47 protein-coding genes and 1 tRNA gene (2 of these 48 running past the window's edge) are annotated in these 57,671 nt (G+C 66.6%); 22 read left to right on the top strand and 26 right to left on the bottom strand.

Annotated features, from left to right (window positions below; translation table 11 throughout):
* Both BKY59_RS05830 and BKY59_RS05835 read left to right on the top strand, forming a co-directional pair.
* A protein-coding gene (locus BKY59_RS05830) for a carbonic anhydrase (RefSeq protein ID WP_076069406.1) crosses the window boundary here: on the top strand, positions 1–498 show its 3' portion. The gene continues 135 nt to the left of window position 1, outside the view; 498 of the gene's 633 nt are visible here — the last part of the coding sequence; the start codon falls outside the window, past its left edge; its stop codon occupies positions 496–498.
* A 20-nt stretch (positions 499–518) separates the two neighbouring features.
* The gene (locus BKY59_RS05835; RefSeq protein ID WP_240499973.1) at positions 519–1,391 is read left to right on the top strand and encodes a DMT family transporter; all 873 of its coding nucleotides are present in this window, start codon (positions 519–521) and stop codon (positions 1,389–1,391) included.
* Between the two features lie 103 nt (positions 1,392–1,494).
* Here the strand turns inward: BKY59_RS05835 and ettA are convergent, their stop codons facing one another.
* On the bottom strand, positions 1,495–3,174 hold the full coding sequence (gene ettA / locus BKY59_RS05840) for an energy-dependent translational throttle protein EttA (protein WP_076069409.1): 1,680 nt from the start codon (positions 3,172–3,174) through the stop codon (positions 1,495–1,497).
* A gap of 103 nt (positions 3,175–3,277) precedes the next feature.
* Between ettA and BKY59_RS05845 the strand changes: the two genes are divergently transcribed.
* Both BKY59_RS05845 and BKY59_RS05850 read left to right on the top strand, forming a co-directional pair.
* A complete protein-coding gene (locus BKY59_RS05845; RefSeq protein ID WP_076069412.1) occupies positions 3,278–4,681 on the top strand; it encodes a M28 family peptidase in 1,404 nt (467 codons plus the stop codon).
* 8 nt (positions 4,682–4,689) lie between these two features.
* Positions 4,690–5,187, top strand: a complete 498-nt coding sequence (locus BKY59_RS05850) for a GNAT family N-acetyltransferase (RefSeq protein WP_076069415.1) — start codon at positions 4,690–4,692, stop codon at positions 5,185–5,187.
* A 6-nt stretch (positions 5,188–5,193) separates the two neighbouring features.
* On the opposite strand, the gene BKY59_RS05855 is transcribed toward BKY59_RS05850, so the two are convergent.
* Positions 5,194–6,477, bottom strand: coding sequence for a glycoside hydrolase family 130 protein (locus tag BKY59_RS05855; protein ID WP_206362018.1), 1,284 nt, complete (start codon positions 6,475–6,477; stop codon positions 5,194–5,196).
* Between the two features lie 37 nt (positions 6,478–6,514).
* Positions 6,515–8,803, bottom strand: a complete 2,289-nt coding sequence (locus tag BKY59_RS05860) for a glycosyltransferase family 4 protein (protein ID WP_076069416.1) — start codon at positions 8,801–8,803, stop codon at positions 6,515–6,517.
* Positions 8,804–9,037: 234 nt separating this feature from the next.
* On the opposite strand from BKY59_RS05860, the gene BKY59_RS05865 reads away from it, so the two are divergent.
* The 8 genes from BKY59_RS05865 (at position 9,038) to thpR (ending at position 15,369) form a co-directional block, all read left to right on the top strand.
* Positions 9,038–9,307 (top strand): hypothetical protein, encoded by a 270-nt coding sequence (locus BKY59_RS05865; RefSeq protein WP_076069418.1) that lies wholly within the window; start codon positions 9,038–9,040, stop codon positions 9,305–9,307.
* 113 nt (positions 9,308–9,420) lie between these two features.
* A complete protein-coding gene (gene cysS / locus BKY59_RS05870; protein WP_076069419.1) occupies positions 9,421–10,962 on the top strand; it encodes a cysteine--tRNA ligase in 1,542 nt (513 codons plus the stop codon).
* Between the two features lie 86 nt (positions 10,963–11,048).
* Positions 11,049–12,422, top strand: a complete 1,374-nt coding sequence (locus tag BKY59_RS05875) for a class II 3-deoxy-7-phosphoheptulonate synthase (protein ID WP_076069774.1) — start codon at positions 11,049–11,051, stop codon at positions 12,420–12,422.
* A gap of 68 nt (positions 12,423–12,490) precedes the next feature.
* A tRNA-Glu gene (locus BKY59_RS05880) sits at positions 12,491–12,565 on the top strand.
* A 277-nt stretch (positions 12,566–12,842) separates the two neighbouring features.
* Positions 12,843–13,202 carry a hypothetical protein gene (locus tag BKY59_RS05885; protein WP_129586214.1) on the top strand — a complete coding sequence of 120 codons (360 nt, stop codon included), beginning with the start codon at positions 12,843–12,845 and terminating at the stop codon, positions 13,200–13,202.
* Positions 13,203–13,267: 65 nt separating this feature from the next.
* On the top strand, positions 13,268–13,606 hold the full coding sequence (locus tag BKY59_RS05890; RefSeq protein WP_076069422.1) for a hypothetical protein: 339 nt from the start codon (positions 13,268–13,270) through the stop codon (positions 13,604–13,606).
* Between the two features lie 212 nt (positions 13,607–13,818).
* Positions 13,819–14,691 (top strand): glutathione-dependent disulfide-bond oxidoreductase, encoded by an 873-nt coding sequence (yghU, locus tag BKY59_RS05895; RefSeq protein WP_076069424.1) that lies wholly within the window; start codon positions 13,819–13,821, stop codon positions 14,689–14,691.
* Positions 14,692–14,832: 141 nt separating this feature from the next.
* The gene (gene thpR / locus BKY59_RS05900) at positions 14,833–15,369 is read left to right on the top strand and encodes an RNA 2',3'-cyclic phosphodiesterase (protein WP_076069425.1); all 537 of its coding nucleotides are present in this window, start codon (positions 14,833–14,835) and stop codon (positions 15,367–15,369) included.
* 53 nt (positions 15,370–15,422) lie between these two features.
* Here the strand turns inward: thpR and BKY59_RS05905 are convergent, their stop codons facing one another.
* The gene (locus BKY59_RS05905; RefSeq protein ID WP_076069427.1) at positions 15,423–16,310 is read right to left on the bottom strand and encodes a LysR family transcriptional regulator; all 888 of its coding nucleotides are present in this window, start codon (positions 16,308–16,310) and stop codon (positions 15,423–15,425) included.
* 101 nt (positions 16,311–16,411) lie between these two features.
* Here BKY59_RS05905 and BKY59_RS05910 point away from each other — a divergent pair, with 101 nt between their 5' ends.
* Entirely contained in the window at positions 16,412–17,512 is a 1,101-nt protein-coding gene (locus tag BKY59_RS05910; protein ID WP_076069428.1) for an aldo/keto reductase, read from the top strand.
* A 581-nt stretch (positions 17,513–18,093) separates the two neighbouring features.
* On the opposite strand, the gene BKY59_RS05915 is transcribed toward BKY59_RS05910, so the two are convergent.
* Positions 18,094–18,768, bottom strand: a complete 675-nt coding sequence (locus BKY59_RS05915) for an SIMPL domain-containing protein (RefSeq protein ID WP_076069431.1) — start codon at positions 18,766–18,768, stop codon at positions 18,094–18,096.
* Positions 18,769–19,263: 495 nt separating this feature from the next.
* Here BKY59_RS05915 and asd point away from each other — a divergent pair, with 495 nt between their 5' ends.
* The gene (asd, locus tag BKY59_RS05920; RefSeq protein WP_076069432.1) at positions 19,264–20,130 is read left to right on the top strand and encodes an archaetidylserine decarboxylase; all 867 of its coding nucleotides are present in this window, start codon (positions 19,264–19,266) and stop codon (positions 20,128–20,130) included.
* 296 nt (positions 20,131–20,426) lie between these two features.
* Here the strand turns inward: asd and uxuA are convergent, their stop codons facing one another.
* On the bottom strand, positions 20,427–21,596 hold the full coding sequence (uxuA, locus tag BKY59_RS05925) for a mannonate dehydratase (RefSeq protein ID WP_076069435.1): 1,170 nt from the start codon (positions 21,594–21,596) through the stop codon (positions 20,427–20,429).
* 657 nt (positions 21,597–22,253) lie between these two features.
* On the opposite strand from uxuA, the gene BKY59_RS05930 reads away from it, so the two are divergent.
* From BKY59_RS05930 to BKY59_RS05940, 3 genes are all read left to right on the top strand, one after another.
* The gene (locus BKY59_RS05930) at positions 22,254–24,677 is read left to right on the top strand and encodes a TonB-dependent receptor (protein WP_129586215.1); all 2,424 of its coding nucleotides are present in this window, start codon (positions 22,254–22,256) and stop codon (positions 24,675–24,677) included.
* Positions 24,678–24,883: 206 nt separating this feature from the next.
* On the top strand, positions 24,884–25,726 hold the full coding sequence (locus BKY59_RS05935; protein WP_165374800.1) for a DUF3667 domain-containing protein: 843 nt from the start codon (positions 24,884–24,886) through the stop codon (positions 25,724–25,726).
* A gap of 15 nt (positions 25,727–25,741) precedes the next feature.
* Positions 25,742–27,400 carry a TPM domain-containing protein gene (locus tag BKY59_RS05940; protein WP_076069442.1) on the top strand — a complete coding sequence of 553 codons (1,659 nt, stop codon included), beginning with the start codon at positions 25,742–25,744 and terminating at the stop codon, positions 27,398–27,400.
* A gap of 94 nt (positions 27,401–27,494) precedes the next feature.
* Here BKY59_RS05940 and BKY59_RS05945 read toward each other — a convergent pair whose 3' ends face one another.
* From BKY59_RS05945 to BKY59_RS05980, 8 genes are all read right to left on the bottom strand, one after another.
* The gene (locus tag BKY59_RS05945; RefSeq protein WP_076069445.1) at positions 27,495–28,115 is read right to left on the bottom strand and encodes a F0F1 ATP synthase subunit B family protein; all 621 of its coding nucleotides are present in this window, start codon (positions 28,113–28,115) and stop codon (positions 27,495–27,497) included.
* 17 nt (positions 28,116–28,132) lie between these two features.
* Positions 28,133–28,624: a F0F1 ATP synthase subunit B family protein gene (locus tag BKY59_RS05950; protein ID WP_076069448.1), complete on the bottom strand. Its 492-nt coding sequence runs from the start codon at positions 28,622–28,624 to the stop codon at positions 28,133–28,135.
* A gap of 61 nt (positions 28,625–28,685) precedes the next feature.
* Positions 28,686–28,913 carry a F0F1 ATP synthase subunit C gene (locus BKY59_RS05955; protein ID WP_076069450.1) on the bottom strand — a complete coding sequence of 76 codons (228 nt, stop codon included), beginning with the start codon at positions 28,911–28,913 and terminating at the stop codon, positions 28,686–28,688.
* 42 nt (positions 28,914–28,955) lie between these two features.
* A complete protein-coding gene (locus tag BKY59_RS05960; protein ID WP_206362020.1) occupies positions 28,956–29,729 on the bottom strand; it encodes a F0F1 ATP synthase subunit A in 774 nt (257 codons plus the stop codon).
* Between the two features lie 39 nt (positions 29,730–29,768).
* Positions 29,769–30,086 (bottom strand): AtpZ/AtpI family protein, encoded by a 318-nt coding sequence (locus tag BKY59_RS05965; RefSeq protein WP_076069455.1) that lies wholly within the window; start codon positions 30,084–30,086, stop codon positions 29,769–29,771.
* 143 nt (positions 30,087–30,229) lie between these two features.
* Positions 30,230–30,604, bottom strand: a complete 375-nt coding sequence (locus BKY59_RS05970; RefSeq protein ID WP_240499974.1) for a YdbL family probable chaperone protein — start codon at positions 30,602–30,604, stop codon at positions 30,230–30,232.
* Positions 30,605–30,617: 13 nt separating this feature from the next.
* Positions 30,618–30,767 carry a YnbE family lipoprotein gene (locus tag BKY59_RS05975; protein WP_420822078.1) on the bottom strand — a complete coding sequence of 50 codons (150 nt, stop codon included), beginning with the start codon at positions 30,765–30,767 and terminating at the stop codon, positions 30,618–30,620.
* Positions 30,768–30,832: 65 nt separating this feature from the next.
* A complete protein-coding gene (locus BKY59_RS05980) occupies positions 30,833–33,958 on the bottom strand; it encodes an intermembrane phospholipid transport YdbH family protein (protein ID WP_083671902.1) in 3,126 nt (1,041 codons plus the stop codon).
* Between the two features lie 116 nt (positions 33,959–34,074).
* Here BKY59_RS05980 and radC point away from each other — a divergent pair, with 116 nt between their 5' ends.
* From radC to BKY59_RS05995, 3 genes are all read left to right on the top strand, one after another.
* Complete coding sequence (gene radC, locus BKY59_RS05985; protein WP_076069463.1) at positions 34,075–34,758, top strand: RadC family protein; 684 nt, start codon at positions 34,075–34,077, stop codon at positions 34,756–34,758.
* A gap of 97 nt (positions 34,759–34,855) precedes the next feature.
* Positions 34,856–36,391 (top strand): ATPase domain-containing protein, encoded by a 1,536-nt coding sequence (locus BKY59_RS05990; protein ID WP_076069466.1) that lies wholly within the window; start codon positions 34,856–34,858, stop codon positions 36,389–36,391.
* The gene (locus BKY59_RS05995; RefSeq protein WP_076069468.1) at positions 36,391–38,376 is read left to right on the top strand and encodes a PAS domain-containing hybrid sensor histidine kinase/response regulator; all 1,986 of its coding nucleotides are present in this window, start codon (positions 36,391–36,393) and stop codon (positions 38,374–38,376) included. Before BKY59_RS05990 ends, BKY59_RS05995 begins: the two co-directional genes overlap by 1 nt.
* A 244-nt stretch (positions 38,377–38,620) precedes the next feature.
* Here BKY59_RS05995 and BKY59_RS06000 read toward each other — a convergent pair whose 3' ends face one another.
* The 5 genes from BKY59_RS06000 to BKY59_RS06015 form a co-directional block, all read right to left on the bottom strand.
* Complete coding sequence (locus BKY59_RS06000) at positions 38,621–40,894, bottom strand: glycosyltransferase family 4 protein (protein ID WP_076069471.1); 2,274 nt, start codon at positions 40,892–40,894, stop codon at positions 38,621–38,623.
* Complete coding sequence (locus tag BKY59_RS17900; protein ID WP_206362021.1) at positions 40,891–41,991, bottom strand: zinc-dependent alcohol dehydrogenase; 1,101 nt, start codon at positions 41,989–41,991, stop codon at positions 40,891–40,893. Before BKY59_RS17900 ends, BKY59_RS06000 begins: the two co-directional genes overlap by 4 nt.
* A complete protein-coding gene (locus BKY59_RS17905; protein ID WP_206362022.1) occupies positions 41,992–44,028 on the bottom strand; it encodes a glycosyltransferase in 2,037 nt (678 codons plus the stop codon).
* Positions 44,029–44,072: 44 nt separating this feature from the next.
* A complete protein-coding gene (gene glf, locus BKY59_RS06010) occupies positions 44,073–46,310 on the bottom strand; it encodes a UDP-galactopyranose mutase (RefSeq protein ID WP_076069474.1) in 2,238 nt (745 codons plus the stop codon).
* A 196-nt stretch (positions 46,311–46,506) separates the two neighbouring features.
* Positions 46,507–47,739: a glycosyltransferase gene (locus tag BKY59_RS06015; protein ID WP_240499975.1), complete on the bottom strand. Its 1,233-nt coding sequence runs from the start codon at positions 47,737–47,739 to the stop codon at positions 46,507–46,509.
* A gap of 115 nt (positions 47,740–47,854) precedes the next feature.
* Between BKY59_RS06015 and BKY59_RS06020 the strand changes: the two genes are divergently transcribed.
* Complete coding sequence (locus BKY59_RS06020) at positions 47,855–48,061, top strand: hypervirulence associated TUDOR domain-containing protein (protein WP_076069476.1); 207 nt, start codon at positions 47,855–47,857, stop codon at positions 48,059–48,061.
* A 48-nt stretch (positions 48,062–48,109) separates the two neighbouring features.
* Positions 48,110–48,352 (top strand): hypothetical protein, encoded by a 243-nt coding sequence (locus BKY59_RS17250; RefSeq protein WP_129586216.1) that lies wholly within the window; start codon positions 48,110–48,112, stop codon positions 48,350–48,352.
* A gap of 27 nt (positions 48,353–48,379) precedes the next feature.
* On the opposite strand, the gene BKY59_RS06025 is transcribed toward BKY59_RS17250, so the two are convergent.
* The 7 genes from BKY59_RS06025 to BKY59_RS06055 form a co-directional block, all read right to left on the bottom strand.
* Positions 48,380–49,621 (bottom strand): glycosyl hydrolase 53 family protein, encoded by a 1,242-nt coding sequence (locus BKY59_RS06025; protein ID WP_240499976.1) that lies wholly within the window; start codon positions 49,619–49,621, stop codon positions 48,380–48,382.
* On the bottom strand, positions 49,618–52,623 hold the full coding sequence (locus BKY59_RS06030) for a TonB-dependent receptor (protein WP_076069479.1): 3,006 nt from the start codon (positions 52,621–52,623) through the stop codon (positions 49,618–49,620). Before BKY59_RS06030 ends, BKY59_RS06025 begins: the two co-directional genes overlap by 4 nt.
* A gap of 342 nt (positions 52,624–52,965) precedes the next feature.
* Positions 52,966–53,964, bottom strand: a complete 999-nt coding sequence (gene rsgA, locus BKY59_RS06035) for a ribosome small subunit-dependent GTPase A (protein WP_076069480.1) — start codon at positions 53,962–53,964, stop codon at positions 52,966–52,968.
* A gap of 88 nt (positions 53,965–54,052) precedes the next feature.
* On the bottom strand, positions 54,053–54,415 hold the full coding sequence (locus BKY59_RS06040) for a hypothetical protein (protein ID WP_083671903.1): 363 nt from the start codon (positions 54,413–54,415) through the stop codon (positions 54,053–54,055).
* A gap of 88 nt (positions 54,416–54,503) precedes the next feature.
* On the bottom strand, positions 54,504–55,163 hold the full coding sequence (locus BKY59_RS06045) for an alpha/beta fold hydrolase (RefSeq protein ID WP_076069483.1): 660 nt from the start codon (positions 55,161–55,163) through the stop codon (positions 54,504–54,506).
* A gap of 49 nt (positions 55,164–55,212) precedes the next feature.
* A complete protein-coding gene (locus tag BKY59_RS06050) occupies positions 55,213–56,514 on the bottom strand; it encodes a CitMHS family transporter (RefSeq protein ID WP_076069485.1) in 1,302 nt (433 codons plus the stop codon).
* A 25-nt stretch (positions 56,515–56,539) separates the two neighbouring features.
* A protein-coding gene (locus BKY59_RS06055; protein ID WP_076069488.1) for an OprO/OprP family phosphate-selective porin crosses the window boundary here: on the bottom strand, positions 56,540–57,671 show its 3' portion. 374 nt of this gene lie beyond the right edge of the window; 1,132 of the gene's 1,506 nt are visible here — the last part of the coding sequence; its start codon lies beyond the right edge, outside the window — the gene reads right to left on this strand; its stop codon occupies positions 56,540–56,542.

The raw sequence follows: 57,671 nt of genomic DNA on the forward strand, positions 1-57,671 counted from the left end.
CGCGTCGATCCGGCGACGATCTTCGATGTCGCGCCCGGCCAGACCTTCGTGGTCCGCAACGTCGCGGCGCTGGTGCCGCCCTACGAAACCGGCGGCGGTTTTCACGGCGTTTCCTCCGCGGTCGAGTTTGCGGTGACGCAGCTTGAAGTGACCGACGTGCTGGTGCTGGGCCACGCGTCCTGCGGTGGATGCAAGGCAGCGCTGAGCCGTACGTTCGAAGGATCGGAACATGGCAAGGGTGCCTTCATCGATTCCTGGATCTCGATGCTGGCCGAGACGCGCGACGACGTGATCGCCGACATGGGCACCAGCGACGATGCGGTGCGGGAGATGGAGCATCGCGCAGTCGGGGTGAGCCTCGACAATCTGCGGACCTTCCCCTTCGTGCAGGAACGGCTGGATGACGGGCGGCTGAAGCTACACGGCGCGTGGTTCGGCATTGCCGAAGGTGACCTGCTCGTCCGCGATCCGGAAACCGGAGCGTTCAACCCGGCATGATCCTATCGGAACGGGAGGATGTGGCACCACGTCGCTTCCTCCCGGAACTGGTGCTCGTCGGCATCACGATCCTGTGGGGCGGGACCTTCCTGATCACCAAGATCGGCCTTGGCGACAGCGGACCACTCTTCTTCGTTGGCGTCCGGTTCGCCGTCGCTGCGCTATTGGTCGCAGTCCTGTCACCCGGAATATGGCGGGGTTTGTCGGTATCCGAACTGTTCGGGTCGGTGCTGATCGGCAGCACGATGATCGCCGGCTACGCTTTGCAGACGACCGGGCTGCAATCTATTCCAAGCAGCACGTCGGCCTTCCTGACCGCGCTCTACGTTCCGTTCGTGCCGCTCCTGCAACTCCTGCTGTTTCGCCGCGTGCCGCGAACGATGGTCTGGGTCGGCATTGCCATGGCATTTGGCGGGCTTATCCTGTTGGCCGGGCCGGCGACCGTGGCGACGCTGACCCTCGGGCACGGCGAACTGTTGAGCGTCCGGTCCGCACTCGCCTTCTCGTTCCAGATCCTGTTGATCGGACGGTTCGCGCGCCGCGGTAACCCACGCCGTGCGGCCTTTATCCAACTGGCGACCCTGGCGCTGGGCAGTTTTGCGCTGATGCCAGCGACGGGGGAACAGCTGCCTGTCTTCACGCCGACGCTGCTGGCCTGCGGGGTGGGGCTGGGGATCGCCAGCGCCGTGATACAGGTCGCGATGAACTGGGGACAGGCGCGTGTCTCGCCCGCCCGCGCGACGCTGATCTACGCTGCCGAACCGGTCTATGCCGGGCTGATCGGCTGGACTGCGGGCGAGCGGTTCACCGATCTCGGACTGATCGGCGCCGGGCTGATCGTCAGCAGTGTCGTGGTGAGCGAGTTGCGGATCGGGCGGAAGGGAGCAGCGTAGGGCGGCTTGCGCTCGAAGCCGCCCGTTACCGTAACGGAACCCCGGCTCTCGCCGGGGTGACGTTGTGGCTTGATCGAACCGATCGAACGGCCCGCGCGCACGATCAGCGGGTCAGCTTCTTGTAAGCAAGCCGCGTCGGACGGTCGGCGGCATCGCCAAGTCGGCGCTTCTTGTCCTCCTCGTACGATTCGAAATTGCCTTCGAACCATTCGACGTGGCTGTCGCCCTCGAACGCCAGGATGTGCGTGGCGAGTCGATCGAGGAAGAAGCGGTCATGGCTGATGACCACCGCGCAGCCGGCAAAGCTCTCGAGCGCCTCCTCCAGCGCGCGCAGCGTTTCGACGTCGAGATCGTTGGTTGGCTCGTCGAGCAGCAGGACGTTGCCCCCCTCCTTGAGCATCTTCGCCATGTGGACGCGGTTGCGCTCACCGCCCGACAGCTGGCCGACCTTCTTCTGCTGGTCGCCGCCCTTGAAGTTGAACGCGCCGACATAGGCCCGCGTCGCCACGTCATGCTTGCCGAAGGTGAATCGGTCGAGCCCGTCCGAAATCTCCTCCCAGACATTCTTGTTTGGGTTCAGGTGATCGCGGCTCTGGTCGACATAGCCCAGCTTCACGGTGGACCCGATGTTGATCTCGCCGCCGTCGGGCTGTTCCTGACCGGTGATCAGCTTGAACAGCGTCGTCTTGCCGGCGCCGTTCGGCCCGATGATACCGACGATCCCGCCGGGCGGCAGGTTGAAGTCGAGATTTTCGAACAGCAGCTTGTCGCCGAAGCTCTTGGTCAGGCCTTTGGCCTCGATCACGTTGCCGCCCAGCCGCTGCGGGATCTGGATAAGGATCTGCGCGGCACCCGGCCGACGGTCATTCTGCTTCTCGACCAGTTCGTCGAACGCGCGGATGCGCGCCTTGGACTTGGTCTGGCGCGCCTTCGGGCTCTGCCGGATCCACTGGAGTTCGTGCTGGATCGCCTTCTGGCGGCCCTCCTCCTCGCGGTCCTCCTGCGCCATGCGGGTGGCCTTGTTCTCCAGCCATGCCGAGTAGTTGCCCTCGAACGGCAGGCCGCGCCCGCGGTCGATCTCCAGCACCCAGCCGACGACATTGTCGAGGAAGTAGCGATCGTGGGTCACCAGGATGACGTTGCCTGCATATTCCTTCAGATGATTCTCCAGCCAGCCGACGCTCTCCGCATCGAGATGGTTGGTCGGCTCGTCGAGCAGCAGGATTTCCGGCTTCCACAGCAGCAGCTTGCACAGCGCGACGCGACGCCGCTCACCCCCGGACAGCGTCGTGACGTCCGCATCGCCCGGCGGGCAACGCAACGCCTCCATCGCGATCTCCAGCTGGTTGTCGAGCGTCCAGCCGTCGACCGCGTCGATCTTCTCCTGCAACTCGCCCATCTCGGCCAGCAGCGCGTCGAAATCGCAATCCTCGGGCGGGTCGCCCATGATGTTGCTGATCTCGTTGAACCGGTCGACCAGGTCGGCGGTGGCACGCACGCCGTCCATCACATTGCCGCGGACGTCCTTCTCGGGATCCAGCTGCGGTTCCTGGCTGAGATAGCCGACGCGGAAATTCTCGGCGGCCCATGCCTCGCCGACATAGTCCTTGTCGTACCCCGCCATGATCTTCATCAGCGTCGACTTGCCCGCGCCGTTCACGCCGATGATGGCGATCTTGGTGCCCGGCAGGAACTGCAGGTGGATGTTGTTGAGCACCGGCTTCGGCGCGCCGGGGAAGGTCTTGGTCAGACCTTTCATCACATAGCTGTATTGAACGGCCATCTGGCGCGGTCTCCGATAACATATGGCTGGCAAAATCAGGTCGCGATGTAAGGGGTCGCCGCGCCGTTGGCAAACACGCGCATGGCGGATAGGCATTCGCACCATGAAGACGTTTCCCATCGCGCTGCTGTGCGCCGCCGCCCTTCCCGCAACCGCCGGCGCGCAGCCCCGGTCGCTCGACCCGGTCGCCGCGCTGCGCCAGGTTGCAGCGCTGCGGGATGCGGCGCTGACCGACGACGTGGCCTATGCCATCACCGAGGGACTGACGACCGAGGTGGGCCAGCGACTGGCGGGCACCGATGCGGAGGCCCGCGCCCGCGATTGGGGCGTCGCGCGGCTGAAGGCGCTGGGGTTCCGCAACGTCCATATCGAGACGTACGACATGCCGGTCTGGGTACGCGGCGAGGAACGCGGCGAGATCCTCAGCCCCTTCCCACAGAAGCTCAGCCTGACCGCGCTTGGCAACAGCGGCGCCACCCCGCCCGCCGGGCTGGACGCGGAGATCGTCGCCTTCCCGTCGATCGAGGCGTTGCGCGCGGCGGATCCAGCGGCGGTGCGCGGGCGTATCGTCTACCTGACCCACGCGATGCTGCCGACGCAGGACGGATCGAGCTACGGCGCGTCCGGCATCGTCCGGCGTCAGGGGCCGACGGTCGCATCGCAGAAGGGGGCGGCCGCCATCGTCATCCGCTCGATCGGCACGGACCACCACCGGACCCCGCATACCGGCGTGCAGATGTTCGCGGACGGTGCCGCGCCCATCCCGGCGGCGGCACTCAGCATCCCGGACGCCGAACAGCTCGACCGTATCCTGAAGCGCGGTCGCCCGGTGCGGATGCGACTGCTTCTGACCCCGCGCCAGACGGGGATGCGCCAGTCGGGCAACGTCGTTGCCGAAGTGCCGGGCCGCGACCCGAAGGCCGGCATCGTCGTGGTGGGCGGCCATCTCGACAGCTGGGACCTGGGCACTGGCGCGATCGACGACGCGACCGGCATCGCGATCACCACCGCGGCGGCCAAGCGCGTCATGGACGCCGGCCGGCCGCTCCGCACGATCCGCGTCGTGTGGTTCGGCGCGGAGGAGGTCGGCGCGTTCGGCGGCATCGCCTATGCCAAGGCGCATGCCGGCGAGAAGCATGTCCTGATGGCGGAGTCGGATTTCGGCGCCGATCGCGTCTGGAAATTCGATACGAAGGTCGCCCCCGGCGCACTGCCCGTCATGGACCGGATCGCCACCGCGCTGGCGCCGCTCGGCATCGCGCGTGGCGACAACCTGGCATCCGGCGGATCGGACATCACACCGCTGGCCGCGACCGGCATCCCCATCGTCAGCCTGCGGCAGGACGGCACGCGCTATTTCGACCTGCACCACACGCCGGACGACACGCTCGACAAGGTCGATCCCATTCAGCTGCGCCAGAATGTCGCGGCGTGGACCACCATGCTCGCGGTGGTCGCCAACGATCCGACCGAGCTGGGCCCGGTCGAGAAAGGCGGCGCGGAGTAGCACCCGCCATGATCGCATCGCCGATCGGTCTGCGCGCCGCGGTCGGCGACGATCGCCCTGCCTTGATCGATCTCTTGCGTCGATCATGGCTGCGGACTTGGGCACCGGAACTGCCGTTCGACGCGGTTCGGCTATTCGTCGAACAGGATCCGGTCACCGGCTATGTCGAGACGCATTTGCCGGGGTTCAGCGTCGCGATCCGCGCCCAATCGATCGTCGGTGTGCTGCACATCGTCGGTGACACGATTGAATCGATCGAGGTCGATCCTCGCGCGGCACGGTCGGGGATCGGAACCGTCCTGCTGGCCCATGGCGAGGATCAGATCGCCCGGTCGCACGATCAAGGCCGGCTCGAAGTGCGCGCCTTCAATCGAGACGCGCTCGCCTTCTACCGCCATCACGGCTGGATCGAAATGGCGCGCTACACCGCCAGCGAATGCGGCGCGCAGGTCGAGACGATCGCGCTCGTCAAAGCTGTCGTCCGTCGCGATCCCGCAAACCGGTAGCGCGCTTCAGTCCGCGCGCATCCCCGCGAGCAGGTTCGGGATCGAGACCCAGGCGAACGCTACCGAACTGTCGGCCACGCCGTACGGCACAAACAGCATGTCGTCCTGCTTCAATGCGCCGCAGGTGTAGACCACGTTGGGGACATAGCCCTCGCGGTCCTCGTTGGGAGACAGGATCGGCTGCGACGTGCGGCCGAGGACCTTCGACGGATCGTCCTTGTCCAGCAGGACCGCGCCGATCGAATATTTACGCATCGCGCCCACGCCGTGGGTCAGCAGCAGCCAGCCCTCGTCGAGTTCGATCGGCGATCCGCAATTGCCGATCTGCACCATCTCCCACGGGTAATGCGGGGTCAGCAACAACTCGCCCTCACCCCAGGTGTCGATCGTCTTCGACCGGAGGAGGTACAGATTCTCGCCGTCCTGCCGACCGATCATCATATATTCGCCGCCCACCTTGCGCGGGAACAGCGCCATGCCCTTGTTCCGCGCCGCCGGCCCGCTCATCGGCTGGAAGATGAAGCTGCGGAAATCCTGGGTGCGGAGCAGTTCGGACCGGATCGTCGAACCGGAATAGGCGGTGTAAGTCCCGATCCATTCCACCGCGCCGTCCTCATGCGTGAACTGGACAAGCCGGAGGTCCTCGAGGCCGTTCCGCTGCGCCTCCGTGATCGGGAACAGCACCGTGCCCGACAGCGAACTGTCATGGTGACGATGCACCTCGACCGCGCCGCGATCGAGTTCGCGCGCCGTGTCGGCCGCAGTGGCGAACGGCGGCTCCGGCATCAGTTCGAAATTGGCACCCGGCCCCAATATGCCTTCGCGGAACGCGACCGAGGAGATGTGCCCCTCCCCCACCGCGCGCAGCGACATGGCGATCCGGATCGCGCCGCCGCTCAGCCCGGTCTGGTCGGGGTGAGGGATGATGCTTGGGTTCATCAGCGCGGCGGCCGCATAGCTGTATTCGTGGCAGAAATAGGCACCGATCAGCTGGCGCTTGGCATGTGGGATCGTGGCGCCGTCCAGGCTCAGCGCGCGCTCGATTGCCGCGTAGCGCAGGTCGAACACGTTGCGCGTCTGCCAGTGGCGCGCCTCGAAATCGCGCAGCACGAGATCCAGTTCGGCCTCGGTCGCGACCGGGTCCAGTGCCAGCACGGCATCGACGATACGCCTGACCCGTCCCGGCCGGCCCGCAACCTTGCCGGCCTCGATCGGAATATGGAATGGCCGGACAACGACGCGGGACGGATCCGCCGCCAGCTTCAGCGGGGCGTGTATGACATCGATCACTGGCGTCCGTACCTTTCACGACGCGGACGCCGACGAGCTAGGAGGCCTGGCTCGTCCGATCGTCTGCGGACTGGGCGGGCTCCACCGCCAGCGACGCCATGGCGCAACAGGCGAACTGGAAAGCCAGCACCGATTCGGCTCCCTGATTAAGGTTCACCCGGTCACTCATCAATCCGTCAAAGCAGCCACCGTCCGAAATCGATGCGATCGGGATGCCGACATCGTTCGCGCCGAGATACCAGCGATAGGCGCGGAGAGCGGCGTCACGCCAAGGCTCCGCACCGGTCACGCGATAGGCGGTCAACGCCGCATCGATCGTGGCCCAAGCCTCCAGCGGCTGCTGATCGAACCGCAACGGCCCCTGATATTCGCGACCAAAGCTTTCGGTGCCGACAGCACGGAAGTTCCCGTCCGGCCCGGTGTGGACCTCTTCCAGCCATGTCATCGCTGCAAGCCCATCGGCCAGCCAGCCGGCATTACCGGTGCGTGCACCGGCCCGGATCATCGCTTCGGGCAGACGGGCATTGTCATATCCCAGCACCGCTTCGAACCACACCCAGTCCCCCCGTCGCGCATCTGCCAGCCGGCGTGCCAGCTTGTCCCCGAAATATTTTACCAGTCGCTGTGCAACCGCATGACTGGGGTGGACGTCGAGGATCGCGTCGGCACCCAGCAATGCGAACGCCCAGGTCCGCGGGCTGCCGAGTTCCATCGCATAAGGTGCCACCTGATCAAAGAGGTGCAACGCCCAGCGTCGCATGTCCGCCTTGCGTGCCCGCGCCGCCGTGTCGCCGATCGACCAGAGCGAACGGCCGAAACTATCCTCTGACCCGACGCTTTCGAGCCAGCTGCGATCGAATCCCATGAAATTGCGAAAACGCCCCGTTTCGCCGTTCCAGGCATGCTGAACGAACGAGGCATAGACAGTCGCAAGCTGGTCTGCGCGGTCGGCCGCCGGTCCGTCGATCCGGTGCATCAGCATCAGCGCGCGGCAATTGTCATCGACGCAATAGCCATGGTCGCGGTCCGGCACCGCGAAGATCGAATGCTGGATCATTCCGCAGCCATCGGTAATGCGTTCCACCCCGGCCAGGTTCGGTGCGATCGTCGGCAGGTCCGCGGCCGGCCGCTTGACCATCCGTACCGGCTGACGTTCAACGGCGGCGTGCATGATCGCCATGTAGCGGTGGGCCGCGGTTTCCCACGTCATGCCGCGCCCGATGGCATAGGCCCGCTCGGCGACTGTGCGCATCCGGGCGGGGTCCGCGAACAGCGCGTTGATCGCCTGCGCAAAGGCGTCGCTGTCGCCGAACGCCGCCAGGATACCCGTACCGTCGGAAAGCAGTTCGCTGGCATGCCAGTAGGGCGTCGACACGACCGGCTTGCCGAGGCTCACCGCATAGGCGAGCGTACCCGACGTGATCTGCGCTTCGTTGAGGTAGGGCGTGACGTAGATGTCTGCCGCTTCTACATAGTCGAGCAACAGTTCCTGTTCCAGGAAACCATCCACGAACTGAATATTGTCGATTACGCCCAGCTCGTCGGCCAGCGCGCGGAGTCCGTCGCGATACGCCTCGCCCTCCCGCGCCACCAGATGCGGATGCGTCGCGCCCAGGATGACGTAAAGTGCGGACGGGTTCTGCGCCACGATCGCCGGCAGCGCGCGCAACATCGTCTCGATCCCCTTGTTGGGGGACAGCAGACCGAACGTCATCAGGACCTTGCGCCCGTCGAACCCGAACCGCGTCTTCTTCGCGGCCCCTTCCCCAAATGGTCGGTCGGGAACGCCGTGCGGCACGACGGCGATCGCGTCGCGCGACAGCCCATGGACGCGTTCAAGGATATCGCGGCCCTTCTCGGCCATCACGATCAGCTTGGATGCGCGACGAGCAAGCGCCTCGATGACCGCGCGCTGTTCGACGTTGGGCGTTTCAAGCACCGTATGGAGGACCACGATGACCGGAACGCTTACCCGGTCGAGCAGCGTCAGCAGGTTGGCGCCGGCCGGGCCACCGAAGATACCATATTCGTGCTGCACCATCACGACCTGCGCACCGCTCTCGTCGATCAGGCGGGCGGCAGCGCGATAGTCAGCGATATCGTCCTGCCCGATGGCGGCGACGACCGACCCGGCATAGTCATGCGACGCCCCGACATCGTTCATCGCATACACGTCGACCGTCAGATCGGGGAAGGCGGCACGCATCGCCAGCGCCGTGTCGCGCGAAAAGGTCGCGATGCCGCACAGCCGTGGCGGGTGATTGCCCACGATTGCGATGCGGTCGATCCGAACGTCTGGTTTCGGCACGCTTCTGTCGGTCACCATGGGTGTCTACCTTGTCATGTACGCAGTGCCGACGGACGCACCCCGCGGCTGTTGATGAGGGAACGTATCGTGCCCCGCTAGGTTGCACGTCGTTCATCCAGCCGCAACAAATGCGACGAATCGCGCGGCATTCCAGCTATTTCTACGTTGACGGAAGAGATGACGTCGCTACAGACGGATGGGGGGACGGCATTCGGGCCGGCCCTTCCGTTTGCCTTTCTTGGAGCAGCACATATGAAGAAGCTCAGCTTCGTCGTCGCCGCCGGCCTGATGTCTCTGGCCGCCTGCACGAACAATACTCCGGCCGAAAATGCCGCCGAGAACGTTGCGGACTCGATGGAGAACACCGCCGACGCCCTCGAAGACCAGGCCGACAACGCGACGAACGAGTCGACCGAAGCCGCTCTCGAGAATGCTGCTGACAACATGTCTGCGGCTGCCGACAACGTCGAAGACGCCGTCGACAACGGTGCCGTTGCTGCGAACGCCGCAAACGCGATGTAATCGTGGCTGCTCCGGTCCTCGGACCGGAGCAGACGGTTTGAAGGCGGGTGGTCCATTGCGGACCCCCGCCTTTTTCTTTGCCCGCCGCCCGGCGCTGCGCCTATGGACGGCGGATGACGCCCCCTGCCCCACTGACCCCATCTGCCCCGCTGGTCCTGTTCAACAGCATGACGCGCGCCACCGCGCCGTTCTTGCCGATCGATCCCGACATGGTCCGGATCTATAGCTGCGGGCCGACCGTCTACAATTACGCGCATCTCGGCAACCTGCGCGCTTATGTCTTCACCGATACGCTCCGCCGCACGCTCAACTGGAAGGGCTATGCGGTCAATCACGTCGTCAACATCACCGACGTCGGCCATCTGACGTCGGATGCCGACGCGGGCGACGACAAGATGGAGGCCGCCGCGACCGCGGCCGGGCGCGACATTCACGAAGTCGCCGCCTTCTACACCGCGGCGTTCAAGGCCGATCTGGCCGCCCTCGCCATCCTGCCGCCGACGCTCTGGAGCGTCGCGACCGACCATGTTCAAGACATGATCGCCTTTGCCCGGACGATCGAGAGGCACGGTGCCGCCTACCGACTGGACGGCGGGCTTTATTTCGATACCGCCCGCGCGCCGGATTACGGTCTGCTCGCCGGCGCACGGCCGGACGAGACGGTCGCGCGGATCGATCCGGTCGCCGGCAAGCGCAACCCCGCCGATTTCGCGCTGTGGCGCACGTCGCCGCCGGATGCGAACCGACAGATGGAATGGCTGTCGCCCTGGGGCCCCGGCGCGCCCGGCTGGCACCTCGAATGTTCGGTCATGAGCCTGAAATATCTTGGCCGGCAGTTCGATATCCACACCGGCGGCATCGACCACCGCGAGATTCATCATGTCAACGAAATCGCACAGAATCAGGCGTTCACCTGCACCTCGGCGACCGGGGCCAATGTGTGGATGCACAATAATTTCCTGGTGGATCGCGGCGGCAAGATGTCGAAGTCGAAGGGTGGTTTCGCCACGCTCGCGTCGCTCGTCGATCGCGGTATCGCGCCGCTGGCCTACCGGCTGCTGTGCCTGTCGTCGCATTACCGGTCCGAACTGGAATTTTCGGTCGACAGCCTCGGGGCCGCGCTGACCCGGCTGAAACGGCTGGTATCGGCCGTATCCGCGCTGCGCGACCGGGCGACCGATACCGCCTGGCTGCGCGTGCTGGCCGAGTCCCGCGATACGCGCGGCGCCGCGACATCCTATCAGCGCTCGGTGATCGAGGAACCGCTGAGCAACGCCGCGCGCGTCTGGCTGGACCGGTTCGACGCCGCGATCGCCGCCGACCTGATGACGCCGCAGGCGCTGCCGGTGCTGGACGAGGCGATTTCCACCAAGGCGTTGTCCGCCGACGAACGGCTCCGGCTCGTCGCCAGCATGGATCTCGTCCTTGGTCTCGGGCTGGTCACGCTCGACCGGCGGGCGCTGTCCATCCGGCCGGTTACCGCCATGCTGGACGACGCACAGGTCGCAGCACTGATCGCCGACCGGGCGGCCGCCCGCGCCGCCCGCGACTTTGCCGAATCGGATAGGCTCCGCGATCGGCTGGCGGCAGGCGGCGTGGATGTCATGGACGGCGATCCGCTGGGCTGGGAATGGCGTCCGCTGCTGGGCGACTGACGGTTCCGCCGCTGCCCTCACCATTGCGGCTGTTGCGTTTGCGCGCCGACCGACGCAAGGAAATTACGAACTCACTGGATGAAGCGATGTCATTGAACTGGACCCCCGACAGCTGGAAACAGGCCGAAGCCCGTCAGCTTCCCACCTACGCCGATGCGGGCAGGCTGGCCGCGGCGGAGGCCGAACTCGGTCATTACCCGCCACTGGTGTTTGCGGGGGAGGCGCGCGACCTGACCGCGTCGCTGGCGCAGGTCGCGGCCGGCAAGGCATTCCTGCTGCAGGGTGGCGATTGCGCGGAAAGCTTCGCGGAATTCCATCCCAACTATATCCGCGATACGTTCCGCGTCATCCTGCAGATGGCGGTCGTGCTGACCTACGCGTCGAAGCTGCCGATCGTGAAGCTTGGCCGGATGGCCGGCCAGTTTGCCAAGCCACGCTCCACCGACATGGAGGAAATCGGCGGCGTTTCGCTGCCCAGCTACCGCGGCGACATCATCAACGACATCGGGTTCGAGGCGGCCGCGCGTGAACCCGACCCGCAGCGCATGATCCGCGCCTACAGCCAGTCGGCCGCGACATTGAACCTGCTGCGCGCGTTCAGCCAGGGCGGCTATGCGAACCTGCATCAGGTCCACGCCTGGACGCTCGACTTTATGGGCCGCAGCCCGTGGTCAGCACAGTATCAGGACGTCGCGGACCGGATCGGCGAGGCGCTGGACTTCATGGCGGCGTGCGGGATCAATCCTGAAACCGTGCCGCAGCTTAAGGGTACGCAGTTCTTCACCAGCCACGAGGCGCTGCTGCTGCCCTACGAACAGGCACTGACCCGGCAGGACAGCCTGACCGGCGACTATTACGGCCTGTCGGCACATTTCCTGTGGATCGGCGATCGGACCCGGTTCGAAGGGTCCGCGCATGTCGAATATCTGCGCGGCATCCACAACCCGATCGGCGTCAAATGCGGCCCCAGTCTCGATCCCGACGCGCTGCTCCGCATGCTCGATACGCTGGATCCGGCGCGCATCCCCGGCCGCATCACGCTCATCACACGCTACGGCCATGACAAGATCGAGAAGCACCTGCCCGCGCTCGTCCGCGCCATCCAGCGCGAGGGGCGGCCCGTCGTCTGGTCGTGCGATCCGATGCACGGCAACGTGGTGAAGGCTGCCAGCGGCTACAAGACGCGGCCGTTCGACCGCATCCTGGCCGAGGTGCGCGGCTTCTTCGCCGTCCACCGCGCCGAGGGAACCCATGGCGGCGGCATTCACGCGGAAATGACCGGCCAGAATGTGACCGAATGCACCGGCGGCGCGATCGACGTCACCGAACAAAGCCTCGGCGACCGGTATCATACGCATTGCGACCCGCGGTTGAACGCCGGCCAGTCGATCGAGCTCGCCTTCCTGCTGGCCGAGATGCTGAACGACGAGATGCGCATCCGCGAACGCGCCGCCGCCTGACGGCTTCGGTTTCGGACGGAAATGCTTGACGGACGCGGTGTCGCTTCATAGGAACGCGACACCGCTATGGCCCCTTCGTCTAGCGGTTAGGACGACGCCCTCTCACGGCGTAAGCACGAGTTCGATTCTCGTAGGGGTCACCATTTCAGGGCACGTAAGCGGAATGTCGCTGTGCTTGATAGGCGCCGGGAGTCGACATTTAACGGCATGAGACGTCTCGGCATGGAGACGCCGCTCGGTGGTTTCCCGACCTGCACGGGCTACTCCGGTGATGCAGCCTCGGATCACCGATCGGTTTTCAAGGCCTAGGCCGTTGCGAACCGAACCGCCTAGGCGCGCCCTCCGGCTCGAATATCAAGCGTAGACCCGCTACCATCAGATTCGGAACTGCGATCGAAGCGGGCATTAAGGGAACATCTCATGCGACAGTTGCACCTGCTATCGGCATGTCTCCTCGTATCGGCATGTGGCTTCGGCGCCGACGTGCCAACCGTCATAGACGGTAGCAGCGCAGAGGCGTTCGACCGAACCTTGAGCGCAGCGAAAGCCGATCTCGGCCCGCGCGACCGGCTCAAGTTCGAAGGCGCTCTTTCTGAGTTCAAGGCCCGGACTTTCGCCAAGGCGGACTCGCGGCAGGACTATCAACGCAAGCTGCGCGCCGGGTTGGACGGTTTGACGGCACCGCGTATCGTCAGCCAGTTCGATCGGGATGTAGGCCGGGTCGGCGATCGGGCCGCCGACGCCGTATTCGACGCCAAGCGCGTCCTGAACGGCAAATAGCGTATGGCCGGCGATGCGGTCGGCCCCGGCATCAGGCAACGTAATGAGAAACTCCAGGCAGACATATGGCCCGTAAGCCTTCGAAACATTCCGTGCAGGACGACATGCGACAGGGCGATGAAACCCCGACGCCTGCTGTATTCTGCTGGCTGTGCGGACGGCCCATCGGCAAGACGACCGTCTGGCACCACCCCGTCCCCAAGAGCCGCGGCGGCCGCGACGTCGTGCCGATGCATCCCATCTGTCAGCAGACGGTGATCGCCAATTTCACCAATTCCGAACTGCAACGGCATGGGCTGGATGTGGACGGCCTGCTGGCCAACCCGGCCGTGCGCAAGTTCGTCGACTGGGTCGCGAAGAAGGACCCGGATTTCACCGCCACCCAATCGAAGAAACAACGCTGATGGCACGTCAGGCGGAGTTTCGGTCCGTCACTTAAAACAACGCCTGTGACGGCGGGATCTGGAGCCGCTCTGTGCCGTGGGCAACTCCGGTCGTGCGGTCGGGTACAACGGGGCCGGGCGTCGACGGATGACGATGTCAGGATCTTTACGGCGGCCTTGGTGCCATCTGCCGCTGCCCGCGTTTCCAACCCCGGCTGCACCGGAGACCGATCATGAGCAAAGACCCTTACACGCCCCCCGCCGTCTGGACCTGGGATTCGGAAAGCGGCGGTCGCTTCGCAAGCATCAACCGGCCGACCGCCGGCCCCACGCACGACAAGCCCCGGCCGGTCGGCAAGCATCCGCTCCAGCTCTATTCGATGGGTACGCCCAATGGCGTCAAGGTCACCATCATGCTGGAGGAACTGCTCGCAGTAGGGCACGCGGATGCCGAGTACGACGCCTGGCTGATCCACATCGGTGATGGGGACCAGTTCGGCAGCGGCTTCGTCGAGGTGAATCCCAATTCCAAGATCCCGGCGCTGGTCGACCATAGCGGGGCCGAAACCGTGCGCGTGTTCGAGTCCGGCGCGATTTTGATGTATCTTGCGGAGAAATTCGGCGCCTTCCTGCCATCCGCGGGTCAGGCGCGTGCGGAATGCCTGTCCTGGCTGTTCTGGCAGATGGGTAGCGGACCATTCGTCGGTGGCGGCTTCGGACACTTCTATGCCTATGCGCCCGAAAAGATCGAATATGCGATCAATCGCTACGCCATGGAAACCAAACGGCAGCTCGACGTGCTCGACCGCAGACTGGCGGAAAACATGTTCGTTGCGGGTCCCGACTATACGATCGCCGACATGGCGATCTGGCCCTGGTACGGTCGGCTGGCGCAGGGCGAACTGTACGGCGCGGGCGAGTTTCTCCAGGTGCAGGCGTATCGCAACCTGCAACGCTGGACCGAGCAGGTCTCCACCCGTCCCGCCGTGCAACGCGGCCGCATGGTGAACCGGGTCACCGGTGCGCCGTCCAGCCAGCTTCACGAACGGCATGATGCCGCGGACTTCGATACGCGCACGCAGGACAAGCCGCAGCATAGGCAGTAGCGGCGCAGCGGCAGGCAGCGATGACAGCAATCCATGCCTGCCGCATCGCCCGACGTCGCGCACCGCGGCGCTCCTCACCCGACATGCCGCCTTCCTGGCGCGAGGTACTGGCAGGTCGGACCGAAATAACAGGTAGCCACTATGCCCCACCGCCTCTTCATCGGCATCCGGCCACCCGCCGCCGTGCGACAGGTACTGATCGATACCATGGAGGCGCTGGATGGCGCACGCTGGCAGGACGATGAGCAACTGCATCTGACCCTGCGCTTCGTCGGCGAAGTCGAGCGCGAGGTGGCCAACGACCTGGCCGCTGCCTTGGCAAGCATCGCGATGCCGTCGTTCGAGTTGGCGCTGGACGGGGTGTCGCATTTCGAGCGCAAGGGCTCCCCGACCGCGATCTGGGCGAAGGTACCGCCCACAGCCGAACTCCTGCGGCTGCGGACGAAGATCGATCGGGTTTGTGACCTGACGGGACTTGGCTGCGAAACCCGGCGCTTTACCCCCCACATCACGATCGCGCGCCTGAACCGTCACACCGGCTCGATCGCCGACTGGCTGACCAGACACGCCGACCTGCGTGACAGCTGGCAGGCAGACGCGTTCAGCCTGTTCGAGAGCCATTTGCTGACTTCCGGCGCGCAGTATGAAATCGCCGCACGTTACCCGCTTCAGGCCTGACCCGATCTCTTCGCCCGGGCCTGCGGGCACCCGCACGGAGACGCAGGCGACGGTCAGGCGCGCATCGCGTCGACAAAGGCCCGGAACGCTGCGGTTGGCTGCCGCCGGCTCGGATAATAAAGGTGGTTCGGCGGGAGGGTCGGCGCCCAGCCGGCCAGCACCTCGACCAGCGTGCCGTCCGCCAGTTGCCGGGCCACGTGCGGCAGCGGCAGGCATCCGACGCCCAGCCCCGCCACGGCGGCGTCGCGCATCACGTCAACGTCATTGGTGGTGAAGTCGCCGCGGATCGCGCGTGCGAACGCGCGCCCACCCTGTTCGAAGTCCCAGCGATGAACGACGCCCGACGAGGTATGGCGATAGCAGAGGCAACGATGTGTATCGAGATCGTCCGGACCCGTCGGCGGCAGCCGATCGGCAAGGTAGGCCGGTGCCACGACATAGACGAGCGGAACGGGAGCGCTGATCCGCACCGAGATCATGTCGCCCTGCAACGTCATCGCATGCCGCACGCCGCAATCGAAGCGGTCCGCGACGATATCGACGAACCCGTCTTCCACCACCAGTTCGACCGCAACATCCGGGTAGTCCCGCGCGAAACGTTCGAGGCGTGGCAGGATCGCATAAACCGCCGCAACGCGGTGCGCGCTGACCCGGATGTGACCGACCGGCTTGTCACGGTCGTCGTCCAGGTCACCCAGCGCCTTCTCGACGGAGTCGATCGCCGGCTTCAGGCTGAGCAGCAGTTGCTCGCCCGCGCGGGTCGGGGACAGCGACCGGGTGGTCCGGTCGAGCAGGCGTATGCCGAGCCTGGTTTCGAGCGACCGCATCGCATGGCTGAGCGCCGAAGCGGACAGGCCAAGCCGCGTCGCGGCCCGCGCGAAGCTGCCCGCCTCGACGATCGCCGCGAATACGGCAAGACCGGACCATAGCTCGCGATCCATTGCTGAACATCCTTCAGTGACCCATGCGCCCGTAGCCGTCTAATTGCCGGGGCTCATGGCGTCCATCTTGGGCGGCATCATCACTACCGGGATGCTTGTCGATGAACCTCGAAACCTATCGCCCACTTGGCCACTCCGGCCTGCTCGTCAGCCCGCTGGCGCTGGGCACCATGACCTTCGGCACCCCGCGCTGGGGGCTGGACGAAAGCGGCAGCCGCGCCGTGCTGGACCGCTACACCGAGCTCGGCGGCAATTTCATCGATACCGCCGACGTCTATGCCGGCGGCCGGTCGGAGGAGATGATCGGTGCCTTCGTCGCCGAACGATCGGCCCGCGACCGGACGGTGATCGCCACGAAGTCCGGTTTCGCGACCGGCCGGGGATATCACGCAGGCGGCAACGGCGCGCGCCACGTCATCGCGGCGGTCGAAGGCTCGCTCCGCCGACTTCGGACGGATTTCATCGACCTTTACTGGGTGCATGTGTGGGATGGGATCACGCCGGCCGCGGAATTGCTGCGAACGATGACCGGCCTCGTCGCCGCGGGCAAGATCCGCTACTGGGGCATGTCGAACACCCCAGCCTGGTTCGTTGCGGAAATCGCGACCCTCGCCCGGCTGCAGGGCTGTCCGGGGCCGATCGGCCTGCAATATTTCTATTCGCTGGTGGAACGCGGCATCGAAAGCGAACATGTCCCGCTCGCGCTCTCGGCAGGTATGGGGATCATGCCGTGGAGCCCCCTCGCCTACGGCCTGCTCACCGGCAAATATGACCGTGCGACCGTCGAGGCCGGACCACAGCGCCGCGGTGGCGTGCCCAATCAAGGCGTGACGGATGGCGCGACCCGGCCCGCGGACGACAAGCGGCTCGACGGCGACAATCCGTTCGGCGACACATTGTTCACCGACCGGAACTGGCGGATCCTCGAGGTGCTGAGGCAGGTCGCCGCCGATCTTGGCGAGACACCGGCGCGTGTCGCGCTGGCCTGGGTCGTCGGCCGGCCCGGCGTTGCCGCAACGCTGATGGGTGTCAGTCGTGCCGAACAGGTCGGCGATAACGCGGCGGCACTGGCCCTGATCCTGCCCGAAGAACAACGCGCCACGCTCGACGCCGTCAGCGCCGATCAGGCATTCCTCTACCAGCTCTTCAAGCCCGAAATGCGCAACCAGATCATTTTCGGAGGTGGCGATGTCCGCACCTGATTCCCCCGCAGTGGCATCGTGCACCAGCGGCACGGCCAGCACCGACCAACTCTCGCGTGCGCTAGGCTGTCCGGCGTTCGGCGCGGGCGACGAACGGCACGACCAGCACCACCACTACTATCAGCGGCGAGCATGATTGGCGCGATCGCTTCCAGCGGGTCTCGCCAGCGCCCGCCCCTGCGTTTCCCGGCACGGCGGCCACATATCGCGTCCTCGTCTGCTTTACGAAAAAGCTGGCCGAGGCGCGGTACTCGCGATCGATCTTGGCGACATAGGCCGCGATGTCATCCGATGCCGCGTCTAGAACCCGGTCGCGGATCGCATGCGATGCACCTGAGTCACCGCGCGGTCATTAAGGAGCCCTGATGGTATGATGCACGACCAGCGCCAGCACGGCGCGGCGGGGCGATCCGCGCGTAGCATCGTCAGATCCTGTCTCCGGATCCTGAGGGAGAGGCCAACCGCAACGATGCCCGAGGTCCGCTGGAACGCCCGGTACAGCCGACGTGACGGCACCAATCATCGACGAAAGTGGCCGGACCGAGCCCAAAAGGGACGTCGAAGTCGGCAGGCAAGACTGCTCAAGGCGCAATGGCGTAGGTGACGAGGACTTGAGCCCTGGTCTCGATCGGCGTCGGCTTCAGCGCTATCACCATCGGCGAGCGCACCATGGGTGGGGCCACCACATATTCCCGTGCAAGCGACGCTGTTAACGCTGTCCCGTCATAGCCTGCCTGATCGCGAACGGTGACGATCGAACCCAGGCGCAGGCCCGCGCCGCTCGCCAGCGCTGCGGCTCGCCGGCCGGCGACGGCGATGGCCGCGGCGTTGGCTCTGGCTTGCGCCGCTTCGGGGTCCGACAGTGCGAAGCCTTGCACACGCGCGTCGCTGGCACCGAGGCGCGAGGCCAGCCCCGCCGCCGTCGCGGACTTGCCGACCGCGCGCGTGCGTACGCGCAGCTGCATCGTCGCGATGAAGCCGCTCACGGCGCAATCGCCGGTGCTGAGGCGTGGCTGGCTGCCATAACCCCGCGCGTCCGCGCAGCTGCTCGCCCGCGCCTCGATGATGACGACGTTACTGGCGGTCAGCTCGCTGTCTGAACCGAGAAACCCCCTCAACCCATCGGTAACCGCCTTCTGCTTTGCCGCGATCATGGTCGTGGCATCATCGGGCGCAGGCCCCTCACCCCGGAGATATATGTCCAGCACGGCGATATCAGGCACCGTCTGGACAATCCCTGACCCGGTGACCTGCATGGTGCGCTCCGGTATCGCCTGCCGCGCCCGTCTTCCTATCGACCGTCAGTTCGGGGCGACAGACTGCGGCCTGTGCCGCGATCGCCTCTTCCGGTGGTTCGTCGCTTCCGCTTTGAGCGCAGGAGGCGACGGCAAATGCGCCTGCGAGCAGGATCACAACCGATCGACCGCACAGTGTCTCCGCGTGCATTCCGACGTCCCCCGGCGTTGTCCATCGACGCGCCCGTTATTCCTGACGCCGCCGCTGGCCGCACGACCCTGCCGGTTGGTTCCCCCCGATCTTGCGTCGGTCACCACGCCCTATTGGAGACTCCCATCCCGCCGCACGCGAAACCGTCTGGATCGGCTTGTGGTAAGGCGGTACGCCCGTCTCGATCGGAGGCCGCGCAGTCATTATTTGTCCGCCTGGCCGCGCGTGAACCCGCCGTCGCGCTTGCGGCTTTCAAAGCTCGACCGGTCGGCGCATCGTTGCGACAGCGTAGTTTCGAGGTTCCGATGTCCGATCGTCTGAAGATTTTGCTGCAACATGCGCTGCCCAAGCGCCGCCTGACCATTCTGGCCGGCCGCATCGCCAGCGCGCGGGGCGGCACGCTGACGACCCGTCTGATCCGCTGGTTCGTCCACACTTACGGCGTCGATATGCGCGAGGCCGTCGATCCGGACATTGGCAGCTACAGGAGCTTCAACGACTTCTTTACCCGCCCGTTGAAAGCCGGCGCGCGCCCAATCGCCAACGCCGATTTCATATGCCCGGTCGACGGCGCGATCAGTCAGTTCGGCGCCATCGACGATCACCACATGGTGCAGGCCAAGGGCCACCGCTTCACCACCACGGCGCTACTCGGCGGCGACGCCGCGCTGGCCGCCCAGTTCCGCCACGGCAGCTTCGCCAACCTGTATCTGTCGCCCAAGGACTATCACCGCCTGCACATGCCCTGTGACGGTACGCTCCGGCGGATGATCTACGTGCCGGGCGCGCTGTTCTCGGTCAATCCGGTGACAGCGCGCGGGGTGCCGAACCTGTTTGCCCGCAACGAGCGGGTCGTTTGCATCTTCGAGTCGGCGGACCATGGTCCGTTCGCGATGGTCCTGGTCGGCGCAACCATCGTCGGCAACATCGCCACCGTATGGCACGGCGTGGTCAATCCGAAACGCACCGGCGCGCCGTCCGAATGGACCTATGCCGACCGGGACATCGTCCTGACGCAGGGCGAGGAGATGGGTCGCTTCCTGCTCGGCTCGACGATCGTGATGCTGTTCAGGCCGGGGGCGGTCGTCTTCGACCAGGGCTGGGCACCGGAACGGTCCGTGCGACTCGGCGAACGAATGGGCGATCGCGGGGGCGACGCCGGTCCACCGTAGTTCGGGCATCGCTTCATAGGGAACAGCGGCCGCGAAGACTTCATCGGTGAACGGGCTCCGTGACGATCGGAGCGCGTTCTGCGGGCTCCACGACCCGGTCGAGCATCACATGATCACGCACCCGGGCTGTCCGCCACGCATGGGAAAGGCGCCGTTGCCCGACGGGGTGTCGCGTCACGCCGCTCGTCTGAAAATCAGCGCGCGTCGCTATCGCCGTGCGGGCCGTTAACCGGGAACGATACCTTCCCCGCATAAGGCATGCGCGCGACTGCACGTCATCGGGTCAAGGGGGCAAATCATGCCAACATGCCCGCTGCGTGTGCGATGCCGCGTTCCAGCCCACGCAGCTCGGCAAGACCGCGCATCCGGCCCAGCAGCGAATAGCCGGGGTTGGTACTGCGCCCCAGATCGTCGAGCATCTGGTGGCCGTGATCCGGGCGCATGGGGATGCTGCGCTGCTCCTGCTCCGACAGCCGGTGGATCGCGGCCATCACCGCCGGCATGCCCGCGTCACCGGCCAGATGCCCGGCCTCGTGGAATGCCCCGTCCGGCTCGCGCTGAACGGACCGCAGGTGCAGAAAGCCGATCCGGCTGCCCAGCCGATCGACCATTCCGGGAAGGTCGTTGTCGGCCCGCACGCCGAACGATCCGGTGCACATGCACAGCCCGTTCGATGGGTTGGGCACCTGTGCGAACAGCGCGGCCACATCTGCCTCGGTGCTCACGACCCGCGGCAGGCCGAAGATCGGAAAGGGTGGATCGTCGGGGTGGACGACCAGCCGGATACCCAGCGTGTCGGCCAGCGGACTGACCGCCTCCAGAAAAGCGACATGATTGGCCCGCAACCTACCGGCGTCGATCCCTGCATAGCTTTCGATCGCCTGTCGGAACTGCGCGGTGCTGAACCCCTCCTCGCTGCCCGGCAGGCCCGCGATGATCGTGCGTTCCAGCATCTGGCGCGCCGCGTCGTCCATCGCGGCAAATCGCGCTTCGGCCGCCGCGAGCGTGGCATCGTCATAGCTGTCCTGCGCACCTGGCCGGCGCAGGATGAAGATGTCGAAGGCGGCCACCGCCACCCGCTCGAACCGCAGCGCGCGGGCTCCGTCGGGCAGTGTCCAATGAAGGTCCGTCCGTGTCCAGTCGAGCAGCGGCATGAAATTATAGGTAACCACGTCGATGCTGTTGGCGGCCAGGTTGGTCAGGCTTTGCCGATAATGATCGATCAGCCGGTCCCAGTCCGCAGAACGCGTCTTCAACCCTTCGTCGACAGGAAGGCTTTCCACCACGCGCCAGTCGAGCCCGGCGGCCGCGATCATCGCCTTGCGCGCCGCGATCGCCTCTGCGGTCCATACCGCGCCGTTCGCCACCTCGTGCAGCGCGGTCACAACGCCCGTCGCGCCGGACTGGCGTATTCCATGCAGGCTCACCGGATCGTTCGGCCCGAACCACCGCATCGTCTGCGTCATCAACACGTCACTTGCCTTCCTGACTTCGCGCAGCGCCAGCGGTCCGGGCGCGCAACATATTCCTACGCAAGAACAGCCGCCACCTATGCAGACATGCCGGCCATGCCTTCGACGGTGTCGACCCTTATAGTTGCCGAACACGTTCGCGCACAGGGTGACGCGCGCGCCGCCGACCAACCGATTTCGAAACCGCCGATGCAGAAGAACGCGGCCGCGACGCCGGGCAACCCGGCCAGCCGATGCCTGCCCCCCGATCACGCAGGCCGGCACGACCAGCTGCAATTTTCGCTCGTAATGCAAAGGCGTCCGTCAGCAGCGGTGCCGCTACCGACAGTCTCGACCGCGCAACTCCATCAAGCCGGTCGACGCGCTTCGTTTCCCCCCGAGCTGACGGCGAGACGTCCCCGATGACCACGTACCATCGCGGTCCCGGACGCGATGCCCGGAAACCGGATCTGCCTTGATCGAAGGCCACGCGCTGCGAGCATTTGGCAGGCCAAATCGATCCGCTGTTCGCAAAGTCGGCGCTGTAACGAAGCAGCAACAGTCACGTCACCGAAGTGACGCGAACGCCCCGCTACCGCGCACAAGCAGTGCCGGAAAGGCACGAATTCAGGGGGTTCCATGTCCGTCGCTTCTCGTTCGATTCTGGCCGTTATGCTCGCGTCCACCGCAACCATCGTCCAAGCGGCGGACGTTCCGGCGACCGCGGCTGACGCGTCGTCCGCGGTTCCGGGCGATGAGGCGGCGAATGGCGAAGCCGCCATCGTCGTGACCGGCCGCGTGACCCGGTCGGTCGCAACACTGGAGGGGCCGGAGATCCAGAAGATCCTGCCCGGCATCAGCCCGCTGAAGGCGATCCAGACACTGCCCGGCGTCACTTTCCTCACAGCCGATCCCTGGGGCAACAACGAACAGAATATCTCGCTGTTCATCCACGGTTTCAACCAGCAGCAGCTCGGTTACACGCTCGACGGCGTGCCGCTGGGCGACCAGCAATATGGCAACTATAACGGCCTGTCGCCGCAGCGCGCCGTGATCTCGGAAAATGTCGGCCGGGTCACGCTGGCGACCGGCGCGGGCAATCTCGGAACACCGTCGACCAGCAATCTCGGTGGCACGATCGATACGTTCAGCAGCGATCCCGCGGCCGATTTCGGCATCCGCGCCGCGACGACGATCGGTAGCCACAATGCATTTCGCGCCTATGGCCGGATCGACAGTGGCGACATCGGTGGCAACACCCGTCTCTACGTGTCCGGCGTCCGGCAATATGCCAAGGCATGGGACTTTAACGGCAAGCAGAAGGGCTGGCAGGCGAACGCCAAGCTCGTCCACACCGACGATAGCGGTACGTTCACCGGCTACTTCGCCTTTTCGGACAAGCAGGAACCCAATGAGGACGCCACCTCGATCGTTGTGCGGCCAGCCACCGGCACAACCGCGGCCGTCGATAACCGAGGTGTCGCGCCTTACATCCGGCCGTTCCTCTATCCGGACTTCCGCGGTGCCGTCGCCTATTTCCAGTCGCCAGAATATGCCGCGGTCAACGCCGCACCGGGCGCCAACTACCGCAACTATTACAGTGCCGCCCTGCGACGCGATTATCTTGGCTATGCCAAATATGACCTGAACGTCGCGGATGATGTGACGTGGTCGAACCAAGGCTATTATCACCACAATAGCGGCGTGGGCATTGTCGCCGGACCGATCACCGCGGCCGGCCTGCCGTTGCTGTTCTCCTTCTACTATCCCGGAGCCGCGGGCAGCAGCCCGACGTCGGCGACCAATCTCGCGCGGTTGTCGACCATCTTCGGCGGTGCCGGCATCGCGACGCGCACCACCGAATACCGGATCGAACGCTACGGCGCGATCAGTACGCTGCGCGCCGAGATCGGCGATCATGACCTGGAAATCGGCGGCTGGTACGAACATCAGCGATCGTCCGCCTACCGCCGCTGGTACGGGCTCGACGTGAACAACCCGTCCGATCCGTACAGCCGGCCCGAAGACTATGCGACGCCGCTCATCACGCAATATGGCAGCCAGATCCGCGTGAAGGAATATCAGTATCACTTGCAGGACGCCTGGCACATCACGCCGCAGCTGACGGTTCAGGCCGGCTTCAAAGGTACGATCCAGGACGCGCGCCAGGCGGTGCCGGTCCAGCCGATTCCGGGTTCGTTCACCGGATCGCGCGAACTGCCCGTCGGCCGGATCAAGACCGAACGCTGGTTCCTGCCGCAGGTCGGCGGCATCTGGGATGTGACGGGCAGCGAACAGCTGTTCTTCAATGCCCAGAAGAACATCCGCCAGTTCCAGACCAGCGCCGCCGCGGGCCTGTCGCCCTTCGCGCTCGGCAGCCAGACGCTGTTCGAATTCTTCAAGGACAATACCAAGCCGGAAACCAGCTGGACCTACGAGGCCGGCCTGCGCACGCGCCATCAGGTCGACCTCGGCCCGCTGACCGCGATCGAAGGGCAGATCAGCTATTATCACGTCGATTTCAGCAACCGCCTGCTCGCGATCAGCCCGAACACCACGATCACCGCGATCGCCAGCGGTGCGACGATCCTGCAGAATGTCGGCAGCGTGAAGACCGACGGCATCGATGCTGCCGCGACGCTGCGGTTCGGCCCGACATTCTCGCTCTACAACGCGCTGTCCTACAACCGCTCGGTCTATCAGGACGATTATGTCACCGGTACCGCCCTCACGGTCGTGCCGACGTCCGGCAAGAAGGTGCCGGGCAGCCCCGAATGGCTGAACAAGACGGTTGCTACGCTCAACGTCGCACCGGTCGAGCTGCAGCTGATCGGCGACTATCTGGGCAAGCGTTACGCCACGTTCACGAACGATCTCAGCGTCGGCGGCTACTATACGATGTCGGCGCGCATCGCGGCGGATATCCCACTGAGCACCGGGCTGTTCGTTCGCAAGATGACGGTCGCGCTCAACGTCACCAATCTTACCAACAAGCGTGCGGAATCCACGCTCAGCATCGGTGCCGCGTCGGGCACCTACAACTTCTTCCCGCTGGCGGACCGTCAGGTGTTCGGCACCGTCAGCGTGGCGTTCTGATGAAAAGGCCCGCCGGTGACCCACGATTGTTCGTGAACGGCGGGCCAGTCAACCGGAGCGACGGGAGGTAGCGCCGCCAGCGGCCGAACGATGGCTTCGGGTTAGAAGGGCTGGCGGGAAAGGTCGTGCCCATCGTCGATAGAACGGCCGTTCCCCCACCCCATGCGCATATGCTAGCCCGGCTGACCGTAAAGGCGGGAGGGGAAATGCCGGACCTTCGCAGCAGGATGGACGCCATGCTCGGCAAAGGCGGGGCGCCCGATCCTGCGGTGTCCGCGGCCGCGGTGTCGAACGCGTGGTTCCAGCAGAAGACATGCCGGAACTGCGGAAAAGCGATGGCGGACACTTATTGTGGCGGTTGCGGGCAAAAGGCGGCGCAGCGGTTCGTGTGGCGCGATATCCGTACCGAATCCTGGGATCGACTTCGCCTGTTCGAACTGAAATCGGTGCAAACGCTCGGCAGGTTGGTCGTTGCCCCCGGCACGGTCGCCCGCGACTATGTGCTGGGCCGGCGCGCCGCCTACATGCACCCGCTCAAGCTGCTCGTGGCCACCGTCGCCATCCTCGTCCTGCTGCTGGCCGGCAGTCAGTATTTCAGCGTCTATGCCGATGTGGATCGCGATGCCGTGGTCAAGCGCATGGCCAGTCAGGTGCTGGCCTATTCCAACTGGAGTTTCTCGCTCGGCATCCTGGCAATCGTCGTCGCGGCGCGGCTCACGTTCCGCAACCGGCTGCGCTACAACATGATCGAGGTGACGGTCCTTGCGATCTACTGCCAGTCGGTCGTCCTGGCGTTCATCAGCGTGAACCTGCTGCCGACGCTCATATGGCACGATCCGGATACCATCCTGGCACATAAGGCAGCATCGCAAGTCTATGTTCCAGCACTGAAGACGCTGGTCGTCGCGGTCGGGTATCGTCAATTCTACCTGCTCTCCTGGCGGAGCGACTGGCCAAGGCTGCTTTCGGCCTCCATGATGTTCCTGGCGATCAACTGGGTGCTACTGCGGGTCTACGCATGGGCAATCCTCTGGCTGGTCAACCGCTGACGAGGAGACGGCGACATGCGGAACCTGCACCGCGCATCGATGACTGCCGTGGCAGCGCTGCTGACCTGTGGATGCGGCCAGGCGGACGACGCCAGCAGGACCGCATCCAGCGCCGCGCGGGTCGAAGCGATCGCGTCGACCCTGCAAGCCTGTTCCTATGACGGAAAGACGCTTCAGGCCGACGGGTCCGCACTGACCGGCGGCGCGCCCCGCGATTGCGCCAGTGCCGTGACGCGGATCATGGGCTACACCGGCCTCCCTGCCAATTTCGTCGTCGTATCCGGCCCTGTGCCGAACGCGGCGGCGGTCATCCTGCTGGACGACAAGCGGGTGCCGCGCCGGGTGATCGCCTTCAACCCGGAATTCATGCAGGCGGCCGAGGCGCAGGTGGGTGGCAGCGTCTGGGGACCGATCAGCATCATGGCGCATGAGATCGCGCACCATCTGTCGGGACATACGATCGTCCCGGGCGGCAGCCGTCCCGAGATCGAGCTGGAGGCCGACAAGTTCAGCGGCTATGTCCTGCAGAAGATGGGCGCACCGCTCGCCGATGCGCAGCGCATGATCCTGACCGTCGGCAGCAATCATGGCTCGCCGACGCATCCGGCGAAGGACCGGCGTGCCGCCTCGATCCGGCAAGGCTGGGCGGAAGCCCGCGCCCAATCCGGCGGACTGGACTGCCGCAGCGGCAACGCGCTTGCCGCGTCCACGCGCATCGCGTCGGGATCGACCGGTGCCGCCGTCACTCCCGCGGGACCGACCCCGCCCTCCGCCGTCACCCCGCCGGTCGCCAACGCGTCCGTTCCCGCGCGCACCCTGCCGACCCCGGGATCGATCCCGTTCAAATATGGCCGCTTCATCGTCGACGAGACCGGGCGGCTCGACCCCGCACGCGTCAGAACGATGGAGCAGCGGCTCTATGGCTTGGCGAAGAACGCCGGCGTCGAGATGAGCATCCTGGTCGTCAACGACCTGAAGGGCCTGTCCGCGAATGACTATGCCTGGGCGATGATGCGCCAGCTTCGGGTCGGGAAGCTCGATGTCGGCAACGGTGCCGTCGCCGTCGTCGCCCCCCGGCAACGTCAGGCCGCCGTCGCGTTCGGGCCCGGTCTAGCGAAGGAAGCTGAGTTCTCCGACCCGAACAAGCAGTTATTGCAATGGATCGATGCGGCATGGCCGAACTGCGAGGACGCCGACGGCTGCGCCGGCTGGACCGACACGCTGTTCAGTCCCTTCAACGGCACGCTGTTCTGGGCGGAACGCAGCACATGGACGATCGAGTATCGAAGTCTCAGCGCACTGCTGGATCACTATGACGCGGTCGATGCCGAACGGCGGCGTACGAAGCGCTCGCTCAACCCCCAAACCGATCTGCCCAACGGCAAACTGGTTCGGGTGGCGGGCCGGATCACCAGCCTCAGATCCCCGACCGGGTTCGGGCAGGCGAACGCGCGGCTGCTAAGTGGGAAGCTCGGCTACACGGCCGTCAGCATGACCACCGATGACGGTCATGACCTCGTCCTGTACGTCGCACCGCGGCTCGCGCCGCTCATGCCCTCCGGCGCGCTGAAGAACGGCGCCCGATATACGGCGGTCGGTCGGCTACACAGCACTGGCGACAAGGCCAGCAAGCAGGCGTCTACCATGTGGCTTTTCAGCTACGACGAGATCTGACCCATTGTTCTCAAACGCGTGGCCCGGATAAGAGCGGCAGGGTGGCCACTCGGATCGTCTGACATCCTAGACCAATCTATCTGAAACGATCCGGTCAGTTCAGGCGGGCGCCGTCCAGGCCAGAGATTGTCCGGTCGACCAGCCGCTTGTCGATGACGGCATCGTGGCGTTCGCCGATCAACATCGCGGCGGCGGCGGCCGAAGCACTCGCGGCGCGGGCCCGGACTTCTGCGACGGCGGCGCGTTCGGCAGCGGTGATCTTTTCCTCCGCCATGCGGCCGCGGCGTTCGATCAGCAGCGTCGCGTCGGCCTGCGCCTTGGCGACGATATCTTGCGCATCGACATGCGCCTGCGCTACGATCGCGTCCGCTTCGGTCGCGGCGGCGGCGGCGCGGGCCTCATATTCGACCTTCAGAGCCTCCGCCTCGGCGCGCAACTGGCGCGCCTCGTCCAGCTGCGCCCGGATGCCGGTGATCTTGCGGTCGAGGGCACTGCCGATCGCGGCGGGCACCTTCTTCCACAGCATGATGGCGATCAGTACCAGCATGGCGAGCGCGACCCACGCCGTGCCGTTCATGCCCAGCGCGGTCGGATCGGCATGCGCCACTTCCGTCCCTTCGCTGAACGTCGCACCGACATGCGTCGGGGACAGCCCCTCCACTTCGGTGGGATGGGCCAGATGCTGCGTTACCGCTGCGGATCCTTCGGTGCTCATCTGCTGTCCTTAGGTGGTCAAGCCGCCAGCGCGGAACGAACCGCACGGGTGGCATCGTCCGGCGCGACTTCCGCACCGGACAGGCGAAGGACGATATCGCGCGCGGCATCGGCGGCGACGCCTTCGATCCCGGCCAGCGCGCGGTCGGTGACGGCCCGCAGGTCCGCCTCGGCGACATCGGCCTTTGCAGAAAGTTCGGCGTCGGCCGCCTTCACGCGGGCTTCGGCGGCAAGCACGGCATCCGCCTTTGTACGCTCGGTCTCTATCCGGGCATTGTTCCGGGCCGCATCCATGCGGGTCCGATAGGCGTCTTCCGTCGCATCCGCAGCGGCGCGTGCGCTGTGTGCGGCGGCCAGGTCGTCGGCGATCCTGCGGTCGCGCGCATCGACGGTCGCTTCGATCTTGGGCACCATGCCATTACCGATCGCGAAATAGATGATCGCGAAAATGACGAGCATCCAGAAGATCTGCGAGGCGTAGGTCGCAGCGATCTGTGCGATCTGTGGCATCTGGTCATCCTGTCAGGGGTCGGGAGCGTGCCGATCGCACGCCCCCGGGTCGGTCATAGGCTCAGACGGCGTAGACCAGAACCATCGCGATCACGAACGCGAGCAAGCCGAGAAGCTCCGCCGCGGCGAAACCGATGAACAGGCGACCCTGCTGACCGTCGGCAGCCGACGGGTTGCGCAGGGCACCCGAGAGGAAGGCGGCGAACACGTTACCGACACCGAGGGCGGCAAGGCCCACGCCGATGGCAGCAAGACCGGCACCGAGCAGCTTTGCGGCGACTGGATCCATGATAAATTCCCTTTTCAACAGTAGATTGGACGTGGACGAAACTCAGTGAAGATTGACGGCGTCGTTCAGGTAGAGCGACGTCAGCAGCGCGAACACATAGGCCTGGATCACGCAGACGAGCAATTCCAGCGCCGATATGCCGACCATCAGGATGAAGCTGGGCCCGCCGACCAGGATGCCCCAGCCGAGACCGGCACCGCTGGAATTGATGATGAAACCCGCCAGCACCTTCAACAGGATGTGCCCCGCGGTCATCGCCACGAACAACCGCAGCGCCAGGCTGAACGGCCGCACCATGAACGAGATCAGTTCGATCACGAACATCAGCGGGATCATCAGCTTGGGCGTGCCCGACGGAATGAACAGCGAGAAGAAGTGGAAACCGTGCCGCGCGAACCCGACGACCAGCACGGTGCCGAACGCAAGCAGCGCAAGTACGCCGGTGACCGTGAAATGACTGGTCGACGTGAACGGATGTGCGCCCGTAATCCCGATCGGCAGCAGGCCGAGGATGTTCGACAGCAGGATGAACATGAACAGCGTGAAGACCAGCGGTACGAACCGCTTGCCTTCCGGCCCGACGTTCGTCGCGATCATGCCGTTGATGAAGCCTGTCACGCCCTCGACCGCGGCCTGCCAGCGGCCGGGAACCAGTTCACGCTTCATGCCGCCGAGCATGAAGCCCCAGAGGCAGACGAGCGTGATCACCATCCACAGGGCGGAATTGGTGAACGGAAAATGCCAGTTCATCGTGCCGAACAACGGCTCGACCGTGAACTGGTGCATCGGATCGATCTTGCCGCCTTCTGCCGCCACGTCTGAACCCTTAGTTAGCATGCGACGAGCGCCCGGAAACTACTCCGGACGCTCGTTCGAAATCCGTATGATATTCCTGAAGGCGACGCCGATCCCGAGGACCATCAACACCAGCAGACCCCATGGCGCGCTATTGAACCAGCGGTCCAGCAACCACCCGATCAATGCGCCACCGGCCGGCCCCGCGATCAATTCGGCAAGTACGCGGTTCCCCTGGGAGTATCCCTTCGTGGAAGCGCGTTCGGACTTGCCGGTCCTGATCGATTCGGCCCGATGCGCCTGCTGCAATCGCTCGTCGAGCGACGTCAGCCGGTCATCCACGCCGGTCGGGTCCTGCCCGGGATCGCCTGCCGCCACGTCGTCACCCTCCTATCCAGAAGCGCGCACGACATTGTCGGCGAGCAGCCCCGCCAAGGCCCGGTTCCTTTAGGAAAGCGTCGGAACCAAGTCAACATGGCCGCGGACGGCACAAGTCGACGGCATCCCGACGGCGGCTGTCGTCAGCCGCAGATCGCCGGCAGGTCGATCGGTGCCGCCCCGCGCGTCTGCCAGCCGCCGCCGGTACGATACTTCTGACCGGGTGCGACGCGCTTGGCGAGCTGGTCGCAGCCTCGCGCCGCCGCGACTTCCTGCACGGTGGCGTTCTGCTTGGCGGCGATATCGGTATAGATTGCGCGCCGCTTGATGTTCACCGCGTCCACCGCCGACTTGACCGCGCTGGACGGCGCGGTGACGAAGCCGAGATAGCCGTCCGCCTGTTCACCCACGTCGCCGCTGGCGCGCGCCGATGCGACCACGCCGTCGTCATTCTGCGCCAGGGCAACGCCCGCGCCGCCCATGGCGACCAGGAGGCCGCCTGCGATCAGGATCTTCATGCGCCGCTTCATCTCAGAACACTCCCGGATATTGCTGGTCCAGATTCTGCACGTCCTTGCGAAGGCTGACCACCACCTCCTGACGGATATTGACGTTCAGGTTGATCTCGATTGGCTTTTCGGGTGCCTTCACCGTGATGCACCCGGCCAGCAGCACTGCCATCGCCGCACACATCACACCTGTGCTCCGTCGGGTCGTCCGGCGTCCGTTCTTCGTCATGGTCGGGCTCATCGCACAGGTTCGCTTTCCTTGGGCTGAACGGGGGCGGACCCCGGCAGGATTTCGGCGGGCGGCGGCATCGCCTGGCGGATCAGGCCGCGGGGATCGTTCAGCGATTGCGCGCTGTTCAACAGGGCGCGAAACGGCGCCTTGATGACGATGTTGAACCGGAACGGCAGGTTGGCAAAGGAGGACAGCAACCCGTTTCGGCGAATCGCTTCCTTCGGGGTCTGGTTCGTCCCGTCGAACACCACCTTGCTGACCAGTTCGCCGTCGAGCGCCCCGTCCAGCAGGATCGTCAGGTCGCGGTATCGCATCCGTTTCAGCGCATCGAACGCCAGCGCCCCGAACCGGCCGAGCTTCGCGTTCGAGATTTCGCCGACATAGGCGAGCGTCCCGCCGCCGGGCCGCACCGACAGCCGCCCGCCCGCGATCCGCCCGCCCCGGTCGTCGAACGTCATTGGCAGCACGCCGTCGAACGTTCCGGTGACGGCAATATTCTCGAACCCGAACTGCTGCACGAACTGCGCGGCGTCCATGCCCACGATGCGGAATGTCATCCGCCGTTCGGTCGCGCCGCTAAAATCGAGCAGGGTCGGCTCCAGCGTCAGTTCGCCGTTGGAAAAGGGCCAGCGCCCGCCCTCCACCTGCACGCGACGATCGGGCAGCAGGCGGTAGCGGACGACGCCGTCGCGCACCGCGATACCGGGGTTGATTTCCACAACGGTGGCGATCTGTCCCGGTGCGGTGCGCAGGTTGAGCAGATCGTCGAACATGAGTTCGGTCTTCAACCCGGTGACCGGTCCGAACGCGGCAGCCAGATCCATCGATTCGGTTCCGAACCGGCCGGTGCTGGTCACGCCCTGCCGATTCCAGGCGATGTTGCCCTCTCCAGTGACGACCCCCTTCACATTGGCGACGACGCCCAGCGTCAGCCGGGTCAGCCGTTCGGGCTGGAACGCCGGATCGAACCGCAGCCCGGGCACGATCAGCCGCGCGGTGCCCGCCCCGCGCGTCAGGTCATGCCGGATCGCGACATCGGCGACGGCCACGCCATCCGTAGGGGTCTGCAAGCGGCCGCGCGCCACGATGCGGTTTTCACGGAGCGCCAGGGCAAAATCACGCGACAGCAGCGGCACGAACCGTGGATCGGCCTGCGCGTCCGACACGGTGACGGCATCGCTGTCGACGCTTAACGCCCCGCCCATCAGTCGCCAGCGGCCGATGCCCTCGGTCAGCAGCAGCGGCACCGCCATGATCCGACCGGACAGTCCGGCGAAGCGCCCGCCGACGCCGCCCGTCACGAAATCGCCTGCGAACCGGTCGATCGCGATGCGCATGGTCGGGTCGGCGGCCGGCCCGATCGCGAAGGACAGCGCGTCCGCCGTGAAGTCCGGCCCGGCGATGTCGAACGCCACCGCCCCCGCCGCGATCCGCACCGGCGACCCGCCCAGCGTGCCGGCCAGCACCGGACCCGCGATCCGCCCGCCCCCGGCGATCCGCCCGTGGGGCGCGCGCGACAACAGGCCGATGTCGTTCGGACACAGCGTCGTGCGTGTCGCCCCCACCGTCAGGCCGGACAGCACAAGCCGATCGAACGCCAGCGGAACGCACTCCGGATCGACGACGAACGATCCGCCGCGCCCCAGCCGGCCCGTGACGGGCAGGCGAAGGCTCGTGACCGTCCCGCTGGCGACCGGGCCGGTCATGGTCGCGACGGTATCGAAGCGGGTCGCCCCCGGCGCGACCTGGAACCGCACGGGGGTCAGGTCCAGCGTCGCCCCGCCTGCGGCGTAGCGGGCGATGCGCATCGTGCCGGTGATCGGCGTATCGACCCCGGCCTGCCGCACGGTCGCGTCGACGGTCGGCAAGCCGCCGCCCGCAAGCCGCACCCGCCCGTCCAGCCGCGTGCCGCCGGTCGTGGGATCGACAGTCAGCCCAGCGCCCTCCGTCAGGACAAGCCGGGCGCCGCTCGCCGCGTCCGCCGTCAGCCGGCCGATCCGCAAGGGTGCCGCCCGCCCGCCCGGCGCATAATCGATCGTGGCGGTCGCCTGAAACTGCGCGGTGGCGCGCGCCGCCGCGGTCGTCATCGCCGTCAGCACCGGGGCAAGCGGCGTCCCGCCCCCCGCCCGTCCGGCCGCGGCGATGGCGGTGCGCGTCTCCGCCGCGACCCCGCCGTCGGTCAGCCGGAGGTCGCCCTGTATGCGCGTCGCCGGACCGACTCCGTAACGCCCGTCGAACCGGATCCGCCGGGCCGTCGCGGCGGCCGTCACGACGTCGTGCCCGACTACCGCCAGCGTGCCCTGCGTCCCCTTCGCGGTCCCGTCGAAGCCGACGCGGCCCGCCATCCGGTCGATCCGGTTGGATCCGGACCGGACCTGTGCGACATCGACGAACGCGCCGCCCGTCCAGCGGTCTAGCGCGGCGCTCAGCGCCACGTCGACCGTCGCGGCGGGGCGCGTGATCGTCAGCCTGTCGCCGCACGTCACGCCGTCCGCCGCGACCGGCCCGTCCAGGACCGGACGACGGGCGGTGATCGCCAGGTTCACATGCGCGCGGCCCTGCCGGATCAGGCAGCCGGCCACGCGCAGGTCCGGCGCCGCCACCGCCATCCGCCCACTGAACCCGTCGGACAGCCGCCCCGACCCGGTAATCCCGAAGCCGACGACACCGCCGGCCGTCTCCAGCCGGATCGCCGCATCGTCCAGCGCGACGCGCAGGTCCGGCAGCGCGAACGGCTGACCCGACGGGGCGGGCAGCAGCCGGTCGACCGCGCCCAGCGTGACCCGTCCGTCCACCAGCCGTCCGCGCAGCCGGACCCGACCGGCCGCGATCGAAGCCACATACGGGCCATTGTGGCCGATCGCGATCCGGATATCGGCATGGTCGGCGGTGAGGTCCGGCCGCGCGGGATCGCCGATCCGGATATTTTCGAGCCGTTGCCCGCCGATCCCGAACCGCGCGATCGTATAGCTGGCCGTCACCCCGCGGCGGGCCAGTTCGGCATCGATATAGTGGGCCGCGACGTCCTTGCGCTGCGTCCACACGCCGGCGATCGCCAGCGCGATCAGGCCGGACGCCGCCGCCACGGCGATTCGGACGCGGCTGCGTCGGCGGGCGGGCGGGGCGTCCATCCCGTCCGCGTTACCCGCCCGACCCTGAACGGTTCCAGTTCAAACATGCCGGCCCGACGCTTTTTACCGCAAAGAAGCGGGATGCCATCGCACCGATCCGGCGCTACACCCGCCCCATGATCGCCCCTGCCGATGATGCGTCCGGACACCGCGCCCGCCTGCGCAGCCGCTTGCTCGAAGGCGGGCCGGAGGCGTTGCTGGATCATGAGCTGGTCGAATATCTGCTCGCGCTCGCCATTCCGAGACGCGACACGAAGCCGTTGGCCCGCACGCTGCTCGCCGAATTCGGCAGCATCGGCGCGCTGCTGAGCGCCGATCCGGCCACGCTGTCGCGCGTCGAGGGTTTGAGCGAGGGGGCGGTCGCGGCGCTGAAGATCGCCGAGGCGTCGGCGCTGCGCCTGCTGCGGTCGCCGATCGCGAACCGCCCGGTGCTGTCCAACTGGCAGGCGCTGCTCGACTATCTGCACGCCGACATGGCGCACCGTGCGACCGAACGGGTTCGCGTGCTGCATCTGGATACCCGCAACAAGCTGATCCGCGACGAACTTGTGTCGGAAGGGTCGATCGACCAGGCCGCGGTCCATGTGCGCGAAGTGGTGAAGCGCGCGCTGGAACTGAACGCCGCGGCGATCATCCTGGTCCACAACCACCCGAGCGGCGACCCGAAGCCCAGCCGCGCAGATATCGCGCTCACCCGCGACATCGTTGACGCGTGCCGACCGCTGGGCCTGGCGGTCCACGATCACATCATCATCGGCAGCGGTGGCCATTCCAGCTTCAAGGCGCTGGGCCTGATCTGACCGCGCGAACGGGGCGTTCCGACGACGCTGTTCCCGCTTTGCCCTTTCGGGGTCCTGCGCTAAGGACCTAAAGCGATCGGGCATATAGCCTGTCGCGATGGACAGGATCTATGGCGTGGCGCAACATCTCGATACTGCCCCCACGCAGGCATCGACCGGCATAGCCGGGCTGGACGACATTCTGAACGGCGGGCTGACGCCGGACCGGCTCTACCTCGTCGAAGGAACGCCCGGGACGGGCAAGACCACGCTGGGGCTGGGTTTCCTGCTGGCCGGCGCGGCGGTCGGCGAAGCGGGGCTGTACATCACGCTGGCCGAAACCGAGGTCGAACTGCACGCCGTCGCCAAGACGCACGGCTGGTCGCTGGACGCGCTCGACCTGTTCGAGATGGTGCCTGTCGACGGGCTGGGCGAGGACCAGGAACAGACGTTGCTGCATCCGAGCGAGGTCGAACTGGGCGAGACGATCCGCGCGATCATGGACCGCGTCGACGCGATCCGCCCCGCCCGCGTCATTATCGACAGCCTGTCTGAACTGCGGCTGTTGGCACAAAGCCCTATCCGTTACCGGCGGCAGATCCTGGCGCTGAAGCATTATTTCTCGCAGCGGAACTGCACCGTCCTGATTCTGGATGACAAGAGCACGACGGGCAGCGACGTACAGCTCCACAGCATCGCGCACGGCGTCGTCGCTCTGGAACAGACGCTGTCCGGGTTCGGGGCGCAGCGCCGCCGGCTGCACGTCATCAAGATGCGCGGCGTGCGTTACCGTGGCGGCTACCATGATTTCGAGATCGAACGTGGCGGATTGCAGGTCTATCCCCGCCTCGTCGCCGCCGAACATGGCGCGACCTTTACCGACACCGTCGTGTCGACCGGATCGGCCCCATTGGACGCACTGCTGGGCGGTGGGCTTGCGCCGGGCACGGCCACGCTGCTCATTGGCCCGGCCGGCGTGGGGAAGACGACGGCGGCCGTACAGTGCATGATGGCGGCGCTGCAACGCGGCGAACGGGCGGTATATTTCCTGTTCGACGAACGATTGCCGACGTTGCTGAAACGATCGGCGGCGCTGGACATGGACTTGCGCCCCTACATCGCCAGCGGGCATCTGGAAGTGCGGTCGATCGACCCGGCCGAGATGTCGCCGGGCGAATTCGCGGCCGCGGTGCGGACGGCGGTGGAAGGCGACGGCGCGCGGACAATCGTGATCGACAGCCTGAACGCCTATCTGCAATCCATGCCGGACGAGAAGTTCCTCGTCCTGCAGATGCACGAACTGCTGAGCTATCTCGGCCAGAAGGGGGTCGTCATCCTGATGATCCTGGGATTGCACGGCATTGCGGGCGACGTGCGGTCCGACGTTGATCTCAGCTACCTGGCGGACACGGTCCTGCAACTGCGCTATTTCGAGGCTGCGGGCACGGTGCGGCAGGCGATATCGGTCATCAAGACGCGGACCGCACGGCACGAACGCACGATCCGCGAGTTCCAGATCGAACAGCATGGCCTGCGGCTGGGTGAACCGCTCACCCGGTTCCAGGGCGTGCTGAGCGGCGTGCCGACCTTCCTGGGCGATGGCGGGACCCTGATGGCGGACGCGGCGGCGGCGGGTACGGGCAAGACCGCCTGATGGAGGACCGGGTCCTCATCGTCGCGCCGCGCGGCCGGGACGCGGTCGTCGCGCGCGACCTGCTGGTCCGCGCCGGCATCCGGGCGGAGATCGAGGCGTCGCTGACCGATCTGGTGCGGGAGATCGACCGCGGGGTTGGCGCGGTGCTGATTACCGAGGAGGCGCTGGCCGCACCCGACCGGACCGTGCTGACCGACTGGGTGGCGGTCCAGCCGCAATGGTCCGACCTGCAATTCATCGTGCTGGGCAATGGCGGCACGGCACCGCGCACCGCGGCGGCGACACAGCGGCTGGGCGAACTCGCCAACATCGTGCTGCTGCAACGCCCGCTGCATGCCGACGCGATGCTGGGCGCGATCCGTACCGCGCTGAAGGCCCGCCGCCGGCAATATGAGGTGCGCGTCGCCGGCCGGACGCTGGAAAGCGCGGTGCGCGACCGCACGACCGAACTGGAGGCGGCGCGCGACAGCCTCGAAGTCGCGCTGGAGGCGGCCGGCATGGGCAGCTGGGATATCGACCTCAGGACCGGGCAGGCCCGGCGCACGCTGCGCCACGACCAGATCTTCGGCTACGCCACGCTGCAGCCGGAATGGGACGTCGACCGGTTCCTGGGCCATGTCGTTCCCGCCGACCGCGCCCGCGTCAGTGCGACGTTCCAAGCCGCACTGATCGACGGCGCGCTGGACGTGGATTGCGAAGTGATCGGCAACGACGGGCAGCGCCGCTGGATCGTGGCGCGCGGGCGGGTCCGGTACGACGCGCAAGGGACCGCGGTCCGCATGACCGGCGTCGTGTCCGACGTGACGGACCGCAAGGAGGCGGACGCGCAGCTGGCGCAGGCGCAGAAAATGGACGCGATCGGCCAGCTGACTGGCGGCGTGGCGCATGATTTCAACAATCTGCTGACGCCCATCGTGGGCAGCCTGGATATGCTGCGGCGCCGGCACCGGGAGGACGAGCGGAGCCAGAAGATGATCGGCGGCGCGTTGCAGGCCGCCGAACGCGCCGCGACGCTGACGCAACGCCTGCTGGCGTTCGCGCGCCGCCAAGCGTTGCAGCCGAAGGCAGTCGACCTCGCCGCGCTGATCGACGGAATCGTCGAACTGATCCGCCGATCGCTGGGTCCGACCATCACGGTGGTGCTGGAGGTGCCGCGCGACCTGCCGGCGGCCAAGGTCGATCCGAACCAACTCGAACTGGCGCTGCTGAACCTCGCGATCAACGCGCGCGATGCGATGCCCGGCGGCGGCAAGCTGACGCTGACGCTGAGCGCGGTCACCGCGTCGGACCGCAACGTCACCGGGCTGGAACCCGGCGACTATGTCTGCCTGCAGGCGACGGATACCGGCACCGGCATGGACCGCGCCACGCTCGCCCGCGCGACCGAACCGTTCTTTTCAACCAAGGGGGTCGGCAAGGGTACCGGCCTCGGCCTGTCGATGATCCACGGTCTTGCCGCGCAATCGGGCGGCACTTTGCAACTGGCCAGCGAACCCGGCCGTGGCACGGTGGTCACCCTGTGGCTGCCCACGACGGACGAACCGGTCGCCGGCGCCGCCCTGCCCCATGCCGACCCGGTGCCGGTCGGCCGCGCCGCGAAAGTGTTGCTGGTCGACGACGAGGATCTGGTCCGCTTCGCCACCGCCGAAATGCTGCGCGACATCGGGTACGGCGTGGTGGAGGCGGGATCGGCCAGCCAGGCACTGGCCGCCATCCGATCCGGGATCGAGATCGACCTGCTGGTCAGCGATTACCTGATGCCCGGCATGACGGGCGCGGCGCTGATCGCGGAACTGCGCGCGATGGGCAACCGGGTGCCCATCCTGCTCGTCACCGGCTATGCCGCGGCGGGGGACGACGTGCCGGCAGACGTACCGCGTCTGTCCAAGCCGTTCCGCCAGGCCGAACTCGCGGTCCGGCTGCACGAACTGCTGCACGCCCCGGCAGGACGGCCGCGCGTGGGGGCACGAGCGCCGGTGGGGTAAAATCCGTTGAGACCTGACGATTTCGGATTTATCTTGCGCCTGACTCCGTTGAGGAAATCGATGAACCTGATGGTGCAGGGACCTGATTTTCGGTCAAACCACGATCAGATTCGTCCGTGCCGAGCGCAGTCGAGGCGTTTCCCCCGCGCGTAGCAGAGGACCGCGGTGGGCCTCTGGGCCACTCCCGAAGGGTCTCTCGACTTCGCTCGCGACAGGCGGTTCACAGTGCAAGTCCTTCAGTTGGTCAGACCGGCGCGCGATCCGCCACCTGCGTCGCCCCGAACAACAACGTCTCCTCCCGCAGCGCGGCGGCTAGCGGCGGATAGGCTGCGCGGCCCCCGCCGACTATTTCCTGTTCCAGCAGGCCGTTGTGGCACGCGCGGTCATCGTCCCAGCCCGGATGGTTCAGCACCGGGTAGAGGCAGATCCCCTCGACCGGAACGCCGAGCGCCATCGCGGCCCGCACCTCGGCAGCGACATAGCGCAGCCAGTCCGCGCGGCGATCCGCCTCGATCCCGGTTTCGGCGACGAAGATCGGCCGGCCGTAGCGCGCATAGGTATCGGCCAGGATCGCGCGGAACGGCTTGTAGAGTGGATGGCCGACGTCGATCTCGTCCCCGCCGTGGATGCGCTGGTTGTTGTGGTAATAGTTGACCCCGACGATATCGAGCAGCCCCGGCCGGCCGCCGATCTGCGGCCACAACCGCCCGGCAAGCAGGTCCCAGCCCTGGAACTGCGACTGCCGCCGGCCCTCCGCGCCCGTTGCGTCGTGCGGACGCGCAGGATCGATCGCATAATGCATCACCGGGTCGGCATGAATGAAGCGCGCCTCGGGATCGTCGCGCAGGATCGCCTCCATCGCCGCGATGCTCGCCCGCGCCAGCTGGACCTTCAGTTCGAACCCACGCCCGCGCGCGAACGGATTGAGATAGGCGACGTCGCCGCCGCCCCAGGCGAAGAAGCTGATCTCGTTCACCGGCGCGTAGAAACGCCGGCCCGTCGTCCGGCCCCGAATCATCCGCGCGGCCGCCGCCGCGAACCGGGCGAAGCGCGTTACGAATTCGGGCGACCAGATATCGATATCGTCCGGCCAGCCATAATGGAGCAGGTCCCAGACCACTTCCGTGCCCGTCGTCGTGGCCGCATCGAGCTGTGCCGCCACGCTTGACCAGTCGTACACGCCCGGCCGGGTCTCGATCCGGTGCCAGCGCAATCCGTCGCGGACCGTGACGATGCCGTGCGCCTGCAACGCGCGGTAGTCCGCCGCCGCATGCGTATCGTGATGCGTCGCGGCGATCGTATCGACGCGCTGCCGGTCATGCGCCCGGCGGTGCGTCGAACATTCGAAGCCGCCCTGGAAGAAGCTGCGGAACAACGGTGCGTCCGGGACCGGTTTCGGATGCTCCGCCAGCACCGTATCGAACAGCGCGGCCCAGCGCGGCAGGACGGCGGTCGTCGCGTAGCTGGCCAGGACATGCGCCTGCAACGCATCGCCCAGCCGCCGGCGCAACGCAGCGTCACCGGCCAGCCGCAGGATCGCATCGGCCACCACGGCCGGGCTTTCATGCGGCACGAACAGGCCGCTGCGACCGTCGGTGATCTGCTCCTCCGACCCGTTGTCGCGCGTCGCGATCACCGGCAGGCCGGCCATGCCCGCCTCCGCGATCACGTGCGGCATCCCCTCCCCGCGCGACAGCCAGGCGAAGATATCCAGCCCGGCGAACAGCCGCGGCACGTCCCCACGGTCGCCGAGGAAACGGAGCACGCCGTCCAGGCCGAGGACGTGGCTCCGCGCGCGCAACGTATCGGCATAGTCCGGCATGAACACGTCCGGCCCGCCGATCACGACGAAGCGCACGTCCGGGCGGACGGCATGGACCCGTGCCGCGGCATCGATGAAGTCCTCGACCCGCTTCTTGGCGTCCAGCCGGCCGACCCAGCCGACCAGCGGCACAGCGTCGGCAATGCCCAGTTCTGCCCGCACCGCAGCACGGTGCGCCGAGTCATATTCGGCCGGATCGACCATCGAGGGGATGGCGAGCGCATGTTCTTCGCGGCCCGGCATCCGCGTCGCGGCGGCATCGCGGATCGAATTGCACACGCCGACATAGCGGGTCGTGAAATGCTTCGGGCCGGACAACGCCTCCGAAACCAGTCCGCCATGTTCGATCAGCGGCGGGCGCAGTTGCAGCCGTTCCAGCGCGGGATAGAGGTCCGCCACGTCCTGGCACGACACGACGATGTCATAGGCCGGAATCTTGCTCGCCAGATAGCCGACCGTCTCGTCGAACGAGAGGTTATACGGCACCGTATCCACGTCGACGCCCAGCGCGCGAAGCTGCTCGTGCGTCTGTTCCGGCATGCCTTCCTTGCGGAAACAGGCGACCACGTCGATTCGGTATCGTGTCCGGTCCAGCCCCGCCGCCAGCAGCCGGACCTCTGTCTCCTCGCCGCCGACGACCAGCCACGCAAAGACGAACAGGATGCGGACCGGCCCGCGCCCGTGATCACCGGTCAAGACTGGACCTGGAACACGATCTGCAGGAACTCCGGCCGGTCGGTGACCAGATGGTGCATGAAGCCGGGCGCTTCGTCGATCGGCACCACGTGGGTCACGATCTGCGCGCGGATCTCGTCACCGCGGGCCACAAGCAGCTTCACCGTCTCGCGCGCCAGCCGCGCCTTGTCCCACTGGAAACCGAGCCCGCGCGGCACGCGACCGATCTGCGCGCAGCGGATGTTGAGGCCATTATGGTGGAACTCCTCACCCAGCCGCAACCCGTTCGCGCCGCCCTGGTAGAAGGCCAGATCGATCACCGTTCCCTGCGGGCGGAGCGCACGCAGCGCGGCATGCAGGCTGGCGCTGTCGGCGCGCGTCTGGAACACCACGTCCGCGCCACGATCGTCGCCGCCATGCGTCCAGCGCGCCTTGGCATGTGCCCACGCATCCGCCTCGGTCATCGCGGTCAGCTCCAGGCATTCCGACCGCATCCGGCGGAACGGCGACGGATCGGCGATCACCACCTCGGACGCGCCCGCGGCCTGCGCGAACAGCGCGGTGAACAGGCCGACGACGCCGGCGCCGATCACCAGCACCGGCCGCCCGGCGATCCCGGCGCCCAGCGTCGGCACGTTCGGGCCGAGCAGTTCGGCATCGGCATGCAGGATGCCGTTCGCCGCGATTGGCCCCATCTGGGCCACATAGATGCCAAGCAGCGGATCCATGCCGGGCGGCAGTTTCACCAGCAGGTCGTGGAACGGGTCGGCGATGTGACCGCTCTTGTGGCCCCACGTCCCCGCGACGATGTCGCCCGGGGCATAGTCACCCGCGCGGCTTTCGACTACGCGCCCGACCTCCATGTAGCCGAGGAACGGCACCGGGAAATGCATGCCCGCCTCACCTTCCACGAACACGCCGCGGCCGGCATCCCAGCGCGAATGGAGATAGGGGTTGGTCGCCTTGAAGAAGGTCAGCTCCGTACCCGCCGAGAAGCCGGTGTAGAGCGTCTCGATCCGAACCTGGCCTTCGCCGGGGGGCCCCTCGTCATAGCCGGTGAAGCCGGCCCGACCCGGTGCGTCGAACCCCAGCGAACGGATGTGGCGATGCTCGCTCATTCAGGCGTCTCCCAATGTGACGGCCATGCCGCAGCGCGCCGATTCCACGACCGCCAGCGCCAGGCGGTGCGTTTCAACCGCATCGCCGTAAGGGCAGCGGATGCGGTTCTCGCCGCCCTGCACCGCGTCGATGAAGTCGCGGTCCTCGCGCCAGACCGGGTCGCCCTCGGCCCCGCGCACCGGGCGGCCGTGGCCGGTATCGATCATGACGTCGCGGTCGGTCAGTTCGATCGCGAACCCGTCGCCGAAGATATGCAGGCCGACCCGGTGGTTCCATTTCAGCAGGCAGGTCGAGGCAAAATTCGCCACCGCGCCGGACCGGAACAGCAGGCTGGCGGTGCTGACCGTCGGCACGTCGAGGCCCGGAAACTCCGGCCGGTCCAGATGCCCCGCCAGCCCGTAGGCGCGGGTGACGTCACCCGCGAGATAGCGCGCCAGATCGAGCAGATGGGTGGTCTGTTCAACCATCTGCCCGCCGGACTGGTCCGCGTGCCACCACCAGACCGGCGGCGGCGTCGAATCGAGCCAATAGCCCGACATCAGCCGCGCCGGATTGCGCGCCAGCATCGCGCGGACCTCGTCCACCGTATCTAGATAACGCCAGTGATAGCCGACCGCGGTCACGACACCGCGCTCGGCAACCTCCGCGGCGATCGCGTCCGCCGTCGCGATATCCAGCGCGACGGGTTTTTCGACAAAGAATGGCAGTCCCTTGGCCAGGACCGCCCGTTCGGGCGCGCCGTGCGCGAAGGGCGGCACGCAGATATAGACGGCGTCGAGCGGCACGGCATCCAGCATCTCAGCGGCGTCGTCGAACGCGCGCGCGCCGAACCGGGCGGCCGCATCGGTCGCGCGGACTAGGTCAGGATCGCACACCGCCACGATCGCGACATCGTCGAACGTTTCCAGCACGCCGAAATGGCGATGCGCGATGCCGCCTGCCCCGATGAAGCCGATCCGGGTCTTCTGCATGCTGTTTCCTTCGGTTCGGGGCAGGCCCTGATAACATTCGACGGTCTCGGCGATCATGCGGTCGGCGCGGTAGTGCGCGGCATGATGGTCGCGCGCCGCCGCCGCGACCGTTGTGCGCACGTCCGGGTCGGACAGCGCATCGCAAATCGCGGCGGCCAGCGGTCCGGCCGCCGCTTCGGCCAGCCAGCCGGTCCGGCCGGGCAGGATCACCTCCGCCGTGCCCAGCGTCGCGGTCGCGGCCACGGGCAGGCCGGATGCCATCGCCTCCAGCACGACCAGCGGCAGACCTTCGAACCGCGACGGCAGGACGAGCAGGTCGGCCGCCGCCATCAGGTTTGGAACGTCGTCGCGCCGCCCCAGCATCCGCACCCGGCCCGCCAGCCCGCGCGCCGCCACCGCCCGCGCGATCGGGGACAGCAACGGCCCTTCGCCGACCAGCAGCACGACCAGATCGGGATGCGCGCGGATCACATACGGCAACGCGTCGAGTAGCAGGTCATGCCCCTTCTGGGCCGCGAACCGGGCGACCATCAGCAGGACGGGCGCATCGCCGATGCCGAACCGCTGCCGCATCGCTGTGCGATCCCGCGTCGCTGGGACGGCGTCGATGCCGTTGCGGATCACGGTCAGCAGGTCCGGCCGCACGCCCGCGGCGCGGTGGCTGTCCGCCACGCCGTCCGATACGCAGATCAGCCGGTCGATCATGTCCAGGCCGGCATCGTGCGCCGCACGCTGATCCGCATCGGTCAGCAGATAAGGCAGATGTTCGGTCCGCACGACCGCGCCGACGCCCGCATCACGCGCGGCGGCGGCAAGGCCGTGGCCCTCCCACCCAATTCCGGCATGGACATGGACGATATCATAGCCGCCATGCGCGATCCGGCGACGCAGTCCGGCGGCATCCGGCGCGTCGGACGCGATAACGCCCAGCCCGCGGCGGACCGCATCGGCCAGCAGCGGACTGCCCTCCGGTGCGCCGACGACGATGTCCATCGACGCGGCCATGCCGCTCGCCAGCGTCAGCATGTGACAGCCGACGCCCGACGGATCGCGGCTGTCGGTCATCAGGCACACCCGCAGGCGCGCACCCTCCCCGCCGTGCACGCCGGTCAGGACTCGACCAGCGCGCGCTGCGGCGCGATCCGGTCGCCCAGTCGGCGGTATGTTGCCAGCGCCTGCCCCACCACCTGATCCATATTATAGTAGCGATAGGTCGCCAGCCGCCCGACGAAACTGACGTCCGTCAGCGTATCGGCCAACGCCTCGTAGCGCTTGTACAGCGCCTGGTTGTCGGCGCGCGGAATCGGATAATAGGGATCGCCGTGCGCGTCCGAATATTCGTAGCTGATGCTCGTGCGCGCATGCACCTGGCCGGTCAGATGTTTATATTCGGTGATCCGCGTGTGCGGCGTTGCCTCGTCCGGATAGTTCACGACCGCCACCGGCTGATATCGTTCGAGATCATGGGTTTCGTGGCGGAACTTCAGACAGCGATAGGGAAGCGGCCCGAACCGCTGGTCGAAATATTCGTCCACCGGCCCGGTGAAGATCGTGTGGCCGACGCTGACCCGGGCGGCCACGTCGCGGTGGTCGGTCGCCAGTTCGATATCGATCAGCGGATGATCGAGCATCGCCTCGAACATCGCGGTGTAACCGGCGGCCGGCATCGCCTGGAACGTATCGAGGAAATAGCGGTCGTCGGTGGTGGTGCGGGTCGGCACGCGCGCCGTGACGGACCGGTCCAGTTCCGACGGATCCAGTCCCCACTGCTTGCGCGTATAGCCACGGAAGAAGGTTTCGTAGAGCTGGTGGCCTACCGCTGCGACCACCACGTCCTCCGATGTTCGGATATCGGCACGCGGTTCCGCCCGCGCTGCCAGGAACGCCGCGGCCTGCGCCTCGTCCTTCAGGTCCAGATCATAGAGGTCGTTCAGCGTCGTGCGGTTGATCGGCACCGGCAGCAGCTTGGATCCGACGCTGGCCAGCACGCGGTGCTCGTAGGGCCGCCATTTGGTGAAGCGCGACAGATAGGCGACGATCTCTTCGCTGTTGGTGTGAAAGATGTGCGGGCCGTAGCGATGGACCAGGATGCCGGCGGCATCATGATGATCATACGCATTGCCGGCGACATGGTCGCGCCGGTCGATCAGCAGCACGCGCTTGCCCGACCCGGCCGCCAGCCGCTCGGCCAGCACCGCGCCGGCGAAGCCCGCGCCGACGACCAGCACGTCATAGTCAGGCCGCCGGACGCCCGGCCGGATCGCGGCGGAGGGGTCAATTGCGGGAACGGGCGCTGGCACGGGGACCCTTGCCGTATCCATCGCGGTTTCCAGCAAGGCGCGCATGTCCGCGAACGTCCGGTCCCACGACATCGTCGCGATCAGTCCGTCCGCCGCGTCCAGCCACGCGCCACCGCGCGGCAGAGCGAGCGCGGCGGCACAGGCCGCCACGAACGCATCGGCATCGGCGGCGATCGCGACGCCGTCCAGCCCGCCATAGGTCGCCTGCACGTCGACGATCGGGGTGGATACCACCGGCCTGCCGGCGGCAAGATATTCCGGGGTCTTGGTCGGGCTGATGAACCGCGTCGCCGCATTGATGGCGAACGGCATCAGCGCCACGTCCCAGCCGGACAGATAGGCGGGCAGCGCCGCATAATCGCGCGCGCCCAGCCAGTGGATGTTCGGTCGGCGCGGCAGGTCCCGTTCGTCGATCTTCACGACGGGGCCGATCATCACGATCGACCAGTCCGGCCGCGCCGCCGCGACCGCGTCGATCAGCGCGAGGTCGATCCGCTCGTCGATGACGCCGTAGAAACCGAGCTTCGGGCCTGCGATCTCGCGCTGGTCCGCCGGTTCGCCGCCATGGCCCCGCGCCGCCCGAAAATGCGCGGTATCGACCGCGGACGGGAACGGGTGGACATTGGCATGGCCGGCGCGCTTCGCCTCGTACAGGCTCTGTCCGCCGGTGAACATCACGTCCGCGCGCGCCATCAGCGCAGCCTCCTGCGCATGCAACGCGGGATCGGCGAAGCGGAACGCCGACAGTTCGTCCATACAGTCATAGACGGTCGCGGCGACCGCGACATGCTGCGCGAAACCGAACATCATCGGGGTATAGAACCAGGCGATCGGCGGCTGGGCCAGCGTGTTGGCCACGAACATGTCGAGCAGGTCGCGCAGACCGGCCTGGACGGCTTCCGCGTCCCACCAATGCGGCAGGCGCGGGCGCAACGCGATCACGCCGTCCTCTGGAAAGGGGTGATGCTCCAGATAGGGCAGCGGGTGATCGCAGCCGATCGGCTCTTCCCAGAAAAAGACCGGCGTTTCCACCGCAAACCGTCGCATCAGATGTTGCGGGCGTTGCGTGACGAAGTCCCACCGCAAGTGGGAAAAGCAGACGACCGGCGGCGTGCCTCTGGTTAACTGCCCGAATTCGGCAGCGGTATGGGACCGACTGAATCGTTGCACGCAAAACTCCGGTTGGAGACAGGATCGTAACCTTAATCTCGTCTAATCGATCCGCCCGACCGCTCCGCTAACCTCAATCAGCCCTCCGCTTTTTTGCACGCGCCGCCGCGACCGCCCCCGCAATGCGTCGGACGGAGTGCGGCCAGGTCCAGCGCGCCAGCACGGCGTCGCGCGGGTGCAGCGTGTCCGCACGGGCGAGCAAGTCTACGATGCCCTGCGCGAACCCATCGGCAGACGCGACCGCACCGGTTTCGGGCAGAACGAACTGCAACCCGCATGACAGCGCTTCATTGGCCAGCACCGGCAGCCCAGCGAGCATATATTCGGTCAGGATCGCGGGCGCGCCGTCGTCGATACCGCACACGACGCCGATCCGCGCACTGTTCATCAGCCGGTTGACCGCATCGAACGGCACTCCGGGCGGGCCGATGAAATCGACCGACAGGCCATCGGCCGCCGCACGGTCGCGCAGCATCTCCGCCATCTCGCCATAACCGAACACGCACAGCGCCCGCACCGACCGCGGCAGCTGGGCCAGCGCATCGAACAGGATATCGTGGCGCTTGTAGGGTTGCGCCGCCGCGACGTAGATCAGGTCGTACGGCTTGTCCGTACCCAGCGGGCGGAACTGGTCGATCGCCGCGAACTCCGGACCGACCGGCAGGATCAGTGTCGCGACGCCCGGCGCGCGGGCGGCAACGACGTCCGACTGCCACTGCGCCCCGGTCAGGATCAGGTCGAACCGCTGGGCCAGCGCATCCGGGATCCGCAGGGCCGGCGCGTCGATCGAATTGTAGATCAGCACGCTGCCCGCGCACGCATCGAGGATCGCGGCATCCACGCCCAGCCCGAACACGATCAATATGTCCGGCGCGCCATGTTCGGCCAGATGCGCCAGCATCGCATCCGACGCGATCGGTGCCGCGGGGCCGGACGCCCGGAACGTGCGCCGCACCAGCAGCGGCGATGCGGTGGCGATCCGGGCATCGCCACGACCCGTCCGATGGTGCCAGATCTCGGCGCGGTCGACGATCCCCGCCTTCACCAGCGCCAGCGGCAGCCGTTCCAGATAGCCGCCCTCCACCACCAGCCGGTCGCGCGCGTCGGGCATGATGCCGCCGGCATCGTTGTCGGCGACCGGGCCGCAGGGCAAGTCGGCGGGCGCATCGCCCGCTTCCATCCGGTCGCCGATCACGATGACGGTGGGCACCGCCCGCCGCGGATAGGGTGCGCGCACCAGATGCGGGGTCGCGCGGTCCGCGGCATCCGGCGACCGTGCGGCCCCGGTCGATGATATCTCGCTCATCGCCACAGGCATAAGCGGCCGGCCCGCGCATGAACATCGCTTTTCCAGGGGCCCGTCCTGCGCCAAGGCAACTCCCGCCGCGCACGGGGGTTGGGTCGGACAGAAGGAGCATGACATGACCCAGAACCCCAAGATCGGCAGTAAAGTCAGCTGGAACAGCCATGGCGGTGAGGCGCACGGCAAGGTCGTCGAGAAGGTGACCGAACCAACCGAGATCAAAGGCCACAAGGTCGCAGCGACGAAGGACGAGCCGCAGTTCATCGTCGAGACCGAAGACGGCAAGCGCGCTGCGCACAAGCCGGATGCGCTGCACAAGGACTGAGCGGAGCCGCCTGACGGGCCCGGAAATGATGCCCTACAGTGCTGTGGTATGGCGGCCGGTCCGGCGCGCACTGCCTTGCGCCCGTTCAAAGTCGGCGATCCGGCAAGCGTTGACGATCCCGACCGGTCGCCCCCACAGCGGACGTCGATCAAGCCTTTGCGCTGGACGGTGCCGCGCGCCGGATGGAACTGGACCGTATCCTGCGCTCCCTCACCGGTGCGCCGGTTCGCCGACATACTCAGCCTGATGATCGGTCGTGCCGTAAGCCCGCACGATACCTCCCTTGAGTAAGACAAGGTAGTTGAGCGGCGTTCCCAACTATAGCCCGTAGTCCCTTGCCATCTGGCGATATTCGGCAAGGCGGGCATTGGCGACATAGTCCCCGCCCTCGCCGATCGGGCCGGTCTTCGGCGCGGCTGGTTTCGGCTTCGGGCCGGTCGCCAGGACCGCCCCCGGTGCTTCCGCCGCGTTCGCGCCTTGCGACAGAAGGTCGGGCTTGGCCCCGCCGCCGGCATCGACGCCGCCCCGGTCGAACAGCGCCTCCTGGTGGCGGATCGGTTCCCAGATGAAGGTGCCCCACCCGCGTCGATCGGGCAGCGCATGGACCAGATCGTTGATGTAGCGTTTGCGGCTCGAATATTCCGCGACGAGCAGCCCCTTCGATGGATAGCGCTTGATGAAGTTCTCGAACGTGCGCTGCCAGTCGCCCTGCGCGACCTGTTGATAGCAGGACAGCCCGATCACGTCGAAATCGACGTTACGGGCGACCAGTGCGTCGGTCCACTCGCGCACGATCGCCCAGTGGCGACCGAGATGGTTATGGACCTGGATCAGCACGTCCGGTTCCGCGACCCGCGCGCCCGCGATCCCGGCCCGCAGCAATGCCGCCAGCGCGTCGAACCCGCCCACCGCGCCGGTATCGCGGTGGTTCGCATCTGTCACCGGATTGCCGGTCAGGGTCTTCAATGCCACCTGGCCGCGCGGCCACAGCATGCCGAACGTGATCTCGTTGCCGATCACGACCATGTCGACCGGCGCGCCGCCCGCCCGCATCGCGCGGAGCGTGTCGCGCGTGTGCGCCTCCACCGCCCGCGTCAGCCCGGGCAGGTCGCGCGCCGCCCATGCGGCCGGTACGCCCTGATGCTCCGGATCGGCCCAAGTGTCGGAATAATGCAGGCTGAGTGCCAGCCCCATGCCCGCCGCCCGCACGCGCCGGCCCAGTTTCACGGTCTGCGCAAGTCCGCTCCATGCCCGGTCCGGTTCACGCGCCGAATAGCCGCGCGCCGGGTCCACGAACATCCGCAGGCGGATATAGTTGAACCCAGCGTTCTTCAGCAGAGCGATCGGATCGCGCTGCACGCCGCCTTCGAAATAGCGCGCACCGGCCGCCTCGTCCTCGGGTATCCACGATATGTCGGCACCCAGCATATAGGGACCGGGCCGCCCGCCCGTCGCGGCGCGCGCCGGCGTACGGGCGGCCAGCGGCGTCGTCGCAAGCGCCGGCAGGGCCAGCAATCCCAGCGCGTCCCGCCGCCGCACCATTTCCGAAGGCGACGTCACAGGCGGAAGTTCACGCCGAACGTCACCGTCCGTCCGATCCTCGTTTCGAACAGCGTGTCCTGACGTGCGCTGTCGGTATAGAGCCGGTTCTGCTCGTCGGTCAGGTTCTGTCCTTCGACGATTATCTTCAGACGTGGCGTGATGTTGTAGGATGCCGACGCATCGACATACAGCGTCGGCGAATTGCCCTGCAGATCGCTGCCCGGCGAGGCCGGAATGCCGCGGATGAACCGATCGCGATAGTTTGCGGTGCTGCGGATGCTGAACTTGTCATTCTCGTAATAAAGCGTGCCCGACGCGGTGTTCTTGGACAGGCCGACAAGGTCCGCGGTTGTCGTCACGGTCGGCACACCGTTGACGCTCGCCAGGATGTACTGGATCTTCGACGTGACCCGCGTATAGTTCGCCAACATCCCGAAATCGCTCAGAAATCCTGGCAGGAAGGTGAATGGCAGCTGGGCGTTCACCTCGAACCCCTTCAGCTTGCCGCCCGGCGTGTTGAACGGTTGCGATACGGTGAACAGTTCGGATGGCTGCGTATTCGAATTGTCGAGGAGTGCAGCGGGCAGACCCAGGTCCGTGAACGGTACGACGCTGTTAACATTCTGGATGAAGCTCTTGATATCCTTGTAGAAGTACGCGAACGACAGCAGCGACCCGGGGCGGAAATACCATTCTACCGCGGCGTCGGCGGTGTTGGCGCGGATCGGGTCGAGGAACGGGTTGTTGATGGTGCCGACCCGCGTGGTCGGCGTGACGCCGCTGGTCGGGGTCAGCAGGCCCAGTTCGGGCCGCGCCAGCACCTTGGCCGCCGACAGCCGCACCAGCAGGTTTCGCATCGGTTCGATCACCAGATTGCCCGCTGGCAGCCAGTCGTCGTAGCTGTTCTTGGCGGACGCGAACTGCCCGATCAGGTTGGTAGGCGACGTGACCCCCGCCGGCGGTGCGACCGCGATATAGCCGGTCGCGTTCATGTTTGTCTTGATATAGCGCACGCCGACGTCGCCGCGCAGCCCGAGGCCCACGCTTTCGTCAAGGTTGAACGTGCCCATGACATAGGCGCTCGTGATTTCTTCCTTCACGCGCGCACGTCCGCCACCGCATTCGACACCGCAGTAGCGGACCGCATCGAACCCGAACGTGTCCGCCCATTTGTCCGGATCGATCGCCGCCCAGCTGTTCGGGGCACCCGATCCGAACAGCTTGCCGACGTTGGTGATCTGCGTCGTGATGCTGGCCAGCGTGGTCCCCGCGGGCAGCGCGCGCACCACCGAGTCGGCGTTGAACGGCCGCTGGAACGCGTTGACATAGTCGCTCTCGCGATACTGCCCGCCGGCCTTGATCGTCAGCGCGTCGCCCAGCGTGTAGGCGACGTTGACCTCGCCGGTCATGTTCTTTGTGTCCTGGCGCGACGGCTTGCCCTGGAAACTGAACCCACCCAGCACGGTGCCGTCTGCCTGCGCCGGGGCATAGTTGAACAGGTTCGGGTTCGCGACGTCGAAGCCGAACCCGATCGTCGGCGTCGATCCGTTCGCGAAATCCAGCGTGTAGTTGTCGCTGTCGATCACGTCCATGAACGTCTGGAGGCGCTTCTTGCCGTTCAGGACCGACTGGTTCATGCCCACCAGGGCACTGATTTCAAGGCTTTCGTTGAACCGGTGGCGGAAGTTCAGGTTAGCCTGCTTGAACGTCGAGATGAAATTGTCGACCAACCCCTCGGACCGGACATCGACGCCGTCGAACGTGCCGGACGTCAGCGAGCCCTTGTCGTCGAACGCGATGTCGCGGACCGAGGTCATCGGCTGACCATTATTGGTGATCGACCGTCCGAACGAGATCGCCGCGATGTAGTTATCGCGCCGTGTCACCTCGAACCGCGAATACAGCATGTCGAGCGAGATGTCGGTGTCGTCGTCCGGCTGGAACTGGATCGTGGCGGTGCCGCCGATCCGCTCCTGATTCTGTTCCGAATTCAGGTAGCGCGGGATGCGCGGCAGGAACGCGCCGCTGCCGGGCGTGTTGGGCAGGTCGGCGCGACGCAGGTTCTGGATCGTCTGGTAGGCGGCGGTCGTGCCGGTGCGTGGATTGTTCGTGCTGCAATTCGCGGCGGTTACGCCCCGCAGGGCATTGGCGGCACGGACGATCGGGTCCGGGGAATTGACTGCCGGGTTGGACCGTTCGAAACCGACCGGCGAACAGAAGCCGCCATTGGTATTGGCCGACAGCAGGTCGACCGCGGCATAGCCGACCTCCCGCAGACGGCGCTTCTGATAGGCGAGCGACCCGAGAATCCCGACCGTACCGTCGGCGAACTTCTTGGACACCAGCAGCGAGGCGCGCGGATCGGCCTTTTTCGACAGTTCGTTGTAGATCCCGCGGACCGTGGTGGAGAGGACGAAGTCGTCGCGCGCGTCGAGCGGTTTCGGTGCGTTCAGGTCGACCGTAGCGCCCAGCGAACCTTCCTCGACATCGGCCGACGGCGTCTTGCGTACCGACAGGGCGGAGAAGATCTCGGTCGGGAAGACGTTGAAGTCGAAACTACGACCGCTGTTGCCCGCGCCGAAAATGTCGGATGCGCCGGTCTGCGCCGTGCCCTCCATCCCGTTGATGCGCACCCGCGTGAAACCCGCCCCCAGCCCGCGGACCGAGATGTTGCGCCCTTCGCCACCGTCGCCACGCGCCAGCGCGACGCCCGGGATCCGCTGCATCGACTCGGCCAGGTTGGAGTCGGGGAACTTGCCGATGTCCTCCGCCACGATGCTGTCCACCGCGGCGGTTTCGAGCCGCTTCTGGCTGAGCGCGCTGTTCAGCGAGGCGCGAAACCCGGTGACGACGATTTCGTCGGCGTCGACGGGCGCGGGTGTCACCGCATCGCCGCTGGCCGCCTTGCCGGTGGTGGCGGGCAGGCTCTGCCCGAAGGCCGGCGCACCGATTGCGAGGATACCGAGCGCCACAAGCGACCCGCCAGCGTGCAAACGAACGGCGCAGGACATGCGTATCATGATTTTCTCCCTCTTCCCGACACCACCTTCTTTGAGGTGTGTGTCCCAATATGTGAAACGAAGAACCATAAGATGCTACTAGCGTGACGCTTTGTCGAGTGGGAAAGCGCGCACCGCCACAATGGCGCTCAGAGCGGTCGCACTTCATGGATGGGGCAGGACAACTTCGGGTCGAACCACTCCCGGACCCCGCCATCTCGAGTGTAGCCACAAAGTCCTGCGACTTTGCTCGGCATGCACCGGTCTACTTACACCATGATGCTTTCAGACGGGCCTGTGTCTGAGCCAGATGGCGTTGGAGAAACGGGTCAACGCACTATCGTCACGCTCCAGATCGCGCCCTTACCGCGACCGGCGCTTGAAGGGTTTCACGGCGGCCGCGGCTTCCTCCGTCGCCAGCTTGCGCCAGCGATCGAAGCGTTCCGCGGTCAGCGCGCCGGTTTCGATGGCGGTCCGGACGGCGCAGCCCGGTTCGACGCCGTGCGAACAGTCGGAAAAGCGACAGTCCTGTGCGGCCAGTGCGAAATCGTCGAAGATTTCGGCGATGCCGGTCGCGGCCTCGGCCAGTTGCAATTCGCGCATGCCCGGCAGGTCGAGCAGCCAACCGCCCTGCGCCAGGCGGTGCATTTCGCGCACCGTCGTCGTGTGGCGGCCCGTGCCGTCGTTCGCGCGGATCGCCTGCGTCGCGATGCTGTCCGACCCGCGCAGCGTGTTCACCAGCGTCGACTTGCCGACGCCCGAGGAACCGAGGAAGGCGACGGTCCTGCCCGGGCCGCACCACGCGGCCAGCCCGGCGACATGCGTCGGATCGCGGCCGTTGACGGTTTCGACGAGCAACCCCGGCTCGATCGCGCGGGCCGCGGCAGCATAGACGTCCGGCGTGTCGGTCAGGTCGGCCTTGGTCAGCACGACGACCGGATGCACACCGACCTCATGGGCGAGCACGAGATAGCGTTCCAGCCGCGCCACACTGAAATCCTGGTTGCACGAGGCAACGAGGAACACCGTATCGACATTGGCAGCGATCATCTGTTCCTTGCGCGGATCGCCGGGGGAACGCCGCTTGAACAGGTTCATGCGGATCAGCACGCGGGTGGCCAGCTGCGTCGCACCGTCGACCAGCAGCCAGTCACCGACCGTCGGATGATCGTCCCCCGGCCGCGCACCGGAGATATGCGGGTCGAGAAAGCCCTGCGATCCCGCCCCCGAAACGGCGATCTTGCCGCGGTGGACCGCCATCACCCGGACAGGATGGCAATGCATGGCCTCGTCAGCCGAAACCTGCGCGCTGAAATGCGGGTTCCAGCCAAGGGCCTCCAGCGTCTGTTCGATGGATGTCATAAGTGTGCAGCAGCGTCCTTATTTGCGACTCGATAGAAATGGTCGTTGCCGGCCGCAAAGGAACGGCCCCGTCGATTTCGATCGATCGTTACTGATAATGTGCGGTCTTGCCGAACCCATCGTTCGTCTTGGCCATCCGGGCCAGTTTCCGGATGTAGGACCGGACATGCCGATCGAAGCGCATGTCGTCATAGACGCCGCGCCAGACATAGTCCTCGCGGTCCAGCAGCAGGCGCAATCCGTCCAGAAAGCTCGCCTGCGCATCGGCGGCGGCGCCGGCCTTCATCAGGGTGCAGACCATCTCCTCGGCGGTCGCCTTGTCGCAATCGTCCTGCAACGCGCGGCCGCCGCGTTCGGCCGCGACCTGATCGGCGCGCGCCGCGACGATCCGGCTGTCTAGCCATGTGCGGACGATGCCGCCGTCCCACGCCTTCTGCACCGCAACTGCCAAGCCGAATTCCGATCCCGATCAGGGTCCCCAACCCGGGGGACCCCCCTCTTCGCACGGATCGGGGCGGTGCCGCACCGTCAAATGCGCTTCAGCCCTGCCGCAACCAGTCGCGCAGCAGAGCGGTCACTTCGCCAGGCCGTTCCATCGGGGACAGGTGCCCGCAGGAGCGCAGCATGTGGAATTGTGCGCCCGCGATGCGCGCGCTCAGCGCACGTGCATCGTCAGGTGTGCAGATCCGGTCGCGATCGCCGACCGCGACCAGCGCGGGCACATGGATCGCCGCGATGGCATCGCTGATGTCCGGACGGGCGAGCAGGGCGCGCTGCTGCCGTTCGAACACGGCCTGACCCACCCGGTCGGCCATCGCCTGCGCCGGGCCGCTGACATTGGCGGTCAGCCGCGGGTCGGCGTGCGGCGCGGTGGCGAGCAGCCCCTGCCCCACCACCGTCCGCGGGCGGATATCCATCGACGCGCGTGTCCCGAACAGCGCGATCCGCGTCACCCGGTCCGGGGCCTGCCGCACCATTTCCACCGCGACATAGCCGCCCAGGCTGACCCCGGCCACGGCGAAGCGCGGCGGTGCGTCCGCCAGCACACGTGCCGCCATCCCGGCCAGCGTATCGTCCTGCGACAGGTCGCCGAACTCCGGCTGCGCAACCGTCGACAGTGCCAGGATCTGCGCGGCCCACAATTGCCCGTCGCACCCCATGGCGGGCAGCAGCATCAGCGGCATCGGCGATCGGTCCATGCTTGTCCCCCTCATCATCTGACCCTCCTCATTTCGATTGCATCCGACGTCAGGCGACGAACGGGAAGGCGAGCGCGATCATGCCGACCAGCGTCATCACCACGCATACGGCGGTCGCCGGGACCAGCGTGAAGCGCTGATGATCGGCCAGGTCGATGCCCACCAGGCTGACCAGCAGATAGGTGGACGGCACCAGCGGGCTGAGCAGGTGGACCGGCTGCCCCATCAGCGATGCGCGCGCGATCGCTTCGGGGGCAACGCCGTAATGCGCGCCGGCCTCGGCCAGGATCGGCAGCATCCCGAAATAGAAGGCGTCGTTGGAAATGAAGAAGGTGAACGGCAGGCTGAGCGCGGCGGTGATCGGCGCCATGTACGGCCCCATCGCGGGCGGGATGAACCCGACGACCTCCTTGCTCATTGCCTCGACCATGCCGGTGCCGCCCAGGATGCCCGTGAAGATGCCCGCCGCGAAGATCAGCGAGACGACGGCCAGCACGTTGCCGGCATGGGCGGAAATCCGCTCCTTCTGGTCGGCGACGCTGGGATAGTTGACGATCATCGCGATCGCGAACGCCAGCATCATCAGCACCGACAGCGGCAACAGGCCCCAGACCAGCAGCGTCAGCAGCGTAACGACCAGGGCGGCGTTGAACCAGATCAGCTTCGGCCGCCGTGCCTCGGGATATTGCGAGACGGCCATGTCGGTCACGGCGTCCGGCTGCTGCACGCCGGCCGCGCCCATCCGCGCGCGTTCCTTCCGCCCGAAGTAGATCGCCAGCCCGATGAGGAACAGCAGCCCGGCGATCATGCCGGGGATCAGCGGCAGGAACAAGGTTGCCGGGTCCAGCTTGAGCGCGCTGGCCGCGCGTGCGGTCGGCCCGCCCCACGGCGTCAGGTTCATGATACCGCTCGTCGTCATGAGCAGGCAGACGAGGTACAGCCGGTTCATGTCGAACCGCTTGTACAGCGGCAGCAGCGCGGCGATCGTGATGATGTAGGTCGTCGATCCGTCGCCATCCAGGCTTACCAGCGCGCACAGCACGACCGTGCCGATCAGGATCCGCATCGGATCGCCGTGGACCATGCGGATCAGCCGCCCGACCAGCGGATCGAACAGCCCGGTGTCGGTCATGGTGGAAAAGAACAGGATCGCGAACAGCAGCATCACGCCGGTCGGCGCCAGGTTCTTGATCCCGTCGATCATCATGTCGCCCAGGCCCGCACTCTGCCCGGCGATCACGCCGAACAGCGACGGGATGACGATCAAAGCGACCAGTGGCGTCATTTTCTTCGTCATGATGAGCGTCATGAACGTGGCGACCATCAGGAAGCCGAGGAGGGCAAGGTTCATCGCATCGTCCTTGGGAACGGGAGGATCAGAAAGTGACGCCGACGCGGGCGCTGAGCGTCTGTCCGCTGTCGTCGCCGGTGAAGGCGCCGGACCGGTTGTCGGTGTTCCACCGGATGGCGTTGACCTGGAACCGGGTGAAGCTGTTCAGATACCAGTTTACCCCGACCGTCGCGGCCCAGCCTTCGCCGCCGGTCAGCAGGTCGGTGTAATCGAGGTTCTCATAGCGCGCGGTCAGCTCGATCGCGCCCGGCCCGCCCTCGAACGTGGGGGCCAGGACCTTGGGCTGCCCGAACGCGCCGAGCCGGGGATTGTACGGCGGCAGGTCACCGGTCAGGAACAGCCCGGTCGACACGCTCCACGCCTTGCTGACGAAGTCGGACCGGCCGGCGTCGAGCCGCGCATTGCGCCGCCCGGCCTCCGCCATCACCCAAAGCGGACCGCGATAGCCGCCCAGTTCGACGCCGTAGCCGGTCGTGCCCGTCCCGCCGGTCAACGTGCCGCTGCCGACGCGCAACGCGCCGTTGAACCGTCCGCCGATCACCGTGTTGCGGGTCAATGTTCCGGCCACCGACGACAGATGCTCGTCAAACCCCCAGATGCCGAGATGGAGCACGCCGCGGTCGCCCTTCACCGGGTTCCAGTGCGCCCGGCCCAGCGCCGTCCGGCTGTCGCTGACGGCCTGCGCCCCGTCGATCCGGTCGCCGGTCACGGTCAGCGAGGCATGGCCCGTTTTCCAGAACAGCCGCGGCATGATGCCCACGCCGTAGAAGCCGCGTTGCGGGATGATCGCGGTCGCCACCGTCGTGCGTTCCAGGAACGGCGTCGAATCCGATCCCGTAGATCCTTCGAACCCCCGATCGTTGAACAGGTGCCCGGCGCGCACGTCATAATCCAGGCCGGGACGGAAGCGGTTGCGCCAGCCGACGAAGGCGGTGACGACGTCCACGTCATTTTCGGAGAAATCGGTTTCGAACTGGTAGAAGAAGTGTGTGCCCACGCCGCCTTCCAGCCCGAGGCGCAGCGCGCGCATGCCCGTGGTGGTGATGTTGCGGCCGGCATAGCGCGAACCGAAGCTGGAACTGACGTCGGTCAGGATGCGGCCGCGCGGCTTGAAGGTGTAGACCCCGTCCGCGGAATGGAACACGGGCAGGCCCGCC

The sequence above is a fragment of the Sphingomonas montana genome (assembly GCF_001956315.1).
Classification (GTDB): Bacteria; Pseudomonadota; Alphaproteobacteria; order Sphingomonadales; family Sphingomonadaceae; genus Sphingomonas_R; species Sphingomonas_R montana.

What these genes read in the sequence shown, in the direction of transcription:
- ettA (WP_076069409.1), bottom strand. Translation starts at nt 3,174, where the DNA reads ATGGCCGTTCAATACAGCTATGTGATGAAAGGTCTGACCAAGACCTTC.
- BKY59_RS05845 (WP_076069412.1), top strand. Translation starts at nt 3,278, where the DNA reads ATGAAGACGTTTCCCATCGCGCTGCTGTGCGCCGCCGCCCTTCCCGCA.
- BKY59_RS05850 (WP_076069415.1), top strand. Translation starts at nt 4,690, where the DNA reads ATGATCGCATCGCCGATCGGTCTGCGCGCCGCGGTCGGCGACGATCGC.
- BKY59_RS05860 (WP_076069416.1), bottom strand. Translation starts at nt 8,803, where the DNA reads ATGGTGACCGACAGAAGCGTGCCGAAACCAGACGTTCGGATCGACCGC.
- BKY59_RS05865 (WP_076069418.1), top strand. Translation starts at nt 9,038, where the DNA reads ATGAAGAAGCTCAGCTTCGTCGTCGCCGCCGGCCTGATGTCTCTGGCC.
- cysS (WP_076069419.1), top strand. Translation starts at nt 9,421, where the DNA reads ATGACGCCCCCTGCCCCACTGACCCCATCTGCCCCGCTGGTCCTGTTC.
- BKY59_RS05875 (WP_076069774.1), top strand. Translation starts at nt 11,049, where the DNA reads ATGTCATTGAACTGGACCCCCGACAGCTGGAAACAGGCCGAAGCCCGT.
- BKY59_RS05885 (WP_129586214.1), top strand. Translation starts at nt 12,843, where the DNA reads ATGCGACAGTTGCACCTGCTATCGGCATGTCTCCTCGTATCGGCATGT.
- BKY59_RS05890 (WP_076069422.1), top strand. Translation starts at nt 13,268, where the DNA reads ATGGCCCGTAAGCCTTCGAAACATTCCGTGCAGGACGACATGCGACAG.
- yghU (WP_076069424.1), top strand. Translation starts at nt 13,819, where the DNA reads ATGAGCAAAGACCCTTACACGCCCCCCGCCGTCTGGACCTGGGATTCG.
- thpR (WP_076069425.1), top strand. Translation starts at nt 14,833, where the DNA reads ATGCCCCACCGCCTCTTCATCGGCATCCGGCCACCCGCCGCCGTGCGA.
- BKY59_RS05905 (WP_076069427.1), bottom strand. Translation starts at nt 16,310, where the DNA reads ATGGATCGCGAGCTATGGTCCGGTCTTGCCGTATTCGCGGCGATCGTC.
- BKY59_RS05910 (WP_076069428.1), top strand. Translation starts at nt 16,412, where the DNA reads ATGAACCTCGAAACCTATCGCCCACTTGGCCACTCCGGCCTGCTCGTC.
- BKY59_RS05915 (WP_076069431.1), bottom strand. Translation starts at nt 18,768, where the DNA reads ATGCAGGTCACCGGGTCAGGGATTGTCCAGACGGTGCCTGATATCGCC.
- asd (WP_076069432.1), top strand. Translation starts at nt 19,264, where the DNA reads ATGTCCGATCGTCTGAAGATTTTGCTGCAACATGCGCTGCCCAAGCGC.
- uxuA (WP_076069435.1), bottom strand. Translation starts at nt 21,596, where the DNA reads ATGACGCAGACGATGCGGTGGTTCGGGCCGAACGATCCGGTGAGCCTG.
- BKY59_RS05930 (WP_129586215.1), top strand. Translation starts at nt 22,254, where the DNA reads ATGCTCGCGTCCACCGCAACCATCGTCCAAGCGGCGGACGTTCCGGCG.
- BKY59_RS05935 (WP_165374800.1), top strand. Translation starts at nt 24,884, where the DNA reads ATGCCGGACCTTCGCAGCAGGATGGACGCCATGCTCGGCAAAGGCGGG.
- BKY59_RS05940 (WP_076069442.1), top strand. Translation starts at nt 25,742, where the DNA reads ATGCGGAACCTGCACCGCGCATCGATGACTGCCGTGGCAGCGCTGCTG.
- BKY59_RS05945 (WP_076069445.1), bottom strand. Translation starts at nt 28,115, where the DNA reads ATGAGCACCGAAGGATCCGCAGCGGTAACGCAGCATCTGGCCCATCCC.
- BKY59_RS05950 (WP_076069448.1), bottom strand. Translation starts at nt 28,624, where the DNA reads ATGCCACAGATCGCACAGATCGCTGCGACCTACGCCTCGCAGATCTTC.
- BKY59_RS05955 (WP_076069450.1), bottom strand. Translation starts at nt 28,913, where the DNA reads ATGGATCCAGTCGCCGCAAAGCTGCTCGGTGCCGGTCTTGCTGCCATC.
- BKY59_RS05970 (WP_240499974.1), bottom strand. Translation starts at nt 30,604, where the DNA reads ATGAAGATCCTGATCGCAGGCGGCCTCCTGGTCGCCATGGGCGGCGCG.
- BKY59_RS05975 (WP_420822078.1), bottom strand. Translation starts at nt 30,767, where the DNA reads ATGGCAGTGCTGCTGGCCGGGTGCATCACGGTGAAGGCACCCGAAAAG.
- BKY59_RS05980 (WP_083671902.1), bottom strand. Translation starts at nt 33,958, where the DNA reads ATGGACGCCCCGCCCGCCCGCCGACGCAGCCGCGTCCGAATCGCCGTG.
- radC (WP_076069463.1), top strand. Translation starts at nt 34,075, where the DNA reads ATGATCGCCCCTGCCGATGATGCGTCCGGACACCGCGCCCGCCTGCGC.
- BKY59_RS05990 (WP_076069466.1), top strand. Translation starts at nt 34,856, where the DNA reads ATGGACAGGATCTATGGCGTGGCGCAACATCTCGATACTGCCCCCACG.
- BKY59_RS05995 (WP_076069468.1), top strand. Translation starts at nt 36,391, where the DNA reads ATGGAGGACCGGGTCCTCATCGTCGCGCCGCGCGGCCGGGACGCGGTC.
- BKY59_RS17900 (WP_206362021.1), bottom strand. Translation starts at nt 41,991, where the DNA reads ATGAGCGAGCATCGCCACATCCGTTCGCTGGGGTTCGACGCACCGGGT.
- BKY59_RS17905 (WP_206362022.1), bottom strand. Translation starts at nt 44,028, where the DNA reads ATGACCGACAGCCGCGATCCGTCGGGCGTCGGCTGTCACATGCTGACG.
- glf (WP_076069474.1), bottom strand. Translation starts at nt 46,310, where the DNA reads ATGCGACGGTTTGCGGTGGAAACGCCGGTCTTTTTCTGGGAAGAGCCG.
- BKY59_RS06015 (WP_240499975.1), bottom strand. Translation starts at nt 47,739, where the DNA reads ATGAGCGAGATATCATCGACCGGGGCCGCACGGTCGCCGGATGCCGCG.
- BKY59_RS06020 (WP_076069476.1), top strand. Translation starts at nt 47,855, where the DNA reads ATGACCCAGAACCCCAAGATCGGCAGTAAAGTCAGCTGGAACAGCCAT.
- BKY59_RS17250 (WP_129586216.1), top strand. Translation starts at nt 48,110, where the DNA reads ATGGCGGCCGGTCCGGCGCGCACTGCCTTGCGCCCGTTCAAAGTCGGC.
- BKY59_RS06030 (WP_076069479.1), bottom strand. Translation starts at nt 52,623, where the DNA reads ATGATACGCATGTCCTGCGCCGTTCGTTTGCACGCTGGCGGGTCGCTT.
- rsgA (WP_076069480.1), bottom strand. Translation starts at nt 53,964, where the DNA reads ATGACATCCATCGAACAGACGCTGGAGGCCCTTGGCTGGAACCCGCAT.
- BKY59_RS06045 (WP_076069483.1), bottom strand. Translation starts at nt 55,163, where the DNA reads ATGGACCGATCGCCGATGCCGCTGATGCTGCTGCCCGCCATGGGGTGC.
- BKY59_RS06050 (WP_076069485.1), bottom strand. Translation starts at nt 56,514, where the DNA reads ATGAACCTTGCCCTCCTCGGCTTCCTGATGGTCGCCACGTTCATGACG.